The organism is Blastococcus mobilis, from assembly GCF_900188025.1.
GTDB lineage: Bacteria > Actinomycetota > Actinomycetes > Mycobacteriales > Geodermatophilaceae > Blastococcus_B > Blastococcus_B mobilis.
On the sequence record NZ_FZNO01000005.1, the window covers coordinates 57,298 to 111,115 of the forward strand.

General features: G+C 73.5%; 67 protein-coding genes (2 of these 67 running past the window's edge). 41 read left to right on the forward strand and 26 right to left on the reverse strand.

Annotated features, from left to right (window positions below; all coding sequences use genetic code 11):
* The 5 genes from nth to CHB94_RS05950 all read left to right on the forward strand — a co-directional run.
* Positions 1-313, forward strand: partial view of an endonuclease III gene (nth, locus tag CHB94_RS05930; RefSeq protein ID WP_089335663.1) — the 3' end only. Its footprint begins 515 nt before the window's first position; the window shows 313 of its 828 coding nt (coding positions 516-828); its start codon lies off the left edge, out of view; it ends in the stop codon at positions 311-313.
* On the forward strand, positions 313-873 hold the full coding sequence (locus tag CHB94_RS05935; protein WP_089335811.1) for a TlpA disulfide reductase family protein: 561 nt from the start codon (positions 313-315) through the stop codon (positions 871-873). The genes nth and CHB94_RS05935 overlap by 1 nt, the downstream gene beginning before the upstream one ends.
* Entirely contained in the window at positions 870-1,646 is a 777-nt protein-coding gene (locus CHB94_RS05940; protein WP_089335664.1) for an NUDIX hydrolase, read from the forward strand. The genes CHB94_RS05935 and CHB94_RS05940 overlap by 4 nt, the downstream gene beginning before the upstream one ends.
* Positions 1,643-2,104 carry a cupredoxin domain-containing protein gene (locus CHB94_RS05945; protein ID WP_254920434.1) on the forward strand — a complete coding sequence of 154 codons (462 nt, stop codon included), beginning with the start codon at positions 1,643-1,645 and terminating at the stop codon, positions 2,102-2,104. The genes CHB94_RS05940 and CHB94_RS05945 overlap by 4 nt, the downstream gene beginning before the upstream one ends.
* 79 nt (positions 2,105-2,183) lie before the next feature.
* On the forward strand, positions 2,184-3,365 hold the full coding sequence (locus CHB94_RS05950) for a MarP family serine protease (RefSeq protein WP_089335665.1): 1,182 nt from the start codon (positions 2,184-2,186) through the stop codon (positions 3,363-3,365).
* A gap of 162 nt (positions 3,366-3,527) precedes the next feature.
* On the opposite strand, the gene CHB94_RS05955 is transcribed toward CHB94_RS05950, so the two are convergent.
* From CHB94_RS05955 to acs, 3 genes are all read right to left on the reverse strand, one after another.
* Positions 3,528-4,454: an alpha/beta fold hydrolase gene (locus CHB94_RS05955; protein WP_089335813.1), complete on the reverse strand. Its 927-nt coding sequence runs from the start codon at positions 4,452-4,454 to the stop codon at positions 3,528-3,530.
* Between the two features lie 35 nt (positions 4,455-4,489).
* Positions 4,490-4,990, reverse strand: coding sequence for a phage holin family protein (locus tag CHB94_RS05960; protein WP_089335666.1), 501 nt, complete (start codon positions 4,988-4,990; stop codon positions 4,490-4,492).
* A 192-nt stretch (positions 4,991-5,182) separates the two neighbouring features.
* A complete protein-coding gene (acs, locus tag CHB94_RS05965) occupies positions 5,183-7,135 on the reverse strand; it encodes an acetate--CoA ligase (RefSeq protein ID WP_089335667.1) in 1,953 nt (650 codons plus the stop codon).
* A 149-nt stretch (positions 7,136-7,284) separates the two neighbouring features.
* Between acs and CHB94_RS05970 the strand changes: the two genes are divergently transcribed.
* On the forward strand, positions 7,285-7,989 hold the full coding sequence (locus CHB94_RS05970; RefSeq protein WP_089335668.1) for a (2Fe-2S)-binding protein: 705 nt from the start codon (positions 7,285-7,287) through the stop codon (positions 7,987-7,989).
* Positions 7,990-8,077: 88 nt separating this feature from the next.
* Positions 8,078-8,929, forward strand: a complete 852-nt coding sequence (ygiD, locus tag CHB94_RS05975; protein ID WP_217899193.1) for a 4,5-DOPA-extradiol-dioxygenase — start codon at positions 8,078-8,080, stop codon at positions 8,927-8,929.
* Positions 8,930-8,939: 10 nt separating this feature from the next.
* On the opposite strand, the gene CHB94_RS05980 is transcribed toward ygiD, so the two are convergent.
* The 4 genes from CHB94_RS05980 to cobC all read right to left on the reverse strand — a co-directional run bounded on the left by CHB94_RS05980 (position 8,940) and on the right by cobC (position 14,166).
* Positions 8,940-10,640 carry an HNH endonuclease signature motif containing protein gene (locus CHB94_RS05980; protein ID WP_089335669.1) on the reverse strand — a complete coding sequence of 567 codons (1,701 nt, stop codon included), beginning with the start codon at positions 10,638-10,640 and terminating at the stop codon, positions 8,940-8,942.
* A gap of 114 nt (positions 10,641-10,754) precedes the next feature.
* Positions 10,755-12,035 (reverse strand): uroporphyrinogen-III C-methyltransferase, encoded by a 1,281-nt coding sequence (cobA, locus tag CHB94_RS05985; protein WP_089335670.1) that lies wholly within the window; start codon positions 12,033-12,035, stop codon positions 10,755-10,757.
* Positions 12,035-13,090, reverse strand: a complete 1,056-nt coding sequence (gene cobT, locus CHB94_RS05990; protein ID WP_254920435.1) for a nicotinate-nucleotide--dimethylbenzimidazole phosphoribosyltransferase — start codon at positions 13,088-13,090, stop codon at positions 12,035-12,037. Before cobT ends, cobA begins: the two co-directional genes overlap by 1 nt.
* Before the next feature lie 32 nt (positions 13,091-13,122).
* A complete protein-coding gene (cobC, locus tag CHB94_RS05995) occupies positions 13,123-14,166 on the reverse strand; it encodes an Rv2231c family histidinol phosphate aminotransferase CobC (protein WP_089335672.1) in 1,044 nt (347 codons plus the stop codon).
* A 367-nt stretch (positions 14,167-14,533) separates the two neighbouring features.
* On the opposite strand from cobC, the gene CHB94_RS06000 reads away from it, so the two are divergent.
* From CHB94_RS06000 to CHB94_RS06010, 3 genes are all read left to right on the forward strand, one after another.
* Complete coding sequence (locus tag CHB94_RS06000; protein ID WP_254920436.1) at positions 14,534-14,749, forward strand: DUF8847 domain-containing protein; 216 nt, start codon at positions 14,534-14,536, stop codon at positions 14,747-14,749.
* A gap of 91 nt (positions 14,750-14,840) precedes the next feature.
* Complete coding sequence (locus CHB94_RS06005; protein ID WP_089335673.1) at positions 14,841-15,437, forward strand: TetR/AcrR family transcriptional regulator; 597 nt, start codon at positions 14,841-14,843, stop codon at positions 15,435-15,437.
* Positions 15,430-15,873 carry a hypothetical protein gene (locus CHB94_RS06010; protein WP_089335816.1) on the forward strand — a complete coding sequence of 148 codons (444 nt, stop codon included), beginning with the start codon at positions 15,430-15,432 and terminating at the stop codon, positions 15,871-15,873. Before CHB94_RS06005 ends, CHB94_RS06010 begins: the two co-directional genes overlap by 8 nt.
* 22 nt (positions 15,874-15,895) lie before the next feature.
* Here the strand turns inward: CHB94_RS06010 and CHB94_RS06015 are convergent, their stop codons facing one another.
* Positions 15,896-16,363, reverse strand: coding sequence for a type II toxin-antitoxin system PemK/MazF family toxin (locus CHB94_RS06015; protein ID WP_089335817.1), 468 nt, complete (start codon positions 16,361-16,363; stop codon positions 15,896-15,898).
* Between the two features lie 182 nt (positions 16,364-16,545).
* Between CHB94_RS06015 and CHB94_RS24440 the strand changes: the two genes are divergently transcribed.
* The gene (locus tag CHB94_RS24440) at positions 16,546-16,743 is read left to right on the forward strand and encodes a hypothetical protein (RefSeq protein ID WP_141137427.1); all 198 of its coding nucleotides are present in this window, start codon (positions 16,546-16,548) and stop codon (positions 16,741-16,743) included.
* A 10-nt stretch (positions 16,744-16,753) separates the two neighbouring features.
* On the opposite strand, the gene CHB94_RS06020 is transcribed toward CHB94_RS24440, so the two are convergent.
* Positions 16,754-17,179, reverse strand: a complete 426-nt coding sequence (locus tag CHB94_RS06020) for a VOC family protein (protein ID WP_089335674.1) — start codon at positions 17,177-17,179, stop codon at positions 16,754-16,756.
* 89 nt (positions 17,180-17,268) lie between these two features.
* On the reverse strand, positions 17,269-17,913 hold the full coding sequence (locus tag CHB94_RS06025) for an MSMEG_1061 family FMN-dependent PPOX-type flavoprotein (protein ID WP_089335675.1): 645 nt from the start codon (positions 17,911-17,913) through the stop codon (positions 17,269-17,271).
* Between the two features lie 40 nt (positions 17,914-17,953).
* Between CHB94_RS06025 and CHB94_RS06030 the strand changes: the two genes are divergently transcribed.
* Positions 17,954-18,343 (forward strand): acyl-CoA thioesterase, encoded by a 390-nt coding sequence (locus tag CHB94_RS06030; RefSeq protein ID WP_089335676.1) that lies wholly within the window; start codon positions 17,954-17,956, stop codon positions 18,341-18,343.
* Between the two features lie 12 nt (positions 18,344-18,355).
* Here CHB94_RS06030 and CHB94_RS06035 read toward each other — a convergent pair whose 3' ends face one another.
* The 3 genes from CHB94_RS06035 to CHB94_RS06045 form a co-directional block, all read right to left on the reverse strand.
* On the reverse strand, positions 18,356-19,000 hold the full coding sequence (locus tag CHB94_RS06035; protein WP_089335677.1) for a lysophospholipid acyltransferase family protein: 645 nt from the start codon (positions 18,998-19,000) through the stop codon (positions 18,356-18,358).
* Between the two features lie 101 nt (positions 19,001-19,101).
* Positions 19,102-19,836, reverse strand: a complete 735-nt coding sequence (locus CHB94_RS06040) for an ANTAR domain-containing protein (protein ID WP_176445436.1) — start codon at positions 19,834-19,836, stop codon at positions 19,102-19,104.
* Between the two features lie 247 nt (positions 19,837-20,083).
* Complete coding sequence (locus CHB94_RS06045) at positions 20,084-21,025, reverse strand: cobalamin biosynthesis protein (protein WP_254920437.1); 942 nt, start codon at positions 21,023-21,025, stop codon at positions 20,084-20,086.
* Positions 21,026-21,078: 53 nt separating this feature from the next.
* Here CHB94_RS06045 and def point away from each other — a divergent pair, with 53 nt between their 5' ends.
* The gene (gene def, locus CHB94_RS06050) at positions 21,079-21,636 is read left to right on the forward strand and encodes a peptide deformylase (protein ID WP_089335680.1); all 558 of its coding nucleotides are present in this window, start codon (positions 21,079-21,081) and stop codon (positions 21,634-21,636) included.
* Between the two features lie 168 nt (positions 21,637-21,804).
* Here def and CHB94_RS06055 read toward each other — a convergent pair whose 3' ends face one another.
* Together CHB94_RS06055 and CHB94_RS06060 are read right to left on the reverse strand one after the other, a co-directional pair.
* Positions 21,805-23,037 (reverse strand): MFS transporter, encoded by a 1,233-nt coding sequence (locus CHB94_RS06055; protein ID WP_089335681.1) that lies wholly within the window; start codon positions 23,035-23,037, stop codon positions 21,805-21,807.
* A gap of 38 nt (positions 23,038-23,075) precedes the next feature.
* Positions 23,076-23,582 carry a hypothetical protein gene (locus CHB94_RS06060; RefSeq protein ID WP_141137429.1) on the reverse strand — a complete coding sequence of 169 codons (507 nt, stop codon included), beginning with the start codon at positions 23,580-23,582 and terminating at the stop codon, positions 23,076-23,078.
* A gap of 113 nt (positions 23,583-23,695) precedes the next feature.
* Between CHB94_RS06060 and CHB94_RS06065 the strand changes: the two genes are divergently transcribed.
* The gene (locus CHB94_RS06065; RefSeq protein ID WP_089335683.1) at positions 23,696-24,877 is read left to right on the forward strand and encodes a glucose-1-phosphate adenylyltransferase family protein; all 1,182 of its coding nucleotides are present in this window, start codon (positions 23,696-23,698) and stop codon (positions 24,875-24,877) included.
* A gap of 10 nt (positions 24,878-24,887) precedes the next feature.
* Here CHB94_RS06065 and CHB94_RS06070 read toward each other — a convergent pair whose 3' ends face one another.
* The gene (locus tag CHB94_RS06070) at positions 24,888-25,586 is read right to left on the reverse strand and encodes a DUF4383 domain-containing protein (protein WP_089335684.1); all 699 of its coding nucleotides are present in this window, start codon (positions 25,584-25,586) and stop codon (positions 24,888-24,890) included.
* Positions 25,587-25,686: 100 nt separating this feature from the next.
* Here CHB94_RS06070 and CHB94_RS06075 point away from each other — a divergent pair, with 100 nt between their 5' ends.
* Positions 25,687-26,016 carry a tetratricopeptide repeat protein gene (locus CHB94_RS06075; protein WP_089335685.1) on the forward strand — a complete coding sequence of 110 codons (330 nt, stop codon included), beginning with the start codon at positions 25,687-25,689 and terminating at the stop codon, positions 26,014-26,016.
* Positions 26,017-26,368: 352 nt separating this feature from the next.
* On the opposite strand, the gene CHB94_RS06085 is transcribed toward CHB94_RS06075, so the two are convergent.
* Together CHB94_RS06085 and CHB94_RS06090 are read right to left on the reverse strand one after the other, a co-directional pair.
* Positions 26,369-27,124, reverse strand: coding sequence for an adenosylcobinamide-GDP ribazoletransferase (locus tag CHB94_RS06085; protein ID WP_089335687.1), 756 nt, complete (start codon positions 27,122-27,124; stop codon positions 26,369-26,371).
* 40 nt (positions 27,125-27,164) lie between these two features.
* Entirely contained in the window at positions 27,165-27,716 is a 552-nt protein-coding gene (locus CHB94_RS06090; protein ID WP_089335688.1) for a histidine phosphatase family protein, read from the reverse strand.
* 137 nt (positions 27,717-27,853) lie between these two features.
* On the opposite strand from CHB94_RS06090, the gene CHB94_RS06095 reads away from it, so the two are divergent.
* Positions 27,854-28,642 carry a Fic family protein gene (locus CHB94_RS06095; protein ID WP_089335689.1) on the forward strand — a complete coding sequence of 263 codons (789 nt, stop codon included), beginning with the start codon at positions 27,854-27,856 and terminating at the stop codon, positions 28,640-28,642.
* A gap of 64 nt (positions 28,643-28,706) precedes the next feature.
* Complete coding sequence (locus CHB94_RS06100; protein WP_089335690.1) at positions 28,707-29,675, forward strand: aldo/keto reductase; 969 nt, start codon at positions 28,707-28,709, stop codon at positions 29,673-29,675.
* A 1-nt stretch (position 29,676) separates the two neighbouring features.
* On the opposite strand, the gene CHB94_RS06105 is transcribed toward CHB94_RS06100, so the two are convergent.
* Positions 29,677-29,949 carry a hypothetical protein gene (locus CHB94_RS06105; RefSeq protein ID WP_089335691.1) on the reverse strand — a complete coding sequence of 91 codons (273 nt, stop codon included), beginning with the start codon at positions 29,947-29,949 and terminating at the stop codon, positions 29,677-29,679.
* A 52-nt stretch (positions 29,950-30,001) separates the two neighbouring features.
* A complete protein-coding gene (locus tag CHB94_RS06110; protein WP_089335692.1) occupies positions 30,002-30,850 on the reverse strand; it encodes an HAD family hydrolase in 849 nt (282 codons plus the stop codon).
* A gap of 126 nt (positions 30,851-30,976) precedes the next feature.
* Between CHB94_RS06110 and ssd the strand changes: the two genes are divergently transcribed.
* The 4 genes from ssd to CHB94_RS06130 are packed head-to-tail and all read left to right on the forward strand — an operon-like array spanning position 30,977 to position 34,696.
* Positions 30,977-32,044: a septum site-determining protein Ssd gene (ssd, locus tag CHB94_RS06115; RefSeq protein WP_089335693.1), complete on the forward strand. Its 1,068-nt coding sequence runs from the start codon at positions 30,977-30,979 to the stop codon at positions 32,042-32,044.
* Positions 32,041-33,183, forward strand: coding sequence for a TadA family conjugal transfer-associated ATPase (locus CHB94_RS06120; protein ID WP_089335818.1), 1,143 nt, complete (start codon positions 32,041-32,043; stop codon positions 33,181-33,183). Before ssd ends, CHB94_RS06120 begins: the two co-directional genes overlap by 4 nt.
* A complete protein-coding gene (locus tag CHB94_RS06125) occupies positions 33,180-33,968 on the forward strand; it encodes a type II secretion system F family protein (RefSeq protein WP_089335694.1) in 789 nt (262 codons plus the stop codon). The genes CHB94_RS06120 and CHB94_RS06125 overlap by 4 nt, the downstream gene beginning before the upstream one ends.
* Complete coding sequence (locus CHB94_RS06130; RefSeq protein WP_089335695.1) at positions 33,965-34,696, forward strand: type II secretion system F family protein; 732 nt, start codon at positions 33,965-33,967, stop codon at positions 34,694-34,696. Before CHB94_RS06125 ends, CHB94_RS06130 begins: the two co-directional genes overlap by 4 nt.
* A 345-nt stretch (positions 34,697-35,041) precedes the next feature.
* Here CHB94_RS06130 and CHB94_RS06135 read toward each other — a convergent pair whose 3' ends face one another.
* A complete protein-coding gene (locus CHB94_RS06135; RefSeq protein WP_089335696.1) occupies positions 35,042-35,374 on the reverse strand; it encodes a hypothetical protein in 333 nt (110 codons plus the stop codon).
* Between the two features lie 59 nt (positions 35,375-35,433).
* Here CHB94_RS06135 and CHB94_RS06140 point away from each other — a divergent pair, with 59 nt between their 5' ends.
* From CHB94_RS06140 to CHB94_RS06165, 6 genes are all read left to right on the forward strand, one after another.
* Entirely contained in the window at positions 35,434-36,852 is a 1,419-nt protein-coding gene (locus CHB94_RS06140; protein ID WP_089335697.1) for a phage terminase large subunit, read from the forward strand.
* Between the two features lie 324 nt (positions 36,853-37,176).
* The gene (locus CHB94_RS06145; protein ID WP_089335698.1) at positions 37,177-38,514 is read left to right on the forward strand and encodes a phage portal protein; all 1,338 of its coding nucleotides are present in this window, start codon (positions 37,177-37,179) and stop codon (positions 38,512-38,514) included.
* A 14-nt stretch (positions 38,515-38,528) separates the two neighbouring features.
* Positions 38,529-39,551 carry a minor capsid protein gene (locus CHB94_RS06150; protein ID WP_089335699.1) on the forward strand — a complete coding sequence of 341 codons (1,023 nt, stop codon included), beginning with the start codon at positions 38,529-38,531 and terminating at the stop codon, positions 39,549-39,551.
* Positions 39,552-39,583: 32 nt separating this feature from the next.
* The gene (locus tag CHB94_RS06155; protein ID WP_089335700.1) at positions 39,584-39,865 is read left to right on the forward strand and encodes a hypothetical protein; all 282 of its coding nucleotides are present in this window, start codon (positions 39,584-39,586) and stop codon (positions 39,863-39,865) included.
* A gap of 100 nt (positions 39,866-39,965) precedes the next feature.
* Positions 39,966-40,568 carry a hypothetical protein gene (locus tag CHB94_RS06160; RefSeq protein WP_089335701.1) on the forward strand — a complete coding sequence of 201 codons (603 nt, stop codon included), beginning with the start codon at positions 39,966-39,968 and terminating at the stop codon, positions 40,566-40,568.
* Positions 40,569-40,771: 203 nt separating this feature from the next.
* Positions 40,772-41,584: a hypothetical protein gene (locus tag CHB94_RS06165; protein WP_089335702.1), complete on the forward strand. Its 813-nt coding sequence runs from the start codon at positions 40,772-40,774 to the stop codon at positions 41,582-41,584.
* Between the two features lie 68 nt (positions 41,585-41,652).
* Here CHB94_RS06165 and CHB94_RS06170 read toward each other — a convergent pair whose 3' ends face one another.
* The 4 genes from CHB94_RS06170 to CHB94_RS06185 are packed head-to-tail and all read right to left on the reverse strand — an operon-like array spanning position 41,653 to position 42,735.
* Positions 41,653-41,952, reverse strand: a complete 300-nt coding sequence (locus CHB94_RS06170) for a hypothetical protein (RefSeq protein WP_089335703.1) — start codon at positions 41,950-41,952, stop codon at positions 41,653-41,655.
* Positions 41,949-42,185 carry a hypothetical protein gene (locus CHB94_RS06175; protein ID WP_141137430.1) on the reverse strand — a complete coding sequence of 79 codons (237 nt, stop codon included), beginning with the start codon at positions 42,183-42,185 and terminating at the stop codon, positions 41,949-41,951. Before CHB94_RS06175 ends, CHB94_RS06170 begins: the two co-directional genes overlap by 4 nt.
* Positions 42,182-42,475, reverse strand: a complete 294-nt coding sequence (locus tag CHB94_RS06180) for a hypothetical protein (RefSeq protein WP_089335705.1) — start codon at positions 42,473-42,475, stop codon at positions 42,182-42,184. Before CHB94_RS06180 ends, CHB94_RS06175 begins: the two co-directional genes overlap by 4 nt.
* Positions 42,476-42,507: 32 nt before the next feature.
* Positions 42,508-42,735 carry a hypothetical protein gene (locus CHB94_RS06185; protein ID WP_089335706.1) on the reverse strand — a complete coding sequence of 76 codons (228 nt, stop codon included), beginning with the start codon at positions 42,733-42,735 and terminating at the stop codon, positions 42,508-42,510.
* A 151-nt stretch (positions 42,736-42,886) separates the two neighbouring features.
* On the opposite strand from CHB94_RS06185, the gene CHB94_RS06190 reads away from it, so the two are divergent.
* The 11 genes from CHB94_RS06190 to CHB94_RS06240 all read left to right on the forward strand — a co-directional run bounded on the left by CHB94_RS06190 (position 42,887) and on the right by CHB94_RS06240 (position 50,551).
* Positions 42,887-43,216, forward strand: a complete 330-nt coding sequence (locus CHB94_RS06190) for a hypothetical protein (protein WP_089335707.1) — start codon at positions 42,887-42,889, stop codon at positions 43,214-43,216.
* Positions 43,216-43,572: a hypothetical protein gene (locus CHB94_RS06195; protein WP_141137431.1), complete on the forward strand. Its 357-nt coding sequence runs from the start codon at positions 43,216-43,218 to the stop codon at positions 43,570-43,572. Before CHB94_RS06190 ends, CHB94_RS06195 begins: the two co-directional genes overlap by 1 nt.
* A gap of 1 nt (position 43,573) precedes the next feature.
* Positions 43,574-43,969 carry a hypothetical protein gene (locus CHB94_RS06200; protein WP_089335709.1) on the forward strand — a complete coding sequence of 132 codons (396 nt, stop codon included), beginning with the start codon at positions 43,574-43,576 and terminating at the stop codon, positions 43,967-43,969.
* A 2-nt stretch (positions 43,970-43,971) separates the two neighbouring features.
* The gene (gene gp17, locus CHB94_RS06205; protein ID WP_176445437.1) at positions 43,972-44,400 is read left to right on the forward strand and encodes a tail completion protein gp17; all 429 of its coding nucleotides are present in this window, start codon (positions 43,972-43,974) and stop codon (positions 44,398-44,400) included.
* Between the two features lie 260 nt (positions 44,401-44,660).
* On the forward strand, positions 44,661-45,620 hold the full coding sequence (locus tag CHB94_RS06210) for a hypothetical protein (RefSeq protein WP_089335711.1): 960 nt from the start codon (positions 44,661-44,663) through the stop codon (positions 45,618-45,620).
* 100 nt (positions 45,621-45,720) lie between these two features.
* Positions 45,721-46,200: a hypothetical protein gene (locus tag CHB94_RS06215; RefSeq protein WP_089335712.1), complete on the forward strand. Its 480-nt coding sequence runs from the start codon at positions 45,721-45,723 to the stop codon at positions 46,198-46,200.
* 8 nt (positions 46,201-46,208) lie between these two features.
* Positions 46,209-46,394: a hypothetical protein gene (locus tag CHB94_RS06220; protein ID WP_089335713.1), complete on the forward strand. Its 186-nt coding sequence runs from the start codon at positions 46,209-46,211 to the stop codon at positions 46,392-46,394.
* Between the two features lie 76 nt (positions 46,395-46,470).
* On the forward strand, positions 46,471-48,714 hold the full coding sequence (locus CHB94_RS06225; protein ID WP_089335714.1) for a phage tail family protein: 2,244 nt from the start codon (positions 46,471-46,473) through the stop codon (positions 48,712-48,714).
* A gap of 14 nt (positions 48,715-48,728) precedes the next feature.
* Positions 48,729-49,100, forward strand: a complete 372-nt coding sequence (locus tag CHB94_RS06230; RefSeq protein ID WP_141137432.1) for a hypothetical protein — start codon at positions 48,729-48,731, stop codon at positions 49,098-49,100.
* 3 nt (positions 49,101-49,103) lie between these two features.
* Positions 49,104-50,294 carry a hypothetical protein gene (locus CHB94_RS06235; protein ID WP_089335716.1) on the forward strand — a complete coding sequence of 397 codons (1,191 nt, stop codon included), beginning with the start codon at positions 49,104-49,106 and terminating at the stop codon, positions 50,292-50,294.
* Positions 50,291-50,551, forward strand: coding sequence for a hypothetical protein (locus CHB94_RS06240; protein WP_089335717.1), 261 nt, complete (start codon positions 50,291-50,293; stop codon positions 50,549-50,551). The genes CHB94_RS06235 and CHB94_RS06240 overlap by 4 nt, the downstream gene beginning before the upstream one ends.
* Position 50,552: 1 nt before the next feature.
* Here CHB94_RS06240 and CHB94_RS06245 read toward each other — a convergent pair whose 3' ends face one another.
* Positions 50,553-50,762 carry a hypothetical protein gene (locus CHB94_RS06245; protein ID WP_089335718.1) on the reverse strand — a complete coding sequence of 70 codons (210 nt, stop codon included), beginning with the start codon at positions 50,760-50,762 and terminating at the stop codon, positions 50,553-50,555.
* Positions 50,763-50,843: 81 nt separating this feature from the next.
* On the opposite strand from CHB94_RS06245, the gene CHB94_RS06250 reads away from it, so the two are divergent.
* The 3 genes from CHB94_RS06250 to CHB94_RS06260 form a co-directional block, all read left to right on the forward strand.
* Positions 50,844-51,830 carry a LysM peptidoglycan-binding domain-containing protein gene (locus CHB94_RS06250; RefSeq protein WP_089335719.1) on the forward strand — a complete coding sequence of 329 codons (987 nt, stop codon included), beginning with the start codon at positions 50,844-50,846 and terminating at the stop codon, positions 51,828-51,830.
* Positions 51,831-52,057: 227 nt separating this feature from the next.
* Positions 52,058-52,351, forward strand: coding sequence for a hypothetical protein (locus tag CHB94_RS06255; RefSeq protein ID WP_089335720.1), 294 nt, complete (start codon positions 52,058-52,060; stop codon positions 52,349-52,351).
* A gap of 79 nt (positions 52,352-52,430) precedes the next feature.
* Positions 52,431-53,818 carry the 5' portion of a hypothetical protein gene (locus tag CHB94_RS06260; protein ID WP_089335721.1) on the forward strand. Its footprint extends 40 nt past the window's final position, so the window shows 1,388 of its 1,428 coding nt (coding positions 1-1,388); it begins with the start codon at positions 52,431-52,433; the stop codon falls past the right edge of the window.

The following is a 53,818-nucleotide window of genomic DNA, read 5'->3' on the forward strand; positions in this document are numbered from 1 at the left end:
GGGCAACGCCTTCGGGGTGCCGGGCCTGACCGTCGACACGCACTTCGGCCGCCTGGTGCGCCGGTTCGGGTGGACGGCAGAGGAGGACCCGGTGAAGGTCGAGGCGGAGATCGCCGAGCTGATCCCGAAGAAGGAATGGACCGACTTCAGCCACCGCGTGATCTGCCACGGTCGCCGGGTCTGCCACGCCAAGAAGGCCGCCTGCGGAGCCTGCGGTCTGGCGCAGTGGTGCCCCTCGTTCGGTATCGGGCCCGTGGACCCGGAGGTCGCCCTGAAGCTGGTCCGGTCGCCGGCCGCCTCGGACACCGAGTGATGCGGCGACTCCTCGCCGGGCTCACGGCGGCGGTCCTGCTGTCGGCGTGCGCGGCCGACACGGAGAACCCGGACGGTCCCGTGCAGATGGAGAGCACCCTCTCGGCCTGTCCCGAGCAGCCCGGCGAACCGGCGCGGGGCGCCGCGCTGATGCCCGCGCTGGCCTTCGACTGCCCCGGCGGCGGAACGCTGGACCTCTCCCGGGCACCGGGCGTGCCGACGGTGGTCAACCTGTGGGGAAGCTGGTGCGCGCCCTGCCGCGAGGAGCTGCCGATGTTCCAGGAGCTGGCGAACAGCGCGGGGGAGCAGGTCCACGTGATCGGGGTGATCAGCAAGGACGGCGTCCCCCAGGCGGAGTCCTTCGCCTCGGATGCCGGGGTCGTGTTTCCCAGCGCGTTCGACGGGGAGGGGGAGCTCATGGCCGAGCTGGGCATCAACGTGCTGCCCCACACCTACTTCCTCGACGCCGGGGGTGCCCTCGTCCACACCCAGGTGGGGCCGGTCGCGTCGGCGGACGAGCTGCGCGGCCTGGTCGCCGAGCACCTCGGCGTGCAGTTGTGAGCGCCGGCGACGCGGCGCGGGAGTCGGCGGCCGATGGGCTGCCCGACTACCTCCTGCGGCTGCTCGACGCCGCCGTCGACCTCCCGCTCCGCCACCGCATGCCCAAGGCGACGGCCACGGCCCGGCGCTCCGCTGTGCTCATCCTCTTCGGTGAGGGACCGGGCGGGCCGGACGTGCTGCTGATCGAGAAGTCCGCACACCTGCGCAGCCACGCCGGTCAGCCGGCCTTCCCGGGTGGCCAGGCCGATCCCGGTGACGACTACCCGGTCGGGACGGCGCTGCGCGAGGCCCAGGAGGAGGCCGGCATCGACCCGGCCGGTGTCCGGATCCTGGCCACCTTGCAGGAGCTCTTCCTCGGCCCCTCCGACAACCTCGTCGTGCCGGTGGTGGGCTGGTGGGACGACCCGCGGGACGTGACGGTGGGCGATCCGCGCGAGGTCGCGCGGGTCGCGCGCGTGCCGTTGGCCGACCTCGCGAACCCGGCCAACCGCTTCCGGGTGGGGCACCCGTCCGGCTACATCGGACCGGCCTTCGCCGTCGCCGACATGGTGGTGTGGGGCTTCACCGCGGGCTTGCTGGAGGCGATCCTCGAGGCGGCCGGGCTCGCCGAGCCGTGGAACGAGCGCGACGTGCGTCAGCTCCCGGCCTCCGCCGTACGGCCGTATCGGCTGCCGGGATCGGGCGACGACGAGCCCGACGGCGACGCCGCCGCGCCGACGGTGGCCGATCCCGCGCCGGACGGGCCTCCGACGCGTACGGTTCCGCCCCGATGAACGGGGGACGGCGGACGACCGTACGGCGCGGCGCTGGGGCGCTGCTGGGCCTGCTGATGCTGCCCGGCGTGCTCGCCGGTTGCAGCGGCGAGGACCTGCCGGAGTCCGGTGCCGCACCGCTGGCACCCGGGGTGGGCGAGGTGACGACGGCGCCCGACGGCGTCCAGGAGATCACCCTGCAGACCCAGGACGACTACGTCTTCACGCCCGATCACTTCACCGTCGACCCGGGCCCCGTGCGCCTGACGGTGGTGAACGTGGCCGAGGAGATGACCCACGACTTCCGGTTCACGCCGGGCACCGGACCTGCCGCGATCGAGTCGGTGATCGACTTCCTCGCGCCGGGCGAGGAGATGACCATCGATTTCGAGGCGACCGCGCCCGGCGACTATCCGTTCGAGTGCAGCTTCCACGTCCAGCTCGACCAGGTCGGCACCATGACGGTGCGCGACCGATGACGAGCGGGTCAGGAGCATCGCAGGGAGCGCCGGCGACGGAGGAGCGGACCGGCTCCGGGGTCGAGCGGGGTAACTGACCGTGTCCGTCGTCGACGTGGTGCTGATCGCACTCGCCCTCGTGTTCGCGCTGTCGGGTTTCCGGCAGGGCCTGCTGGTCTCCTCCACCTCCATCTTCGGCTTCCTGGGCGGCGCCGTCCTCGGGGCGCAGCTGTCCGGACCGGTCGCCGATCGGATCGACGGTTCCAGCGTCACGCGGGTGTTCGCCGCGCTGGTGGTGGTGCTCGCCGGGGCGTTGCTCGGCCAGATCCTGGCCGGGGCGGCCGGCCGCGCGCTGCGCGGGCGGGTCACCTGGGAGCCGGCGAAGATGATCGATTCGGTGGCCGGAGCGGTGGTCTCGGCGGTCGCCGTGCTGCTGGTCGCCTGGATGGTCGCTTCTCCGCTGGCCAGCTCGCCGTTCCCGACGGTGGCCGGTCAGGTGCGTCAGTCCGGGCTCGTGCAGGCCGTCGACCGGGCGATCCCCGACGAGGTCCGGACCGTCTACGACAACCTCCGCGACGCGATCGACCGCCGCGGGCTGCCCGACGTCCTCGACCCGCTCACCCCGACCGAGGTCCGCGAGGTCCCGGCGCCCGACCCGGCGCTGCTGTCCAGCCCGGTGGTGAACTCGGTGCAGGGGTCGGTCGTGAAGATCACCGGTATCGCGCCGTCCTGCTCCCGGCAGATCGACGGATCCGGATTCGTCTACGCACCCGAGCGGGTGATGACCAACGCGCACGTGCTCGCGGGCGTCACCGACCCGGTCGTGCTGGCCGAGGGGGAGGAGTACGACGCCACGCCGGTCTACGTGGACGAGGCGACCGACGTCGCGGTGCTCGCCGTGCCCGGGATGGAGACGCTCCCGCTGTCGTTCAGCGCGGACCTCGCCGAGGCCGGCGACGACGCGATCATCATGGGCTACCCCGGCGGCGGACCCTTCTACGTCGGGCCGGCGCGGGTGCGCGACCGCGTGGAGATCAGCGGCCCGGACTTCCGGAACACCGAGACCGTCGTCCGCGAGGTCTACGCGCTGTTCGGGACCGTCCGGTCCGGTAACTCCGGCGGTCCGCTGTTCGCCACCGACGGCAGCGTCCTGGGCGTGGTCTTCGCCTCCGCGATCGACGACCCCGACACCGGCTACGCCCTGACCGGGCCGGAGGTCGCCGAGGCGGCGACCGTCGGCAGCACCGCGCGGGCCGAGGTCGGCACCGGTCCCTGCGAGTAGGCCCCGTCCGGAGGCTCGCCGCGAGCGTGCGAGCGGTGAGAGGGACGGGGTCCTTTCTGCTTCGCAGGCTCAGCGCGGGACCCTGAACGGGGCCGTTTCAGTGGGTCGCCGGGCCCTGAAGGGTGGCCGCTCCATTACGTCACCCGGGGCCGTTCCATACCGTCAGGTGGCCCACTCGGCGATGGCCCGGCTGACCTCGGCCGGTGCCTCCTCGTGCGGGAAGTGGCCGATGCCCGGCAGCTCCCGCCACTCGTAGGCGCCGGCGACGTAGCGACCCGAGCCGCGCGCGGTGTCGACGAGCACGCAGGGGTCCAGCGTGCCGTGCAGCTGCAGCGTGGGCGCGCTGATGGGGGCGGCCATCCGCCGCGCGTAGCGGAGACCGTCGGGGCGCAGCTGCGACCGGGCCGCCCAGCGGTGGTACTCCATGGCGCCGTAGGCGGCCTGGGGGATCCGCGCGGCCGAGCGGTAGCGCTCCACCGCCTCGGCGAACCCCGGGGTGCGTGCCCACGCCGGGCCGGCCCACCGTTGCATCAGGTCGGCGACGGGGTCGTCGTCGGCCCGGGTCAGCCGGCGCTCGGGCAGGCGGGGCAGCTGGAAGCCCAGGGCATACCGGGAGGCCCGCCGCTGCGCGGGGTCGGTCATGCCCGCCCGCAGCCGCCGGGGGTGGGCCATCGAGAGGACGACGAGCCGGCGCACGGTGCGCGGGTGCAGCGCCGCCATGGTCCAGCCCAGGAGACCACCCCAGTCGTGGCCGACCACCACCGCGTCCTGCTCGCCGAGCGCGCGCACCAGGGCCGCCACGTCCGCGGAGAGCGAGGGCAGGTCGTAGCCGCGGGGCGGCTTGTCGCTGGCCCCGTAGCCGCGCAGGTCCGGGGCGACCACGTGGAAGCCCGCCGCGGCCAGGTCGGTCAACTGTGCGCGCCAGGCCCACCAGAACTGCGGAAAGCCGTGCAGCAGGAGGACCAGTGGCCCCTCGCCGGCTTCGGCGGCGTGCAGTCGCACGCCGTTGGCCGAGATGTCGCGGTGGGTCCACGGGCCCGGGAGCAGGACGCTGGTCGCGTCGGGTGGGCCCTCGACGCGGACCGTCACGGGGCTGGAGGCCACTCCGTCGCTCGGTGTGGCGGTCAGAGCGTGTAGGACTGCGTGCCCGCCCGCTTGACCTGGCCGTTGCTGACCTCCGGGATGGCGCGGTGACGCTGACCCGGAGCCTCCCGGTGCAGCACGTCGGGCAGGTCGGAGAGGGTCTCCAGCGTCCGCTCGGGCTTCTCGACCCTCCGGAGCATCCGGCGCCCGATCAGCGCCAGGATGCCGGCGAGGACGAGCAGGAAGAGCGTGACGATCCCGTAGGACACCCAGCGGGGCAGGCCCAGGGCGGTCAGCGCCTCCGCGATGGTGACGAAGAGGTAGATCCCGGCGAACGCTGCGAGCACGCCGGCGGCGCCGAACAGCGCGACGCTGATCCCCGCCTTCTTCGCCGACCGGCCGATCTCCGCCTTGGCCAGCTCGATCTCGCTGCGCACCAGCGTCGACATGTCGGCCATGGCGCTCTGGACGAGCGTCCCGACCGAGGGCTCGGCGGCTGCCGCCGTCGCGTCGAGGCGGGCCGGCGACACACTGTGGGCCACGGGGGCTCCTCCTTCGGATGGCTGTGCCTGATCGATGCGGGCCTGGTCCAGGCCCGCCGGATCGATCGGCCGGACAGGAGAATGGTGCCGCACGACGAACGACGCCGCGCTCCCGCATCCCGGAAAGGGTTCGCCGGAGTGCCGGTACCGAGGCCCCCTGGTGGCCGACGTGGCCACCAGGGGAGCGCCGGCTCAGTCCTCGGACGACGTCGCGGGGAGCTTGTCCTTGATCAGGTTCATCACCGACGAGTCGGTCAGCGTGGTCACGTCGCCGAGCTCGCGGTTCTCCGCGATGTCCCGCAGCAGCCGGCGCATGATCTTCCCGGAGCGGGTCTTGGGCAGCTCCTGGACAACCATGATCTGGCGGGGTTTGGCGATCGGGCCGATGTCCTTGGCCACGTGGGTGCGCAGCTGCTGGACCAGGTCGTCCCCGGAGTCCTCGGCGCTCCCGCGGAGGATGACGAAGGCGACGATGCCCTGCCCGGTGGTCGGATCGTTCGCGCCGACCACCGCGGCCTCGGCGACCGACGGGTGGGCGACGAGCGAGGACTCCACCTCGGTGGTGGAGATGCGGTGGCCGGACACGTTCATGACGTCGTCCACCCGGCCGAGCAGCCAGATGTTGCCGTCGGCGTCCTTCTTCGCGCCGTCCCCGGCGAAGTAGACGTTCTTCCCGAACCGTGACCAGTAGGTGTCGACGTAGCGTTCGTCGGCGCCCCAGATGGTGCGCAGCATGGCCGGCCACGGCTCGGTGAGCACGAGCAGCCCGGTGGAGTCGTTGGTCAGCTCGTTCCCCTCGTCGTCGACGATCTTGGCCGCGATGCCCGGGAAGGGGTGTTGTGCCGAGCCGGGCACCAGAGTGGTCACACCGGGCAGCGGCGTGATCATGTGGGCGCCGGTCTCGGTCTGCCACCAGGTGTCCATGATCGGGCAGCGGCCACCGCCGATGTGCTCGTGGTACCACAGCCAGGCCTCCGGGTTGATCGGCTCACCGACCGAGCCGAGCAGCCGCAGCGACGACAGGTCGAAGCCGGCGGGGATGTCCTCGCCCCACTTCATGAAGGTCCGGATCACCGTCGGCGCCGTGTAGAGGATCGTGACGCCGTACTTCTGGATCAGCTCGAACCAGCGCCCGCGGTGCGGGGTCTCCGGCGTCCCCTCGTACATGACCGACGTCGCCCGATTGGCCAGCGGCCCGTACACGATGTAGCTGTGGCCGGTCACCCAGCCGACGTCGGCACTGGTCCAGAAGACGTCGTCGTCGGGCTTGAGGTCGAAGGTCGCCCAGTGCGTGTAGGCGACCTGGGTCAGGTAGCCCCCGCTGGTGTGCAGGATGCCCTTCGGGGAAGCCGTGGTCCCCGAGGTGTACATGATGTAGAGCGGGTGCTCGGCGTCGAACGATGCGGCCTCGTGCTCGGTGGACTGCCGGTCGACGACGTCCTCCCACCACAGGTCGCGCCCCTCGGTCCACTCGACGTCCTGGCCGGTGCGCTTGACGACCACGACGTTGCGGACGCCCGGGCTCCGGTCGACCGCGTCGTCGACGGCCGGCTTGAGTGCGCTCGGCGACCCGCGGCGGTAGCCGCCGTCGGCAGTGATGACCAGGACGGCGCCGGAGTCCTCGAGGCGGCTGGCGAGCGCGTCGGCGGAGAACCCGCCGAACACGACCATGTGGACGGCGCCGATGCGGGCGCACGCCAACATCGCGAAGATCGTCTCCGGGATCATCGGCATGTAGATGGCGACGCGGTCGCCGGCCTGCACGCCGAGCTCGGTGAGTGCGTTCGCGGCCTTGCTGACCTCGTCCTTGAGCTGGGCGTAGGTGATGACCCGGGTGTCACCCGGCTCGCCCTCCCAGTAGTAGGCCACCTGGTCGCCGTGCCCGTCCTCGACGTGCCGGTCGACGCAGTTGTAGGCCACGTTGAGCTTGCCGCCGACGAACCACTTCGCGAACGGCGGGTTGCTCCAGTCCAGGACCTCGTCCCACTCCTGTGCCCAGGTGAGCCGGCGGGCCTGCTTGGCCCAGAACGCAGGCCGGTCGGCCGCCGCCTCGTCGTAGACATCGGGCCCGACGTTGGCCTGGGCGGCGAGTTGCTCCGGCGGGCTGAAGGTGCGGCCGCCGGTCGCCTGGCTCGTCTCGCTCATGCGTACCTCCCGATTCCAGCGCCGCTCTGGACCGGCGCAACGTGGCTCACGCCACACCGTATGACCCAGACGCACTCGGCGTCTCCCCAGGACGCCACGCGGTCGTCGACAGCCGTGGGCGCGCACGGGCGACCAGCGAGACTGGCCGGGTGACCGAGGGCGGGCAGGCGGCGGTGGCCGGGCGGATCCGCGGTGCCGCCGCCCTCGGGCTCCTACCCCCACCGTCCGCCGACGTGGTCCCTGCGACGCTGCTCGCGGACGCCTCGTGGACCGCGCAGCTGCTGGCCGCCCGGGCCCCGCGGCAGGGCACCGGAGACCGACGCGTGCTGGCAACGGTGTGGTGGTACTCCGCCTCGACGGTGCTCCTCACGCCCTCGCTGGCCGGCCTGGCGACGGGCGTCCCGCTGTCGGCCCGGCTGCCCGACACCGCGGTGTCGATGTCGGCCGGCGGCCTGCCGGTGGCGGCAGTGTCGTCGGCGTCCGCGGCGGACCTCGGGACCGAGCTGCGGGAGTCCCTGGCCGCTGTCGTGGCCGCGGTCGCCGAGGCCGGCCGGATGCGCGAACGGCCGCTGTGGGCGATCGCCACCGACTCGATCGCGAACCGGTTGCTGGCGCTGGGCCGTGCGGTGGGAGACGTCCCGCGGGCGACGGGGCTCGCGGCACCGCTGGCGGCAGCGATCGGGCCGCCGTTGCCGGCACCCCGCTACGTGGACGTGGCCGGGGTCCGGTTCACCCGGCGGGCCTCCTGCTGCCTGCTCTACCGGGTGCCCGACGGGCCGACGTGCACCTCGTGCCCGCGCCGTCCGCCGGCCGAGCGGCAGGTCCTGCTCGAGGACGCCGCCACCCGCCTCTGACCACCGGACGTGCGTGGTGCGACGCCTCGCATCCGGACGCCCTCAGGGCGATCATCGACCCAGTCGATGAAGACAGGGGTGGAGCCGCATGTCCGTCATGCCCGCCGCGTTCTTCGGTCACGGCAACCCGATGAACGCGCTCGAGAAGAACCGGTACACCGAGGCCTGGCGGGCGTTCGGCCAGGCGGTGCCCCGGCCGCGCGCGATCCTCGTCGTCTCCGCGCACTGGTACGTGCACGCCACCGCGGTCACCGCGATGCCGAGGCCCCGCACGATCCATGACTTCTTCGGCTTCCCCCGTGAACTGTTCGAGGTCGACTACCGGCCCCCGGGCCTGCCCGAGCTGTACGAGGAGATCGCCGACATCGTCCACCCGACCTGGGTCGGCGCGGACCTGGACAGCTGGGGGATCGACCACGGCGCCTGGTCGGTGCTGATGCACGCCTTCCCGGACGCCGACATCCCCGTCGCCCAGCTGTCGATCAACGCGCTCAAGCCGTTCGACTACCACCTGCAGCTGGGGGCCGCGCTGGCTCCGTTGCGGGAGGACGGCGTGCTCCTGATCGGCAGCGGGAACGTGGTCCACAACCTCGGCGGGGTCAGCCGAGCGTTGCCCGATGCGGGGTTCGACTGGGCGCAGCGGTTCGACGAGGGGGCGAAGGAGACGATGCTGACCGACCCCAGCGCGGCCGGCCGGCTCGACGGGCACCGCGACTACGACCTGGCCGTCCCGACCCCCGACCACTTCCTCCCCCTGCTGTACGTCGCCGGCATCGCGGGGGCGACGGGGACGCCGGCCGACGTGCTGGTCGACGGCTACGCGTACGGATCCCTGTCGATGACGTCCTACACGGTGGGCATGGACGCCCCGGCTCCGATGGGCTCCGGCTTCGCCGCACCCCTTCCCGAGGGGCCACCCGCGGACGGCGCCAACATCTGACGGCGCGGGATCACGGCGTTCCCGCGGGAACGGCTGCTGCCTCTGCGGCCAGACGGCGGACGAGGTCGCGGTTGCCCATGAGGACGCCGACGACGTGGCGGACGTCCATGCGCTCGCCGCCCGCCGGCATGGCGTCGGGGAGCGCTGGTTCCCCGGTGGGGAACAGCGTCGCGGCAATCGCTGCGTCGGTGCGGGTGATCGGTGGGCGCGGCGTCGAGCTGCCTGGATGCCGGGTGCCCTTCCGGTGTGAGCGGTGCCGGCTCAGATGCGGTGATGTCGCCGTGCGGCCCCCGGGCGCCGGGCCTGCCGGAGTTCGCGCGGGACGCGCACCGCGACGTCGCCGGTCGCCGGTGGCCGGCAGGCACCGCTCGGCCGGCTGACGCTCGGCGGGCTCGAGGACGATGGCCTGCGCGTGCGGGCGGCGCCCGACCACGGTGTCGATCGGGTGGACCCCGGCGAATGCGTCCTGGTCGGCAGCTGACGTGGCGTCGAGCCCTGCCAGCGCTCCGGTGAAGCCGGCGTCCGCCGTCCCCCACACCCGGCGGCCGTCCGGAGTCGTGACCACCAGCCGACCGCCCGCGCGGCTCATCACCAGATCGAGTTCGTGGACGAGACCGTGGTCCCGGTCGCACAGGAGGACCAGATTCGTCAGGTCCGTCCGCCCGCCGAAGAGCCAGTGCTGCAGGTGGTGCGCGTGCAGCCGCTCGATGCGGCCCTCCGGGCATCCCGGCCGGGCGCAGCCGCCGTCCCGACGCAGCAACGCCATGCGCTGCGCTCTGGTGGCCCGCCGCTTCCGGCGGCCGACCGCGAGGGGCTCGCGGTCCTGCTCCAGCATGGCGACCACGGAGGCCTCGCAGAGCATCCGCCGGGTGAGTGCCGGGGGCAGCGCGGGACCGCCCTCGAGGTAGGCCCGGCCCGCTGCGCCGTCGTCGGCGAGGACGGCAGCGTCGACGTGCACGACCACCTCGCGGCGAGGGGGGTCGCCGGGACGGCGGTCGGAGTCCACGGCGACCTCGGCCAGTCGGGTCAGGGCGGTGAGCCGACGAGCGGACATGTTGTCGCGGACGGGGCTGCCGGGGGCGGTCCCCGGCCCGGCTTTCCCCCTGTCGTCCCGGTTCGCCTGTGCCCGCTCGCGGCGAGCTTCCCGTTCGGCCAGGGAATCGATGGCGGCCATGAAGCCCGCGCCTGCCTCGGGAGGCATGCGCACCTGGACGGTCAACATCCCCGACTCGTCCCACCAGTGCTCGAACGACTGCCGGCCCTCCGGCGGCGGCTCTCCAGCATTGGCGCCCTCGGCTCTGCGCCACTGCCGCACGGTGCGCTCGACCTGTGACGCCGTCAGTTCCACGGCCAGTTCCAGCAACGCCGCCTCGCTGTCAGGCTCGGCGATCCGCGTGAGCGCACGCACCTTCGAGTAGGAGAGCCGACCGTTCGCGAAGGCTGCCTCGATCAACGGCAGCCCACCGAGCGCCCGCGCGACCCGGACGTGCTCGCGCGCAGCGCCGGGGGAGAGGCCGCACTGCCAGGACAGCCAGTGGGCGCAGGAGGCGATGCCGTAGCCGTGCCATCCCTCCCGTTCGTCGAACTCGGCGATCAGCCGGAGCCAGGCCGCGGTCGCGGCGGCGATGCGCACTGCTCCGGCGGTGATGGCGGCGGCCAGGTCGGGCAGTGAACTGCCGGACCGGTGCTCGGACGGCGAGAAGATGGACACCAGACCTCCTTCGAACGCGTGTGCGAAGGCTAGTCGCCACCACTGACGCAGTTGGTCGGACGAACGACGGGGGACCCGCAGAGACGTTCCCGCGGGAACGCCGGAGCGGCGGGCTCAGTAGAGATCGGCGTCGTCGGGCGGTGGGGCGTCCTGCGGAGCGTTGAGCCCGACGACCGCGCCGACCACCCAGACCGCCGGCGGCCGGATGGCCTCGTCGACGACGGCCCGGGGGAGTGCGGCCAGCGTCGTCCGGACCGTGCGCTGGGTCGGGGTCGAACCATCGGTCACCACCGCGACCGGTGTGTCCGGTGCCCGCCCGTGCTCCACCAGAGCGGCGGCGATGGCCGGCGCGGTGTCCACGCCCATGAGGACGACGACGGTGCCGCGCAGTCGCGCGATCGCCGCCCAGTCGACCAGTGACTCCGGATGGTCGGGCGGCAGGTGCCCGGACACCACGACGAACTCGTGGGTCAGGCCGCGGTGGGTGACCGGGATGCCGGCGAGCGCGGGCACCGCGACCGCGCTGGTGACGCCGGGTACCACCTCGACCGAAACCCCGGCGGCGACGCATGCCTCGAGCTCCTCCATGCCCCGCCCGAAGACGAACGGGTCACCCCCCTTGAGCCGCACCACCCGGCGGCCGGCCCGGGCGTGCTCGACGAGCAGGGTGTTGATCTGCTCCTGGGCCATCGACCGGCCACGGGGGAGTTTCGAGGCGTCGATGACCTCCACGTGCGTGGGCAGCGACTCCAGCAGCGACAGCGGCGCCAGATGGTCGGCCACGACCACGTCGGCCTGTGCCACCGCCTGTCGGCCGCGGACGGTGATCAGGCCCGGGTCACCTGGCCCACCGCCCACCAGCACGACGCTCCCGGCTCGCGCCACCTCCGGCGTGCGGGCCGCCCGGTCGGCGATGCTGCCGTCGGTGAGGCCGGCGACGACGGCGTCGCGCACGCCGATCGCGCGCTGCGGGTCGCCGCCTCCGTGCACGCCGACGACGAGTTCGCCGTGCCGGCCCACGGCCGGGGTCCAGACGCTGGAGGCCGATCGGTCGTCGGCCCGGGCGCAGAAGATCCGGGACCGGTCGGCCTCCGCGGCGACGGCGGCGTTGACCGCGGGGTCGTCGGTGGCGGCGACGGCGTACCAGGCGCCCTCGAGGTCCCCGGGCTCGTACCGCCGTCGGATCCAGGTCAGCGATCCCGGTTCGACGAGGGCTTCCAGCGCCGGGGTGACCTCGGGGGAGACGACGGTGACGTCGGCCTTGGCCTCGAGCAGGCCCGCCACCCGCCGGTGGGCCACCTGACCCCCGCCCACCACGACGACGCGACGGTCGAGCAGCCGCAGTCCGACGGGGTAGACGACCCCGCTCGCGGGGTGGACGGGGGTGGCGTTCATCAGCTCTTGTCGGTGACGCCGGCGGAGTCGAACGTGGCGACGTCGCGCAGTGCCCGTGCCGCGCTCGCCACCAGGGGCAGGGCCAGGAGGGCGCCGGTGCCCTCGCCCAGCCGGAGCTCCAGGCCGAGGAGTGGGCGCAGGCCGAGCGCCTCCAGTGCGACGGCATGTCCGGGCTCGGCCGACGCGTGCCCGGCCAGGGCGTACTGCAGCGCCGCTGGGCAGAGCCCCCCAGCGACCAGCGCCGCAGCGCCGGCGATCGCGCCGTCCAGCAGCACCGGCACGCGCGCCGCGGCTGCGCCGAGCACGAATCCGGCCAGAGCGGCGTGCTCGAGCCCACCGACCTCGGCCAGCACGGCGAGCGCCGCTGCCGGGGTGGTCGGTCGCGCGGGCACGCGCGCGACCGCCCGGCCGACCACCTCCACCTTGCGCGCCAGCGTGGGGTCGTCGACACCGGTTCCCCGGCCCGTCGCCGCCGCCGGTGTGGCGCCGGTGAAGGCGCAGACCAGCGCCGCCGACGCCGTGGTGTTCCCGATCCCCATGTCGCCGGTGATCAGGCACGGCGAGGCGGTGGCCAGCCGGGTGGCCACCTCGATGCCGACCTCGACGGCCCGGAGCGCCTCGTCGATCGTCATGGCGGGCCCCTCCGCCAGGTCGGCCGTGCCCAGCCGCACCTTCCGGTCCAACAGCCCCTCCGCGGGGTCCAGGGGAGCGGCCACCCCGACGTCGACCACCACGACCTCGGCGCCGAGTTCCGCCGCGAAGGCGTTGACCACGGCGCCACGGGCCAGGAAGTTCGCCACCATCTGGGCGGTCACCTCCTGGGGCCACGGGGTGACGCCCTGCGCGTGCACGCCGTGGTCCGCGGCGAACACGGCGACGACCGCGGGGACGGGCAGTGGCGCGGGGCAGGTGCCGGCGATGCCGGCGAGCTGTGCGGCGACGTCCTCCAGGACGCCGAGCGAGCCCGGCGGCTTGGTCATGCGGTCCAGGCGCTCCCGCGCGGCGCGTTCGGCCGCCGCGTCCCGGGGGACGACGGCGGCGATCGTGTCGCCCAAGAGCGTGCCCGCGAACGGGTTCGGGTCGGTGCTCAGCGCAACTCCTCGGGAGCAGGGTCTCGGGACAGAATCTCAGCGAGGGCAGCGGCGAACGCCCGGGAGGTACCCGGGTCGCGCACCGCCACCCGGAAGTGGTCGGCGGACAGGCCCGGGAACGTGTTGCCCCGGCGCACCGCCCAGCCACGGTCGCGCAGGGCCTCGCGCACCCGCGATCCGTCGGGGACGCGGAGCAGGACGAACGAGGACCGTGGCTCGCCGACCACGTCGACACCCGGAGGGAGGGCGTCGACCAGGGCACGACGGTGGTCCTCGAGGGCGGCAGCAGCGGCATGGGCCTCTGCCCGCGCTGCCGGCGTCGTGCAGGCGACGAGTGCCACCAGGGCGGGCGTGGACACCGGCCAGTGCGGCTGCTGCGCCGTCATCGCCTCGACCAGGTCCGCGGGCGCGAGCGTGTAGCCGACCCGCAACCCCGCCAGTCCCCACGTCTTGGTCAGGCTGCGCACCACCACCAGGCCGGGCAGGTCCGCCCGCCCGGCGAGGGACTGGGGCTCGCCCGGCACCGTGTCGGCGAAGGCCTCGTCCACGACGAGCACGCGGCCGGGACGTGCCAGCGCCGCCACCGTTGCGGCGGGGTGGAGCACCGAGGTCGGGTTCGTCGGGTTGCCGAGGACCACCAGGTCGGCGTCCGCCGGCACGTCCGCGGGATGGAGGCGGTACCCGTCCCCGGCGCTCAGCAGCAGGCGGGAGACGGGGTGGCCGGCCGCCCGCAGGGCGGCCTCGGGCTCGGTGAAGGACGGGTGGACGACGACCGCGGAGCGCGGTCGCAGCGCCCTGGCCAGGAGCGTGAACGCCTCGGCGGCACCCGCGGTGAGCAGCACCTCCGACTGGTCGCGGTCGTGCGCGGCGGCGACCGCGGCCCGGGCGGGCCCGGCGTCGGGATAGGCGGCACTGTCGTCGAGCGCCCGGTGCAGCAGGGTGCGCAACCAGGGCGGAGGTGTTCCTGCCCGCACGTTGACGGCGAGGTCGACCAGGCCGGGGGCGAGCTCGGCGTCCCCGTGGTGGTGCAGATCGGTCACGCGCCCTTCTCCTGCCGCCGTCCCACGGCTACCCGCACTGCCCAACTGCGATCCGTCATCAGACCACGACCGTGGGACCAGGACCGGCGCCGCCCTGACCGGCCTCGGCCAGTCCCCGGCGGTGGGACGACGCCGCCCTGCTCCTGATCGGGCTGCCGGTGGGCGTGTTCGCCGTCCAGACCTGGAGCTGGGCACCTGCGCGTCCGTGACGTGCCCCTGTCCGTGCGGCCGAGGTCACCAGGCGGCGAGGTCGTCGGCTGACTCCGACGCCCGATCGCGCCTACCCTGGTCGACCGGGCATCGACGGAGGAGGACCGAGCTGACCGAGCACCCCGCAGCCGCAGCGGACACCAGCACCGAGGACGCCGTGCTGCTGTTCGTCGGCGGACCCCTCGACGGGAGGGTGGAGATCCGCGAGGCACGGCACGGTGAACCGCTGCCGACGGTGACGCACGTCCACCTCCACGGCGGTCCGAAGGTGGTTCACCGGTACGACCTGGAACCGCTCACCGAGGGCCTCGGCGTCTACAACCTGCGGCCGCCCGCGCGGAAGCCGGCCCGGGACGAGTCGGTCGCGGACTGATCCCCGCCGCGGTCGGGCAGCTGCTCCGCCGGCATGCCAGCAGGGCACCAAGACCCTGCCACTGACAACTTGCCACTGACAAGCTTTCGTCGTGACGGCTCCCGTGCGCGACCTCCGGACGGCGCTCCTGCGCGTGGCGGCGGAGGTGGTCACGGAGTCCGGGGTGGGCGAGGTCTCCGTCCGGGCCCTCGCTCGGGCCGCCGGGGTCTCGCATGCGGCGCACCGCCACCACTTCGCGTCCCGGACCGGGCTGTTGACGGCCCTGGCGGCGGAGGGCCACCGGATGCTCGCCACCGCGCTCGAGAAGGCGGCCCCCGCAGGCTTCCTCGAGGTAGGGGTGGCGTACGTGGCCTTCGCCCACGACCACCCCGGCCACTTCGCCGTGATGTTCACGCCGGACGTCCTGGACGACCAGGACCCCGAACTGGCCGCGGCACGGTCCCGGACGTTCGGCGTCCTGGCCGCCGGCGTGGACGCGCTGGCGGCCGAGGGGAGGGTCGAGGACGCCCGGGCGGCCGTCGTCGCGGCGTGGTCGCTCGTCCATGGCCTCGCCGACCTAGCCGCCACCGGCAACCTCACCGGCGCCGGGCTGGGGCCCCCGGCGGGCAGGGACGGATTGCTGGAACTCGCGCGGCGGGCCGCCGGGATGCTCTACGGATCCCCGGACGGCGGTGTCGACGATGCGTGACACGGTCCTCGCCCTGCACGTGATGGCCGGGACGGCGGGCCTGCTCCTCGGTCCGGCGTGGCTCCTGCTGCGGCGGCGAGGCATGTCCGGCCTCGCCGCCGCCTGGTCCTACCACCTCGCCGTCGCCGGGGTCGTGGCGAGTTCGGCGTTCCTCGCCGTCACCGCCGCGGGTCTGTGGTGGCTGCTGCCCTTCGGGGCGCTCACCGAGGCCCTCGCGGTCACCGGCGCGCTCGCTCGCCGGCGCTCGTGGCGCGGGTGGCGGAGCTGGCAGCCGCACCTTCTCGGCGGCTCGTACATCGCGCTCGTGACCGGTGTCCTCGTGGCAGGAACCGCCGATCCGATCTTCTGGCTGCTGCCCGCGGTCGTCGGTCAGCTGCCGATCGCGCTCGCCAAACGGCGCCTGCACGCCGTCGCGCCGGCGCCGCTGCCCGCCTGAAACGACGACCCGTCCGCCGCGCTCACCAGCCCTGCACACGGCGCGCTGCGGCCACGACCCGGTCGAAGCGGCGCCGGTCCAGGGCGGCACCCTCCCGCCGGACCGTGGCCGGGTCCAGGACCAGCAGGCGGTCCAGCCGGACCTCGCTCGGCCGGCCGCGGGCATCCCAGGGCCCGGTGCCGATGTCGGTCCAGACCCGGCCGTGCCGGGCCTCGTCGGCGGCGTCCCGGTCGTGGTCCTTGCTGGTGAGCATCAGCCCCAGCAGGGCCGCGTTGCGGCGCCCGACGACCAGCACCGGCCGGTCCTTGCCGCGGCCGTCGCCCTCGTCGTAGGGGACCCACGCCCACACGATCTCGCCGGGATCGGGCCGGCCGTCGGCGCGCGGGCGGTAGTCCACAGCGGGGGAGTCGGGGCGGGCCGTGCCGACGGTGTGGCGGGCGAGCCCCGAGATCCGAGCGACCCATCGGCGGACTCGGTCGACGCGGGCCATCCCGGCACGGTACGTGCGCCGGATCGGCACGGCGCACTGTGCGTCGGGTGCAGCAGATGCCCGACGTGTCACTTGTGACACATCGGCACCAATTGCTCACGCAGAGGGTTGATGACGGCGACGCCGGGGCACCATGGACGCACGGGGTCCTCACGGGAGCCCCCGGGAGAAGGGGAACTCCCATGACGACGTCCGAACCAGTGCGACCAGCGGCGCCCCGGGCACGGGCGGTGCAGGCCAGCGTGCTGGCCGCCTTCCAACTGGTCGAGGACGCGCGGTACTCCGGCAGCGGACGCCGGACCCGGCGACGGCGGGCGCGGGTCTTGGCCGAGCGCGCGGTGGCCGACCGGAGACTTCTCCGGGACCTGCGCGCCGGCTGAGCCGGGCCGCTCAGCCGACGCAGAACTCGTTGCCCTCGGGATCGGCCATCGTGACCCACGCATGCGGGCCCTGCGACGCACGCCAGAGCTCGGTCGCGCCCATCGCGAGCAGCCGTGAGACCTCGGCCTCCTGCCGCTCGGGCCCCACGCGCACGTCCACGTGCACCCGGTTCTTGCCGTTCTTGGGTTCGGGCACGTGCTGGAAGAGGACCCGGGGCCGATCCGGGTCCGGCGAGTTGATGGCGGCGCCCGCTCGCCAGACCAGCGCGCCGCGGTGCCGGATCGTGTCACCCTCCGCCGCGGCGCCGGTCTGGATCATCCGACGGATGAGCGACTCGTCCTGCGACTCCACCTGCCACCCGAGGGCCTCGGCCCACCAGTCGGCCAGCTCGTGCGGGGCGGCGCAGTCGATCGCGACCTGCACGTCGAATGCCATGGCCGGACGCTAGGGGAGGCCACCGACATTCGGCCCCGTCCAGAGGCTCGCCGCGAGCTCGCGAGCGGTGAGGAGGACAGGGTCCTTCTTCAGAGCTCGAGGGCCAGCCCCGTCCGCAGCGTCGCCTCGTCCGGGATGGTGTCGTCCCGGCAGTGGTCCCGAAGGACCTGTGAGAACGGCGGGAAGACCGACCGCTCCACCCGACGCTCCGGATCCCACAGCCCGGACCGCATGACTGCCTTGGAGCACTGGAAGTAGGCCCGCTCCACCTCGATCACCAGCACCGACAGCGGTTGCCTGCCGAACTCGGTGAAGTCCACGCCGAGCGCGTCAGCGGGGATCGGTGTCGCCGTGCCGTACACCCGCAGCGTCTCGTCGATGCCCGGGACGAAGAACATCAGCGCGGCCCGCGGGTTCCCGGAGAGGTTGCGCAGGCTGTCGATGCGGTTGTTGCCCGACCGGTCGGGCATCGCCAGGCGACTGCCGTCGAGGACGCGGACGAAGCCCGGGTCGCCCCCGCGGGGCGAGACGTCGGGCCAGCCGTCGACCGAGGCCGTCGCCAGGGTGGCGAACGGAGAGAGCCGGATGAAGGCCGTGCAGTGGTCGTCGAGGTGGTGGATCACCTTGTCGAGCACCCGACCGCTGGGGGTGCGGTAGCCGGCCAGCACATCGGCCGCGGGTTCGGCGCCGGAGGCGGACGACGGAGCCGGAGCCGGGACGGGGGCGGGATCCACGCGCCGACCGTAGACGCCGCTCCGGATAGCCTGCTGCGCCGTGGCAGCACAGTGGAGTTCGCCGGTCCGCTATGTGGAGTGCGACCAGCAGGGCGTCGTCTTCAACGCCCACTACCTGACCTGGGCGGACGAGGCCTCCAACGCCTGGTGGGCCGCGCACGGTCTGCCGTGGGACGCGCTGGTCGCCCGGCGGATCGATCCCGTGGTGAAGGCCAGCACGCTGGAGTGGACGTCGTCGGCCCGCTGGGGCGACACGGTCACGGTCGACGCCGAGACGGAGAAGGTGGGCCGCACCAGCGTGACGGTCCGCTACACCGTGCGCGTGGGCGAGCGCCTGTGCTGCGTCGTCCGCACCACGTACGTGGCCACCGACGAAGGGCGTGCCATCCCGTGGCCGGACGACGTCCGGGCGTCGCTCACCCGGGACTGACCCCCGCAGGAGTCACCAGCCGGCCTTCTCCTGCCCGGACAGCTCGGCGATGGCCTCCATGATCGTGTCGGTCACCTCACGCCGCGCGCGGTTGCTGCCGGCCTTGCCGCGGTGCTCGGAGAACGTCAGTGGTTTGCCGAAGACCACCGTGAAGCGGTGCGGTCGCGGCCAGCGCGCGCCGACCGGCTGGATGCGGTCGGTGCCGGTGATGCCGACCGGCACGACGGGGCAGTCGGCCGTGAGCGCCAGCCACGCGACGCCGGTCTTGCCCCGCGCCAGGCGACCGTCACGGGAGCGGGTGCCCTCCGGGTAGATGCCGAAGCCGCCCCCGGCCCGGAGCACGGTCATCGCCGTGTCCAGCGCCTGCTGGGCGGCACGGTGCGTCTGCCGCTCGACGGGCAGGGCGCCCAGCGCGGTGAACCACGTCTTCGTGAACCAGCCCTTGATGCCGGACCCGGTGAAGTACTCCGCCTTCGCCAGATAGCCGACCCGTCGTGGCGCCATCAGGGGGATGGCCATGCTGTCGATGAACGACAGGTGGTTGCTGGCGATGATGAAGGCGCCGGTGGCCGGCACGTTCTCCCGGCCCACCACGCGCGGCCGGAAGACGAGCAGGAACAGCGGTCGCAGGATGAGCCGGGAGATGAGGTAGACCACGCCGCTGCTTTCCCCTCGGGTGCACGCCGTCGACGGGGTGTCGGTGCGTGATCCGGGCATTCTCCCCGAACGGTCCCGAGGGAGCGGAACTCAGGCCGCAGTCACCGCAGTGGCTGCGTCGGTGGGCACGCGTCGCGGATGATCGCGCGGATGTCGTCGGGCAGACGGGACTGCCCGGCGGCGGAGCGGGTGATGACCTCCGCGACGTCGCGCACCTTGCGGTGGGTGTGGCTGGAGATGTGGGCCAGGAGATCGAAGGCGACCTGGTCGCCACAGGTGGTCAGCAGCATGAGGATGCCCTTGGCCTGCTCGATGGCGGCGCGGCTGGCCATCGCGGCGCGCATCTGCCCCACCTCCACCTCGAGGGCCTGCGCTCGATCGGGGTCCGAGCCGTGTGGGCGGCACTCGGTGATGTCGATGCACATGCCTTCCACGGCGGCGACCTCCCCGGTCCGGTCCCGCTGCGGTTCCCCGACCAGGACGACGGCCCGGGCCTGCCCGTCGGGGCGGACGATGCGGGTCTCCAGGGCGAAGGCGCGACCGTCCGTGCCGGCCCGTGCCAGCGCCTCGAGGATGCGGCCGCGGTCCTCCACGGGCTGGAGCTCCCCGGCGTCCGGCTGGGCCGACGTGGCCGGCAGGCCGTGCAGGGCGAACATCTCCGGTGACCACCACCAGGTGCCGCTGCGGCGGTCGTAGCGGTAGCGGCCGGTGATGTGCTCGGGAGGCGGGCCCGATTCGGGCGCGGGCCGAGGAACAGCGACCTGCGGATGTGGTGTGGCGACGCCGTGCGACGGGCGGGTGACGACCCGCTGACGCGACACAGCCGGTATCGACATGGCTTCCCCCTTGTCAGAGGCGCACCGGACGTCCGCGGCACTGCGGCCGCGTTGTCGACCGCCCGGCCCGCGCCCGTTGTGGGCGCGGTCGCTCCGATTCGAGGACGGTACGACGGGGTTGGGCACAACGCAGGAGTCCAACGACCGTCTAGGGCAGAACGACATCGGCCGAAATGCCGGGGCGCCGTGGAGTCGTGACCCTATGTGGCGGAGGTCCACGCCTGGGTAGTCACCATCGGTCCCAGGTTCAGGACCGCAGCAGCGGGGCCAGTCGTCCGGTGGCCGCCAGGACCGCCGCAGCGATCCAGACCGCGCGGGAGAGCCGCACCGTGTGCTCGATGTCGCCGGCCGTCGGCGGCCGCCCGTCCCCGAGGGCGGGGCGCAGCTCGACCCGGCCGCCGTAGACGTTCCGGCCCCCCAGGCGCAACCCCAGCGCGCCGGCGGTGGCGGCCTCGCAACGTCCGGAGTTGGGGCTGGGATGAGCCCCACCGTCCCGCAGCCACGTGCGCAGCGCTCCACGGGGCGAGCCACCGGCCAGGGGTGCGCAGGCGACGGTCAGGACGGCGGTGGCCCGCGCCGGGAGCCAGTTCGCCACGTCGTCCAGCCGGGCGGCGGCCCAGCCGAACCGGCCATAGCGGGGGGAGCGGTGTCCCACCATCGCGTCGAGCGTGTTGACCGCCCGGTAGGTCAGGAGGCCGGGGATGCCGGCGACCGCCCCCCAGAACAGCGGGGCGACCGCGGCGTCGGAGGTGTTCTCCGCGACCGACTCGACCGTGGCGCGGGCCAGGTCGTCCTCAGCGAGTCCGCGCGGGTCCCGGCCGGCGAGGGCCGGCAACGCGGCGCGGGCGGCCGGGAGGTCCCCCGCCGTCAGGGCCCGCTGCATCGTCTCCGCGGCGCGGCCGAGCGACGTGCCACCCAGGACCGTCCACGTCGCCGCCGCGGTCACCAGCGTCCGGGCCACCGGACGCCGCCGGGTGCCCCGGTCCAGCGCCGTGCCCAGGGCCGCTGCCGCGCCGGTGAGGACCAGCACGTGGGCGGTACCGGCCGCCCGCGAATCACGCCAGGTCCGGCGTTCCAGCGCGAGCGCCGCGGTGCCGAACCCGGCGACCGGGTGACCGCGGCGGGGATCTCCCAGGAGCAGGTCAGCAGCCGCGCCGAGGACGAGGCCCAGGGCGGTTGGCACGGTCACACCGGACATCGTGCCGACCGGCCGCCGAGGTGGCCTCCCTAGGATCGGCGGTCATGCGCCTGCCCGGCCGTTACGACGGCGCCGCCCGGCCGATCGTCACCTACGGCAGCAACCCGGTCCTGCACCGGCCGTGCGCCCCGGTGACCGAGTTCGACGAGGGGCTGCGCCGCCTGCTCCTCGACATGTTCGCGAGCATGGCCGAGGCCGACGGAGTGGGTCTGGCGGCCAACCAGATCGGCGTCGACGCCCGGATCTTCGTCATCGACTGCCCGGACGCCGAGGGCGAGGACGTCGTCGGCTACGTCATCAACCCGAGCCTGACGCTTCCGGAACCGGTCGGCGACGAGCCGGCCGAGGAGATCACCGAGGAGGGCTGCCTCTCGGTGCCCGGCCCCTACGCCGAGCTGCCCCGTGCCTTCCGGGCCCGCGTGGACGGCGTCGACATCAAGGGTGCGCCGGTGACCATCGAGGCGACCGGTATGGCCGCGCGCTGCCTGCAGCACGAGGTCGATCACCTGAACGGCACCGTGTACGTCGATCTGCTGGCGGAGGAGCACCGGGAGCGGCTGCTCGCAGAAGCGGCGGGGCCGGGCGGCGACCTGCCCGCATGACGCCGTCCGGGGCGGTCGCCGTCTCCCCCCGAGGCGCCGGTCCTGCTGCACCGCCCGCCGGACGGGCGAGGCGGGTCGCAACGGCAACACGGTGGGCACCTACGGGTTCAGGGCTTCGTCGACGCCGTCTGGCGCTGAGGTGTGCTCGGTCGGCCGAGGGACGGCCGCTCAGGCGGCGACGGGCCGGGAGTCCTCGAGCGCGGGACGGGTCGGCTCCGCACCGCGGCGGCTCCGCCACCGGAGGCTCGTGGCGGCCGACAGCGCCAGCAGGATCACCACGGCGCCGTAGATCTCCGCCGTCCGCTCCAGGCCGATCTCGCCGGCCGCGAGGCCTGCCGCGATCGCCGGGATGCTGAACATGAGGTAGCTGACGACGAAGACGCTCGACAGCAGAGCGGCCCGGTCTCCGGGGGCCACGCCGCGGGTCACCGTGGCCATCGCCCCGAGGAAGGCGGAGCCGAAACCGAAGCCGGAGACCACTGCGGCGACGAAGAAGAGAGCCAGGGATCCGGAGAACAGCGCGCCGACCGTTCCGGCCACCCCGACTGCGAAGACCACGACCCCGAGGACCATCGCGCGTTCCGGGGCCGCGCCGCGCATGCTCAGCGACCCGACGAGGCCGGTGCCGTTGAGCGCCAGGATCAGCAGGCCGCCCACGAGGTGGTCGTCGACGCCGAAGACTCCGGCGACCAGCGAGGGACCGAGCGAGGCGTAGAGGCCGCCCAGTGCCCAGGTGGCGGCGAGACAGGGGAGGACCACGAGGAACTCGGGGCGCTGGGGCCGCGGCACGTGCACCTGAGGGCGCAGCGAGGCCAGCGCGCCGGGCGTCCGCGGTGAGGACTCGGGCAGCAGCAGCATCCCGGCCGCCGACAGCAGGAAGATTCCGGTCAGGACGCCGAACACCCAGTCGGTCGGCGCGGGGACGAATTGCACCAGCAGTGCGGCGCCGGCCGCGCCCAGGGACAGGCCCAGCCCGGGAGAGGCGCTGTTGACCAGGGCGCCCAGCGGCCGGTCGCTGCGCTGGAAGTCCAGGAGGGCCGCACCCAGCGCGCCGGTCATCGCACCGGTGGCGAGGCCCTGCACGATTCGGGCAGCCAGCAGCCAGCCCACGCCGTCAGCGAACAGGAACAGCAGCATCGCCCCGGCCTGGACGACGAGCGCACCGGCCAGCACCGGACGGCGGCCGACGTGGTCGGAGAGGCCGCCGACGACCAGCAGCGCGGCGAGCAGGGCGAAGACGTAGATGCCGAACACCGTGGTCAGGACGCCGTCGCTGAAGCCGAAGCGCTCCTGGTAGACGCGGTAGAGCGGCGACGGGACCCCGGATGCGGCGAGCACCAGCACGAGCAGGACCGCGATCGACCAGAAGGAGGTCGACCGGGACGGTCCGCGCACAGCCATGCCCCTCTCCAAGGCGGCCGGCGTCCGACCGATTCCGGTCAGGTGGTCAGCAGGTAGCCATCGGGCCGTGCGGTCAGCGGCGGCAGGGTCCGGATCTCTCCGCACCCGGGCCCGTTGGGCTCCCTCACCGTGGGCTCCGTCGTGGTGCGGCCGCGGTAGAGAGCACCGCCGCTCACCCGGTCGGTGAGGACGAGGCTGACCTCGACCCGGTCCTGATCCGGGACCGGGCGCTGCCATTCGACCGAGGCGCGCTCCGGGAGGATCTGTGCCGGTCCGGTCGGCTCTGCGCTGGGAGCGCTGGTCGGCGCGGGCATCAGGACCGTGACGGGCACGTCGGTGCACTCGGCGTCGAGGCAGATGCGAGCGTCGGCGGTGCGCAGGTCGATGTCCAGGCCGCCGAGGTCGACCGTCACACCCGGTTCGTACATCACCTGGGTGCACGCGCGCGGTGCTGCACATCCGGTCACCGTGAACCCGATCAGCCCCAGCACGCAGGCAGTGCGGCCCAGCGCGGGCCGAACTGCTTCGGTGGACGGGCGTGCCATGCCGACATGATGCCGCCAGGTGGCCCGGGGGACCTGGTCGCACGGCCGGGTTCTCGTTCCGGATCGCGGCGTCGTCCGGGCGTGGACCGCTCGACCCGGGGTAGCGGCAGGCCATGGCCCTTCCCCGGATCCTCGTCCTCGTGCTGGCCGGCGGAGCAGGCGGCCGGCTCGAACTGCTGACCGAGCAGCGCGCCAAGCCGGCCGTGCCCTTCGCCGGGGTGTACCGGCTCATCGACTTCCCGTTGAGCAACTGCCAGCACTCCGGGATCGCCGACGTCTGGGTGTCGGTGCAGTTCCACCCGACGTCGCTGTCGGACCACCTGGCCAACGGCCGGCCGTGGGACCTCGACCGGACCTCCGGCGGCCTGATGATGCTGCCGCCGTTCCAGGGCACCGACCGCGGCGGCTGGGTCAGCGGCACGGCGAACCTGCTGTGGCGCCAGGCGGACCTGATCCGCGAGTTCTCCGCCGACGCGCTCGTCGTCGTCAGCTCCGACGCCGTCTACAAGCTGGACTACCGCGAGGTCGTCGATGCCCACCTGGGCTCGGGGGCGGAGGTCACGATGGTGACCACCGAGGTCGCCGCCGACGACGCCTCCCGGTACGGGATCGTGCAGCTCGGGGACGGCGACCGGATCACCGACTACGCCTACAAGCCGGACGAGCCGGCGACCTCCACGGCGACCAACGAGGTCTTCGTCTTCACACCGGACGCCACGCTGGACCGTCTCGAGGGGCTCGACGACGAGCTCGGCGAGGACGGCCTCGAGGACCTCGGCAGCCACCTGCTGCCCGCCCAGACCCGCGACGGTCTGGCCCGTGCGTATCCGCTCCAGGGTTATTGGCGCGACGTCGGCACGGTCATGGCGTACTGGCAGGCTCACCGGGACTTCCTCGCGGCGGAGCCGCCCATCGACCTGGACGACCCCGCCTGGCCACTGCACACCCGGGGCGGCCGGCACAGTGCCGCCCGGATCCTCCCCGGAGCGGTGGTGGACGAGAGCCTGGTCTCCGGCGGGACCCGCGTGGCCGGCGAGGTGCGGGGGTCGGTGCTGTCGCCCGGTGTGGTGGTGGAGAAGGGGGCGACCGTCGTGGACTCGGTGCTGCTGCCCGGGGTGCGCGTGCGGGCCGGTGCCCGGGTGGTGCGCGCCGTCCTCGACGACCGCGTCGACGTCGGTGAGCGGGCCGTCGTCGGCGGCGACGACGACGTCACGCTCGTCGGGCGGCAGGCCCGGGTCGGGGCGGGCAGCGAGGTGGTGCCGGGAGCCCGCCTGCCCGACCCGGAGGAGGACTGACCGGCACGGGTCAGGCCTGGCGGGCGTCGAACTCCATCCACACCCGGCGGCGGTCCGCCCGGCTGGTCACCTCGGCCATCGCGGCGACCCGACGGCGCTGCTCGGCGGTCGCGACGTGGTTCACGACGGCGATCTCGGCGGCCCGCATGGCCCGCTCGGCGGCGAACTCGGCCGGGGTGGACGGGTACTCCGGGGGCTCGGGCGCCGGTAGCGCGCGCGAACCGGCGTAGGGGCTGTCCGGAGGCAGGTTCCCGGTCAGCCGGCCGTAGGCGCCGAGCAGGAGCAGCGTGAGCCCGGCGGCCGCGGAGAAGGCCACGTTGCTCATCTCGAAGGCGAGCACGTTGAGGCCGGTCCGGAGGACCGCCAGGTTCGCCAGCGCCGACACGATGAACAACGAGCCGACGACGATCATGATCGTCGAGGCGACGCGCGGATCGCGCGCGGCCGCGACGACCAGGACCGCCGCCGTGATCACGGAGATCGTCGACAGCAGGCCGTTGGACGACATGCCGAGGATGGGCTCCCCGCTGGTGGAGAAGAAGTCCAGCCCGCCGGCGAACCCCAGCAGCCCGAACACCAGGATCACCAGGGCGACGGTGACGGCTCCCGCCCGCTGCACCGCGAAGACCCGCGAGTCGTAGGAGCGGCCCTCGTCGTCGGGCGCGGGCGCGGTCGTCGTTGGACGGTGCGGGAAGTGGCGCAGTTGCATCGGGAGCTCCTCGGGGAGGGTGTGATGCGCTGTCTTCTGCCGGCGGACGGCATCCGGATGCGGCGGGAAGGCGGGCGGGCGCGCCGGCGTTGAGGTGCACATGACCCAGCCGTTCGAGATCGACCTGCACTCGGAGTTCCTCCGGGCCGACCTCTTCCTCGCCATGGGCCAGCCCACGGAGGCGGCCCGCATGCTCGAGCGCGTCGTCGCCGCGGAACCCGCGAACGAGGCCGCCCTGGAGCTGCTGGCGCGGTCCTACTTCGGGTCGGCGCAGCTGGCCCGATCCGAGGAAACGCTGACCCGGCTGGTCGAGCTGGCGCCCGCCAACGGGTGGGCCCGCCGTGCCCTGGCGCGCACGCTGGAGCGGCAGAGCCGGGCCGCCGAGGCGGTGAGCCACCACCGGATGGCGGACGCGCTCGGCGCCGCCTGATCAGCCGCGCTCACCAGCGCGAACGCCGCCGATCGCCCTGTCACCTAAGATTGACGCAGCGTTAGGACACGCCGCTGCGGCGGGAAGATGCGCTGGTGGGCGGGTCGTCCGCCGCGCTCCGGGAATTCATGCGCCCATGAGCATTCTCGGAAGGTTGATGGGAACTGCAGAGACCGCAGCCCGGAGCGGCGCACGTGGCGGCCGCACCACGGCACGTCCGGCGCGCGGCGTGGGTCGGCCCACGGGTCGGCGCGGGATGGGCCGTGGGCGGACCGCCACCCCCGCCACGAGTGGCGGCATCGGCCGCATGGTCGAGGGGTTCCTGCGCCGCCGCTGACCCAGGGCGGCTCGGTCAGAGGGCGACCGCGGCCACCAGCAGGGTGGCCGCGGTCGTCGTCTCGCCCATGGCGCCCATGACGTCGCCGGTCACGCCGCCCAACCGGGCGCGGGCACGGCGGTGCAGCACTTCGGCCGCGAGCAGACCCGCCAGCGCACTTCCCGCGAGGCGGACGGCCGGCCCCGGGTCCCCGGTCGTGCCCGCCACGAGCAGGGCCGCCAGCACGGCAGCCCACCCGGCGAACCAGCGAACCGAGACGGTGCCCCGGACCAGCGCGCCCAGCGACGAGCCCTCCGCCGTCGCCACCCCGGGCAGTCCCGTCCGTGCCATCGCCAGCCGGGCCACCGTGACAGCGGACCAGAAGGCCAGCCAGCCCCAGGGCGTTTCCAGGAGGGCCGACAGGCAGGCGATCTGCAGCAGCAGGGTCAACACGAGCGTTACGACGCCGAACGGGCCGACGTCGCTCTGATGCATGACCTGCAGCGCCCGTTCCCGGCCCCGCAGCGGCCCGAGTCCGTCGGCGGTGTCGGCCAGCCCGTCGAGGTGGAGACCTCGCGTGAGCAGCGCCAGGACGGCGATCCCGAGCACCGCGCCGGCCAGCGGGGAGATCCACCGGTCGCCGACGACGGCGACGCCGGTTCCGATCCCGCCGAGTGCGAGGCCCACCAGCGGCGCCCAGGGGAGCACGCCGCGTGCCGAGGCCGCCGCCGCCCGGGGTACCGGCAGCACGGTGAGGAGCGCCGCCGACTCCAGTGGACCGGTGAGCCTCATCGCCGCTCCGGGTCCCGTCGGTGCTCGCTCGCGGTGTTCCTCACGCGATCAGCTCCAGACGGGTCACCGTCCCGTTGGGCGGGGTGACGGCGGGCATCGCGTCTGGACCGAGGCCGGCCACGACCGCCTGCGCCGCGCGGATCGTGTCGCCGTGCGTCACGAGCGCGATGACGTCGGCGGGAGGTTCGGCGCCGAGGTGCTTCAGGAAGGCTCCCACCCGGCCCTGCAGCTCCGCCAGGCTCTCCCCGCCCGGCGCCGACCAGTGCGGATCGGTCCAGTCGACGATGTCCCACAGCTCCCTGGAGGGCCTTCCCTCCAGCTCGCCGTACCCCTGCTCGCGCAGCGCCGGGCTGGTGACGATCGGCAGGCCGGTCGCGCGGGCGCAGTGCTCCGCGGTCTGCACCGCACGGACCAGATCGCTCGAGATCAGCGCACCCGGGCTCAGGCCGGCCAGCTCGGCGGCGGCCGCGCGGGCCTGCTCGTGCCCGAGCGGGGTCAGCGGGACGTGCGCGGTCTGACCCTGCATCAGGCCGGCGGCGTTCCACTCGCTCTGTCCGTGGCGGACGAGCAGCAGGGTCAGGGGACGGGCCATGGCGGGGGATCGTAGGCGAGGGGCGTGCGGGTGCCGGGGGCCCGCCTCGTACCGTCGTCGTCGCGGCCGAGCCTGCGAGGCACGCATCGACACAGCAGCTCTGGTCACGGGACCGACGAGCGCAGCGAGGAGAGCACGTGAGCATCCCCGTCCGACCGGGTTCCGCCCGCCCCGCGGCCGGTCCCACGGCGCCCGACCCGCTGGCCCCGCTGCTCGACCTCCCCGGTGTGCGCGACGCCGCCGACGCCGCCCGCGCCGGCATCGACCGGCTGCTCGGGCACCGCGTGCTCCGCCAGGAGTCCGCCGGGGTCAGCACCGAGTCCGCCCTCCGGGGCGCCCGGGCCTCGGCGGCGCTGGAAGGCGCCGACATCCCGCTGGCCCAGCTGCGGGCCGGGGACGTCGGTGACCCCGTGGTGCAGGGGGCACTGCGCGTCTCCGCAGGGCTGGGCTCGATGGTGGAGACGTGGTCGCGGGCGCCGGGCCAGGTGCTCGCCCGGCTGCACGTCCTCGCCGCGGCCGACCTGGCCGATGCCGCCGGCCTCGGTCGGCCCGCGCAGCACGCGGGTCCCCGCCTCTCCGGTCTGTTCTCGCTGGTCACCGCCGGCACGACGGCGCCGGCGGTGCTCGTGGCCGCGCTGGTGCACGGGGAACTGGCCGCGCTCGCCCCGTTCGGCACCGCCGACGGGATCGTCGCGCGCGCGGCCGGACGGCTCACCGGCATCACCCGCGGCCTGGACCCGAAGGCCGTGTCGGTTCCGGAGGTGGGGTTCGCCGAACTCGGCAGGGATGCCTACGCGCAGGCGCTGGCCGGCTACGCGTCGGCCACCGAGGCGGGGGTGGCGGGCTGGCTCGTGCACTGCTGCCGGGCCACCGAGCACGGCGCCCTGGAGGGTCTGGCGATCTGCGAGAGCCTGCTCCGCGGCTGACCCGGCTGACCCGGCTGACCCGGCTGACCCGGCGGACGCCGGCTCGGGCGCGAACACTGATCGGGTGGAGTATCTCGACGTCGACGGTCTGGGCCCGGTCAGCCGCATCGGCCTGGGCACGTGGCAGTTCGGCTCGCGCGAGTGGGGTTACGGCGACAGGTACGCCGATCAGGCCGCCGTCGACATCGTCCGCCGGGCCCGGGCGCTGGGCATCACCCTCTTCGACACCGCCGAGATCTACGCCTTCGGCCGGAGCGAGCGGATCCTCGGATCGGCGCTCGGGGCCGAGCGTGGCGCGGTCGTCGTCGCCAGCAAGATCTTCCCGGTCGTGCCGGTCCCGGCCATCGTCCGGCAGCGCTGGGCGGGCAGCGCCCGGCGGCTCGGGCTGACGCGCATCCCGCTCTACCAGGTGCACCAGCCCAACCCGGTCGTGCCGGACTCGGTGATCATGCCGGGGTTCCGGCAGTTGCTGGACGAGGGCGGGATCGGCGCAACGGGCGTCTCGAACTACTCGCTCGAGCGCTGGCGCGCCGCCGACGCCGCACTCGGTGTTCCGGTGGTCAGCAACCAGGTCCAGTTCTCCCTGGCGCACGCCGGCCCCCTGGACGACCTGGTCCCCTTCGCCGAGCGGGCGAACCGGATGGTGATCGCCTACAGCCCGCTCGCGCAGGGCCTGCTCGGCGGCCGGTACGGCGCAGACCGCCGCCCCGGCGGCGTGCGGGCGGTCAATCCGCTGTTCGGTACCGAGAACCTGCGCCGCGTGGCACCGCTGCTGGGCCTGCTGCGGGAGGTGGCGGCCGCCCATGACGCGAAGCCGGCGCAGATCGCCCTCGCCTGGCTCATCGCATTGCCGCGGGTGGTCGTGATCCCGGGCGCATCGAGCGTGGAGCAGCTGGAATCCAATGCCGCGGCCGCCGGGATCTCGTTGCGTGCCGACGAGTTGGCCGCGCTGACCGCCGCGGCGCGCGCCTTCTCCCCGGTCTCGGGTGCGCGGACCCTGGTCGACCACGTGCGGGAGCGGTTCAGCGCCTGAATCAGCGAGGGGAGAGCAGGAACCCCACGACGGCGCAGAGCACCACCCCGCAGGCGCCGGCCGCCGCGGCCGCCAGCCACGCTCCCGTGAGCCCACCGGCCGCCGCCGCGACGAGGATCGACAGCCACGGACCGGACAGCGAGAGGAACAACCCCCACCGCCGGGCGCGCGACCGGTGCCGTCGGCGGGCGGCGATGCGGGTGGACTGGCCGAACACCACCGCGGCGACGCAGACGGCCAGCACGGCCAGCCAGGCGAGGACCACGGTGACCACGTCGGCAGGATGACCCACCGGACGGCGCCGGCGGGGGCGCCTCGCCGGGACGTCAGGCCCCGCGACCGCGCCTGCGGCCCGACACCGGGCCGGGGTCGTCGACGGCGAGGACGTCCGCCCGGAGCGCCCGGTGCCGGGCGTACCAGGCGAGGCCGACGACGGCCGCGCCCACACCGACCGCGGCACCGGTGACCACGGGCGCCGGCGGCGCCGAGAATCGCGCGCGCATGCTCACCGGCCGGGTGAACTGGAGAACCGGCCAGCCGTGCTCGAGGGCCGCCTTGCGCAGCCCGCGATCCGGGTTGACCGCCGTGGGGTGTCCGACCGCGGAGAGCATCGGCAGGTCGGTGATGGAGTCGCTGTAGGCGTAGCAATCGGCGAGGTCGTAGCCGCCGTCGGCTGCGAGCTGCCGCATCGCGGCCGCCTTGTTCTCCCCGTAGGCGTAGAACTCGATCTCGCCGGTGTAGCGGCCGTCCTCGGTCACCATCCGGGTGGCGACGACCCGGTCGACCCCGAGCATCTCGCCGATCGGCTCCACCATCTCCGCGCCGCTGCTGGAGACGATGACGATCTCGCGGCCCGCGGCGCGGTGCTCCTCGATCAGGTCCGCCGCCTCGGCGTAGACCAGCGGGTCGACGATCTCGTGCAGCGTCTCTCGGACGATCTCGTGCACGGTGGCGGCGTCCCACCCGGTCACCATCGCCGTCAGCTGGGCCCGCAACCGCTCCATCTGCTGGGCGTCGGCGCCGGCGAGGGAGAAGACGAGCTGCGCGTACGCGGTCTTGAGCACGGCACGCCGATTGATCAGCCCACCGTTGAAGAACGGCCGGCCGAAGGCCAGGGTGCTGGACTTGGCGATGACCGTCTTGTCCAGGTCGAAGAACGCCGCTGCGCGGGTCACAAGGCACGACTCTAAGTGGATCGGTTGGCGGTGACGGGGCCCGCGCGCCGTCCACACCCGTACGGGTCATCCACAGTTTCACCGCCGTTCTGGCACTGTCTGCCCATATCCCGGTGAGGTCGGGGCGTGTCCCCTTCGTGCGCGTCCGCCCGCCCCCTCGTCGTCAGCACCGACGAGGGCCTCCTCGACGAACTCCTCCGGCTGCTGGCCGCTGCCGGGGCCGAGCCGGAACTCGCCACGGGTGGGCCGGCGTTGCGCCGCGCGTACCGGCAGGCCCCACTGGTCCTCATCGGGGCCGACGCCCTTGCTTCGGGAGTGGTCCAGGCCCTGCCGCGCCGCCCGGCCGTCGTCGTCGTGGCCACCCGGGAACTGCCGGCCGCCGACTGGGCCGGCGCCGTGGAGCTCGGCGCCGAACGGGTCGCGGTGCTCCCGGGCGACGAGTCCTGGCTGCTCGCCCGGTCCACGGCTGCGGTGCGCGCCCCGGTGGAGCGTGGCCGGCTGGTCGTCGTGGGCGGGTCCTGCGGGGGTGCCGGTGCCAGCACGGTGGCGACGGCCGTCGCGCTCGCGGCCGCGCCGGGGGTGACCCTCGTCGATGCCGACCCCTGGGGTGCGGGCCTGGACCTGCTGCTGGGCGCGGAGCGGAGCGACGGCCTGCGCTGGCCGGAGCTGGCCGGACTGCGCGGACGGGTGGCGGGAGACGCCTTGCTGGCGGCGCTGCCCGACGTCGGCGGTGTCCACGTGCTGGCCGCCTCGCGGTCATCCCCCGGGCACGTCCCCGTGGAGGCGCTGACGGCGGTGGTGGATGCGGCTCGGGCCGTGGGCTGCCCCGTCGTCGTCGACGTGCCGCGGAGCGCCGGCGGCGACGCGACGGCTGTGGCCGCCGACGCGGATCTGGCGTTGTTGGTGGTACCCGCACGGCTGCGGGCCGCCACGGCGGCGCGGCTGCAGGTGGAGGCGCCGGACTCCCCGTGGGCCGGGGCCCACCTCGTCGTCCGCCGCATTCCCGGTGGGCTCACCTCGGAGGAGGTCTCCGACGTGGTCGGATCCCCGGTCCTCGCCGAGCTGGCGCACGACCGGAGCGCGGTGCCGCGAGGGGAGCGGGGGGAGCCGCCCCTCGTCTCGCCCCGCTCACCGCTCGGCGTGGTCGCGAGGCGGGTGTGGGGCGCTCTCCGCTCCCCAGCGGACCCGCGGTGAGCGCGCCCGGGCTCCTGGACCGGGTCCGCGCCCGGCTGGCACTGGAAGCGACACCACCGACCCGGGCCGCGGTGGCCGCGCTCGTGCGGGACGAGGCCGGCGGCCTTCTCGGGGACGACGACGTCCTGGCGGCTGTCCGCGACGCCGTCGACGAACTGGCCGGCGCCGGTCCGCTGGAGCCGCTCCTGCGCACGCCCGGGGTCACGGACGTCCTGGTCAACGGGCCCGAGCAGGTGTGGGTCGACCGGGGGTCGGGCCTTGAGCCCGCGCCGGTGCGGTTCCCCGACGACGACGCGGTCCGCCGGCTCGCCGTCCGCCTCGCCGCCACGGTCGGCCGGCGGCTGGACGACGCGGCCCCCTGGGTGGACGTCGGCCTCGCCGACGGCACCCGTCTGCACGCCGTCCTGCCCCCGGTCTCGGGCGGCGGCACGTGTCTGTCCCTGCGGGTGCTGCGCCGGAGCACGCACACCCTGGCCGACCTCGCGTCCCTCGGCACGTTCCCGGGCGAGAGCGAGGAGCTGCTGCGGTCGCTCGTCGGCCGGCGGCTGGCCTTCCTGGTGACCGGTGGGACCGGGTCGGGGAAGACCACCCTTCTGTCCGCCCTGCTCGGTGCCGCCGACCCCGGTGACCGGCTCGTGTTGTGCGAGGACGCCGCGGAACTCGCCCCCGCGCACCCGCACGTCGTCCGGCTGGTCACCCGCCCACCCAACGTGGAGGGCGTCGGGTTGGTGACCTTGCGCGATCTGGTGCGACAGGCGCTGCGGATGCGGCCGGACCGGATCGTGGTCGGCGAGGTCCGGGGCGCCGAGGTCACCGATCTGCTCGCGGCCCTCAACACCGGTCACGAGGGGGGCTGCGGCACGCTGCACGCCAACCGGCCGGCCGAGGTGCCGGCACGGCTGGAGGCTCTCGGCGTGGCGGCCGGCCTGGATCGCGCGGCCGTACACAGCCAGGCCGCCGCCGCGCTGTCCCTCGTGGTGCACCTGCGGCGCACGCCGCAGGGGCGGCGGGTGACCGAGGTCGGCGTCCTGCGCCGGTCGGGGGACCAGGTCGTGGTCGAGGCGGGATGGCGAGCCGACGACGGCGACTGCCCGGCCGCGGGCCGGCTGCGCCGGCTGCTGGTCGAGGAGCCGTCGTGATCGGCGCCCTGTCGATCGCGGCGCTGGCGGTGCTGCTCTGGCCGGACGGACGAGGCCGGGGTGCACAGCGACTGCGTGCCATGGGGCACCGGGCCGACATCCGGCGAACGTCCGGCGAACGACCGGTTCCGGCAACGGCCGCAGTCCTGTCGGCAGCCGTGGCCGCCGTCCTCAGCACCCCTCTGGTCGCCGGTCTCGCGGCCGGGGTGGCATTCCTCGGCGCCCGGTCCTGGGTGGCCCGGCGCTCGGAGCGGCGGGTGGAACGCCGGCTGGAGTCGCTGACGGAGGGCCTCGGCGCGCTCGCCGCCGACCTGCGCAGCGGGAGGGCCCTCGACGCCGCCACCGAGGCGGCGCTCGCCGCCTGCGCGGACGCGGAGAGTGCAGCCGCCCTCGCCTGTGCCCTGCGGGCCCCCGCTGCCGCCCCCGCCCCTGGACCGGACCAGGAACTCACCGCGGCCCTGCAGCGGATCGCGGCGGGAGTGCTGCTCAGCACCCGAACCGGGTGCTCGCTCGCCGCCGTCACCGCCGCTGTCGAGGACGACCTGCGCGCACGGCACCGTCTGCGGCTGCACCTGCGGACGGCGACGGCGGGACCCCGGGCCAGCGCGATGGTCCTGGCCGGGCTGCCGCTGCTCGGCCTGGCCATGGGCAGCGGGGTGGGCGCCGACCCGTGGAAGGTGCTGACCACGACGGCGAGCGGGCAGGTGCTGATGGTCGTCGGGACCGCGCTGGAGCTGGCGGGGCTGAGCTGGTCCGGACATCTCGTGCGCCGGGCCCTCCGGTGACGGGCGCCGCCTGGCCGGGCCTGCTGGCCCTCGCGGCAGCTGTCCTGGTCTGGTCCCCGCAGGCACGGCTCACGGCCCACCGCGTGCGCAGTCTGCGGCCGACGCCCGAGCCGGCCGGCGTCGCGAGCGTGGGGCCGACCCGGCGCCGTCGCTGGTTGCTGGCCGGCGCCGCCGGGGTGGCGGCCGGGCTGCTGGTGGGCGGGCTGTCCGGGGCGGCGGTCGCGCCGGTGGTCGCCGTTGTGGGTGAGCGGTGGCTGCGGACCACGGAGGAGGGTGGCGGCGCCGACGACCGGACGACGCTGCTGCGCGAGCTGCCCGCTGCCTGCGACCTCCTCGGCGTCTGCCTGTCCGCCGGCGTCCCCGTCGGTACGGCGCTGGCGGCGGTGGGCGCCGCAGTGCCGGCTCCGCTCGGTCCGCACCTGGCCGGTGTGGCCGCGCTGGCCCGTCTGGGCGCCGAGCCGCGGCGGGCCTGGGCCGACGTCCCGGTGGAGCTCGCCGCACTGGGGCGGGTCCTCGTCCGGGCAGGGGAGTCCGGGGCGGCCGCGGCACCGGCCCTGCGAGCGCTGGCCGCGGACAGCCGGGCCTCCCTGCGCGCCGGGACCGAGGCCGCCGTCCAGCGCGCCGGGGTGTGGGTGCTGGCACCGCTGGGCGCCTGCTTCCTCCCCGCGTTCGTCTGCCTCGGCGTCGCGCCGTTGGTGCTCGGCATCGCCGCGGAGGTCTTCCGCTGACCGCTGTCCACAGTCCGTCGGTCGCTCCACAGATCACCGGCGGCCCTGGAGCGGACCCCGGTCCGGCGGAAGGGTCGGATCACGGCCCGCGGACGGCGGGCCCCGACGGAGGAGACACCGTGGCGAGCACCCCGAACGCAGTCGAGGACCCGATCGAGCCGGACGAGTCACAGCGGCAGGAGGAAGGCGGGCCGACGTGGCTCTCGCACCGCTGGGCCGCCGTGCGCGCGACCGGCGAGGCCGGCATGAGCACCGCGGAGTATGCCGTCAGTAGCGTGACGCGAAATCGCAGCTCACAGGCTCCCTACCTGCGCAAACGCCCCTGCGGGCGGACGGTCCGATGCCTCACGATGCCTCCCGATGGTCCACTTTCCCGGGTACAGTTCGGGTACAGCCCGGGTACGAGCCGGCGAGTTCGCGGGCGACGGCGATGAGGTCGTCGGCGGTTCCGGCCCACCCGTCGCGGCTGAGCGCCATCATGGCCCGGCACGCGGCGTCGTCGCCGGCCAGGGCGCGCACCGCGGTCGCCTGCGCCCGCATCAGCGCCGCCCGGGTGCGGGCCTCGTCGGCGATGCCCTGATGCGTCGTCGCGGCGTGATCGGCGAGACGCGCGAGCTCCTCGAGTCGGGTCGGGTCCGGGGCGGGCAGGTCCAGCGGCAGCTCATCGGGTGGGGTCACGGCGCGGAGTGTGCTCCGAACCCCCGACGGAGCAGCGCGTTCACGGACGGTCCGAACGCATGGCGACCGTGTGGGATCTGGTGCTGGAGGGCGTGCTCGCCGAGTACGACCCGAAGCCCCCCACGCTGCCCGGCTACGAGCCGCAGCCCAAGCAGTCGATCGCCGAGCAGCTGGCCGGCGAGGTCTTCGAGATGCTGTACGGCGGCGCCGCGGGTGGCGGCAAGAGCTACTGGCTCCGGCACTCCGCCGTCCTGTACTGCCTCACCCACCCCGGCGCGTACGTCGCCATCGTGCGGCGCACCCTGCCGATGCTGCGGAAGACCCATCACCGGCCGCTCCAGGACATCTGCCGCGGGCTGGCCACGCACAACAAGTCCGACCTGTCGTGGACGTTCCCGAACGGCGCCGTGCTGCAGCTCATCAGCCTCACCCACGACGGCGACGAGCAGGACTACAAGTCCGTCGAGTTCGACCGCCTGTACTTCGATGAGCTGACCGAGTTCACCGAGGCCCAGTACACGTACATGCTGACCCGGCTCCGGTCGTCGAACGGGCACCCAACGGCGGCGATCGGTGCGACGAACCCCGAGGGTGTCGGGTACGCGTGGGTGAAGCGCCGGTTCGTCAAGCCGCGGCCCGGGGACCTCGCTGAGGGCCAGGGGCAGCCGGTCGCGTGCGAGCCGTGGCGCCCGCCGCTCCCGGACGGGTCAGGTCCTGGCCGCGCCCGGGTGTTCGTGCCGGCGACGCTGCTGGACAACCCGGCGCTGCTGGCTGCGAACCCCGAGTACGAGATGACGCTGCGGTCGATGACCGACCCGCGGAAGCGGAAGGCGCTGCTCGAGGGCGACTGGGACGCGATGGACCAGGTGCAGGGCGCGCAGTTCTCGCTGACCAACATCGACAACCACCGCGTGCACAAGGCACCGGCCGACCTCGCCCGCGTCGTCGTCGGCTACGACCCCGCGACCACATTCACCGCTACGTCCGACGAGACCGGCATCGTCGCCGCGGCGAGCGCACAGGCGACCCGGCCCCGGCAGATGTACGTGCTCGCCGACCGGTCTGCCCGCTTCGGCAGCCCCGAGCAGGCGGCGCGCACCTGCGTCGACGTGGCGTGGTCGGTGCAGGCCGACGCGATCGTGTACGAGACCAACCAGGGCGGCGACTACGTGAAGGCCGCGCTGAACTCGGCGCTCCGGCACGCGGTCAAGGAGGGCCGGTGGAAGGGCCCACTGCCGAAGGTCCTCGGCGTGCACGCCAAGCGCGGGAAGGCGCTCCGCGCGGAGCCCGTTAGCGTCTACTACGACCAGGGACAGGTGCACCACGTCGGCCCGTTTGAGGAGCTCGAGGGGCAGATGACGACGTGGACGCCGGGCAACGACTCCCCGGACCGTCTCGACGCGCTCGTCTACGCAATCACTCACCTCGAAGAGAAGGCCGCGCCGGCCGGGCCGGTCCCCATCCGCTCACTGTGGTGATGGTTGCCCGCGCCGGCTGAGCGCGGACGGTCGTCGGTGTCGGCTTCGGCCGGCTGGCGTCGCTTGGCTCCCGGGTCCGGCTCATGGCGTCGGGGAGCCTTGAGCCCCCATTGAGCACCCTCGCGGTCAGTCGACAAGGCACGCGGGCCGACGGGCCCGGTCGGCGCGGTCGTCCGGTCAGGAACCGGCGCATGAGGAGGGACACCAGGGGACTGCCCCACCTACGCGCCGCCCCGGTCATCACGGCCGGGGCGGTTGCGTTCCCACCCGCGCCTCCGTGACGAGTAGCGCTGACCCCGGACGGTCCGAGGCCGGAGGTGCCTCATGGACTACACGCGGATCCTGACGACCGCGATCAGCACGCTGCGAGCTCGTGGCGTGAAGGTGGAGCCACGGTTCGCGTACTACGACGGCCGGCACGACTGCACCCTCGGGTCGAAGGCTTGGAACGAGTCGTACCGCAAGGTCGTCGCCGGCGTGAAGGACAACCAGTGCCGGCTCATCGTCGACACCCGCGCCGACGCCGTCGTCCCGTCCGGTGTCGAGGCCGCGACCGATAACCCGTTCGAGCAGGCCCTCGCGCAGTGGGCGACCGACCTGTTCGAGCGGGAGGCCGACGACCTCGACGAGTTCGCCACGACCGCGGAGAAGTCGGGCACGCAGACCGTCATGCTCGTCGACTACGACGAGGCCGGCGAGGTCGCGCTGTACGCGGTCGACCCGCGCGCCGTGTACGCCCAGGTCAGCAAGTCCGGGAAGCTCCGCGCGCTCTTCCACGTCTACCGCGACGAGGGCGACCAGTTCACCTCCGCGACGCTGTACCTGCCGGAGAAGGCCATCAACTTCGGCACGACCAGCGCCCAGCTGCTCCCGGCACCCGAGGCGTTCCACGTCCGCGAGGAGATCCCGAACCCGCTCGGTGAAATCGCCGCGGTCGTTGTCGACCTGAACGGGTCCGTCCTCGACGACGCCATCCCGCTCAACGACATGCTGAACAAGAGCCTCCAGACGCAGGCCGTCGTCGGCGAGTCGTACGCGCTGCCGTTCCGCGTGTACCTCGGCATCGAGACCTACGACCCCACGCAGGGCGTCGTCGGCCCGGCGCTGCCGAGCATGAACCCGGCCACCGGTGGGCGTGACGTGTCCCTGCCGACCGTCGCCGACGCCGAGGGCGACAAGCGGCAGGTCATCCAGTTCGACAGCCCGGAGCCGGAGAAGTACCTCGCCGAGCAGGACAGCCTGCGGACCGCGATCGCGCGCCTGGCGCACATCCCGACGCACCTGGTGCAGCTCGGTGGCGCCCCGATCAGCGGTGACGCGCTGGAGATCGCGTCGATGCCGTTCGTCGGGTGGCAGGCCGCCGCGATCCGCACCACGTACCGGCGGGCGTTCCGTGAGGCCGCCCGGCTGGCGGTCCGCCGGCACCTGTACAAGCTGACCGGTCGCCCGATGGACGCTCCGGCGCTCGACGTGAAGTTCGCGCCGATCGCCACCAGCACGACCAGCAGCCGGGTGCAGCAGATGCGCGACGCCGTCGACGCCGGCATGAGCCTCGCCGACGCGCTCGTCGAGTTCCTCGGCTGGGACCGGGAGGCCGCCGACCTCGCCGAGGCCCGCACCGCTGAGGCGTCCGCGCGGGCGTTCGACGCCGGCACCGTCTGAGCGAGGGCTGAGGGGTGACGGCCCGGCAGAGCATCGACGAGGTCGCCGCCGCGCACCGGCAGCGGCTGACCGATGAGCGGTCGCAGGCGACCCGGAACATGCGCGCGGCGTACGTCCGGGTGCAGCGGTCCGTGGCCCGCGACCTGGCCGCGTTGCAGCGGCGCATCGACGCGGCCCGCGCGGCGGGTGAGCCGGTAAACGTGGCGTGGCTGGACCGGCAGGCCCGGTACGCCGCGCTGCTGACGAACCTGACCGAGGCGCTGAACGCGCTCGCTGATGCGACGGCGACGGCGACCGTGACCCTCGTCGACGGGGCGCTGGTCGCGGCGGTCGCGCACGGCACCGAGTGGGCGCACACCCTGAACATCACCGGTGGCCTCGGGGTGCTGAACCCGCTCGCCGCGGAGGAGATCGTCGGCGTGACGACCTACGGGCCGCTGCGTCGGCTGCTGCGGGAGCGTGCCGGGGAGGCCGTGACCGCAGCGCGGGACGTGCTCCGGGAGGCCGTGATGCGCGGCTGGGCGCCGAGCAAGACCGCCGCGGAGCTCCGGCGGGTCACCGACGGGGCGTTCAGCAACGCGAAGACCGTCGCCCGAACCGAGCAGCTCCGCTCGTACAGGGAGGCCACCAGGCGCGCGTACATGCAGAACCCGGCCGTCGCCCGCTGGCAGTGGTCGTCGCGCTGCCTGCCCGACAGGACCTGCCCGATGTGTTGGGCCATGCACGGCCGCCAGTTCGACGTCACCGTCCCGATGGGCACTCACCCGAACTGCCTGTGCGCCATGGTCCCCGTCGTGCCGTACGTCGACTACGGGCCGACCGGCCCCGAGCGGTTCGCCCGGCTGACCGCGGAGCAGCAGCGGAACATCCTCGGGCCGGCCGCGTACCGCGCGTACGCCGGCGGGGAGCTGCAGCTGGCCGACCTGGTGCACGAGCACCGGCACCCCGAGTGGGGTCTGGTTCGCCGCACCGGATCGCTGACCGCCGCGGTCGGCGCCGAACGGGCCGCGCAGCTCATGCGTCCCGGAGCCGACTGACAGCCACGCGTCGCTCCGGACGGTCCGGAGGCATGACCGTTCCCCGGCACGCTGCCCCCGTCATCCGCACATCCCGCGGCACCCGCATCCGTCGGGTTGTCGCCGGCGCGTGGTTCGCCCTGGCCGCCGCGCACCTGGTGCTCGCGTGGCCCGGTGAGCTCGTCTCCGTGGCGATGCTCGTGCCCGGCCTGGTGCTCGCCTCGTCGCTGCGGTGGTTCGCCCGGCCGTCGGTGGTCGCGCTGCGGACCGGCGCGGTCCTGCTGCTCGCGTGGGAGGTCGTCGTCGTGCTGAACCTGGTCGACCTGGCGGCCTGACCTCCGTGCGGCCGGGTGGGGCGGTCCGGACGGTCCGAGACACGCCCCGACCCGGGGCGGGCCCGCTCGTCGGGCACACCCGCACCAGACAGGACCGATCGTGACCACGACCGACCAGAACCCCGCCCCCACCGACGACGCCGCCGCTCAGTCCGCTGCTGCCCCCGCAGCTCCGGCCGGCGAGCCGAAGCTGATCCAGCTCACCCAGGAGCAGCTGGACAGCATGTTCAACGACCGCCTCGAGCGCGCCCGGACGAAGGCCACCGAGGAGAAGGCCGCCGCGACCAAGTCCCTCGAGGACCGCATCGCCGAGCTGGAGACCGCCACGAGGACCGCGACCGAGCAGGCCACGGCCGCGGAGAAGGCCGCCGTCGACGCCATCGTCGCTCGCGCCGCGGCGAACACGCACAACCCGGCGCTCGTGGCCGCGGCTGTCGACCTGGCCGGCCTCGGCAGCAAGGACGCCGCGACGATCGAGGCGAAGGTCGCCGAGTTCCTCACCGCAAACCCGTACCTGGTCAAGGCCGACGGCACGCCCGCCCCGGTCGTGCAGCCCACCCCCGGTGCGACCGCGAGCAGCGGCGCCGGCGCGCGGCTGCTCACCGAGGCCGAGATGGACTCGATGACCGCTGAGCAGCTCCGCGACCCGGAGATGATGAAGCTCTACCTGGAGTCGAAGGCCGCCCTCGCGAAGACCGCCTGACCTCCACGCGAACCGCCCCGGCCGCCCGCACCTCGGCCGGGGCGGTTCGGCGCGTCCCGGGGCAGCTGACGGGTTCCTTGACGACCCGCCGGCACACCGGACCGTGCATCTCACGCCAGCCGGGCGGCTCTTCGGCACTCCAGCGGATCACTGCCGCACACGCTGGGCGGCGCTCACAGCCACCAAGAAGGGACTGAGCCAACATGGCGCAGTACAAGGCCGCGGGCATCGACCAGAAGGTCGTGGCCGCCACCATCCACAACACCCTGTCCGAGCTGGAGGACTTCGCCGCCTCCTACACCCAGGAGTTCCAGGCGCCCATCAACGGGCAGAAGACCTCCACCGTCGTCATCCGCAAGCGTCCCACCGTGACGCTCGCCGCGATGCCGGCGAACCGCGACGGTCTGCTCCCGCGGACCAGCGCGGCCTCCACCTCGGTGGAGATCACCCTGACCGACGACGACTACTTCAAGGTCGCCGTCGACACCCAGGAGGTCGAGGCCGGCAAGATGTCGGTCGAGCTCGGCCAGGCCGGCGCTCGCGCCATCGTCGCGGCCGGCAACGCTCAGCTGCTCGCCACCCTCGAGGCCCGTGGCACCGAGGTCGAGTTCGTCGGTGACGCCACCGACGGTCAGGCCGTGTGGACCAACCTGGTCGGCATGGTGACCACGTTCCAGGAGGCTGGCATCGACTCCACCGGCCTGATCCTCGAGATCAAGCCGAAGGTGTGGGCGACCATCATCACCGACATCGCCACCCTGCGTTCGGCGCAGGACCCCCGTGAGGTCGCGAAGACCCTGCTGGGTGTCGCGCGCGTCCGCGTGGCGAACCTGCCGTCGGCGAAGGCGGTGCTGTCGCACCCCGACGCTGCGGCTCAGGCCCGGGTGCTCTCGGGCATCCGGAGCGGCATGGAGGACTTCGACGAGATCGTCGAGGGCCGCGTGAAGCTCGGCACCGAGGTGCTGGAGCCGGCCGCCGTCCTGGTCCTGGTCGCGCCGGCCCCGGCGACGGTCTGACCAGCCTGACGCACGTCGCAGCCCCTCACCTCCTTCGGGAGGTGAGGGGCTGCGACGTGCGTCTGGGGTCAGGGGAGCGTGATGGTCAGGCCGGCGTCCCATTCGACGATCCAGTCGGCACGGGAGCCGTACTGCTCCTCCCAGTACGCGACGGGGTAGGTGCCGGGCGGGAGGGTGTCGGGGTTGGTGTCGAACGCGTCGGGGCCGGACTCGTCGACGAGCGCGGCGAACGGGCAGGGGTGCTCGAGGTCGCAGCCGCCGTGGTCGCAGCGGAGGACGGGTGTGCAGGTGGGCGGGTGGTCGATGTGCCAGTCATCCTCTCCGTCGACGACGAGGGTGTGCGGTCCGTAGTCGGTCACGGCGCTCACGCCGGCACCAGCGCGGGGGCGACGATGGCCGCCACGGTGTCCCAGAGCTCCTCTGGGCAGCCGGGGAAGCCGGCCTCCAGCAGCCGGGTCATGACCCGAGCGGTCTCCGGGTCCAGCTCGGGGCGGAGCTGCCGTAGCGCGCCGGTCATGTAGCGAAGGGCGTTCTGGCGGTCCTGGTAGGCGTACGCGGCGTGGGAGACGTACCGCGCCCGCATGTCCACTGGCGAGCTCATGCCTGCACCAGCGCGGGGGTGAGGATGACCGACGCGGGCAGCGACCGCTCGGCCGCGTCCCACAGGTCCGCGGCGTGGGTCCAGTCGGTGCCGCGGGCGAGGGTGGCGATGGTCGTCCGCAGGTAGGTGGGCAGCTGGTCGACCATCTCGAGCAGGGCGACGGCGACGATGGCCTGCCGGCCGACGTGCGACGCGCACCTCGCGACGGGTGCGGTCCGGCGGAGGTACGCGCGGCGGAGGATGCGCAGCTCCCGTGGCGTGACGGTGGCGGGGGAGAAGAGGGTGGTCATGGTGGGGTTCCTTCGGGGGTTCGCTGGGATGGTCAGGCGGTGAGGGCGGGGCAGTCGCGGTAGCGGTGCTGGTCGATCAGCTCGCGGAGCAGGGCCTGCGTGAAGTGGCCGAGCTCGGAGTCGCAGTCCGGGCAGCGGGTCTTCCATCCCGAGACGACCCAGCGCGCGTTCGGCATCAAAGCCTTTTGCTGCTGCGCGGACATGACCTCGATGGGGAAGCGGCTACGGGGCCGGGGCCGCCGAGCGGTCGGGGCGGTCATCGGTGGCTCCTTCAGGGGTTCAGCGGCCGGGGGTTTCGGCCGCGTGGTCTGACTTGTCCGGACCCCTCCCGGCTGCCGCACGGATCCCAAGCCCCGGAGCCGATCTTTCTGATCTCGTGACGGCTCCGGCCGTTCGCGGACGGTCCGACCCATGACCCGCGACGACGCCCGCGCCTACGTGACGCTGCACGCCGGCACCGCAGTCAGCCCCACGCTGACCGATGCCGAAGTCGACGCCTGCCTCGACCAGGCCCGCCTCCGCGACAGCGCAGGCCGGTACGTCGGCGACGCCGGCTACGAGGAGACCATCTGGGCGACCCGCGCGGTCGTCCTCGCCTACGACGTGAAGCTCGCGAAGGTCGCCGCGAAGGTCGACCTGTCCGCCGACGGCGCGACCATCAACGCCTCCCAGGTGACCGCGAACCTCGAGCGGCTCCGTCGGTCGTGGCGGTCCCGCTGCATCCCAGGGGCGTCGGCCTGATGGCGACCACGGAGCAGCAGGACATCCTCGACCAGCTCGCCGACGCCGCAGCTGACCTCGTCGTGCTGATGCCGGCCCGGGCGACCATCGAACGCGACCAGGCCGCGGCCGGCCCGTACGGCGGCACCCGCACCGTCGGCACGGTCGTCGCCGCGGACGTGCCGTGCCGGTGGAAGCGGCTGTCGGGCAGCCAGGCGACGGAGACGACGCAGTACAGCGTCGCTCTGCCGGCCGGGACCGACCTGCGGACCGGTGACCGCGTCCGCGTCGACCACCTCGTGCTGGTCGTCGCTGCCGTTCTCGGCGGCAGCTACGCCGTCCAGACGAAGGCGCTGTGCGCCGTGGCGGTGGCCTGAGATGCCCCGCCCCGACATCCGCGTCCAGATCATGCGCGACGGCACCGGCAACGCGATCCGGATGACCGACGAGGCCGTCACGCTGCTCGTCGCCGAGGCGACCGCCGCGGTCGAGGGGTTCGCGAAGATCGAACTGGACGAGCTCGTGTACTCCCAGCCACCGGCGCCGTCCGGGTACGTCCGCACCGGGCACCTGCTCAACTCCGTCGGGCACCGCCTCACCGGCCCGACCGAGGGTGAGGTGTTCGCGTCGGCCGAGTACGCCGTGCACGTCCACGAGGGGTCGGTGCACAACACGCCGGCGAAGCCGTTCCTGGTGAACGCGCTCCGCCGGGAGAAGCGCCGCACGCCGGCCCGAGCCCGCCGCATCGCGCGGCAGTTGGGACTGACCCAGTGACCGTGAACGCCATCGCCGCTGCGACGCAGCACGTCGTGAGTCGCCTGTACGCGTCTGCGGCCGTGACCGCGCACGTGCCCGCCGAGCGCAAGCGCATCGTGCAAGGAGCCCTCCCGAACCCGGAGGAGGCGGAGTACCCGCTGATCTTCGTCCTCACGTACGGCGATCCGGTCGACACCCGGTACAACAACGCCCGCCGGGCGCTGACGGAGGTGACGGTCAGCGTCCGAGTGGTGATGCCGGCTGACGACCTGGGCCCGCTGGTTCCGATCGCGGTCGCCGTCGACGAGGCCCTGGACGGCACCCGCGGCGAGACGGCCACCGGCACCGTCGTGTCGTGCGTGCGGATCTCCGAGACCGAGATGGTTGATCGGGTCGCCGGGCAGACGGTCCGCTACCTCGGTGGCCGGTACGAGCTGCTCGTCAGCTGACCGGCCCCGGCGAGGTACTTCGCCAGCTCGCCGCAGTTCGCCGGCACCTCGCCGGTCCTGGGATTCGGTGACCTCGCCACCTGCTCGGGCCTGTTGCACACCCGACTTCGCCACTTCGCCACCCCCCTCTCTAAGGGGTGGCGAGGTGGCGAGGTGGTGGGCGGCGCGGGAGTCGGCATGGGTTCCCTGACGACACGCGCGCACTCCGGACGGTCACGGGGCGGAAGCGCTTCCACCCCCAGTCCGTCAGGAGTACGCACATGGCATCCGCCAAGACCGCCGTCGAGCAGGTCGCCCAGGTCGGTATCGAGGCGACGGCCGGCGTGGCCGCTGCTGCGACCTGGCGCCCCCGCACGACCACCATCAAGATCGATGGCAGCTACGACATCGCCGAGCACCGTCCCGGTGGCTCGTACTACGTCGCGAGCACCTACCTCAACGCCGAGTCCTCGTCCGGGTCCGTCACCGGCGCGGTCAACCTGACCGAGCAGCGGCGCTACCTGGCGCTCGCCTTCGGTGCGCCGGCGACCGCGGAGACCGCCGTCGGCTCCGGCGTGTACGCGCACACCTTCACGATGCAGCCCGAGCGGCCGACGTGGACCGTCGAGTACGGCGACGCCACGCACGCGGCGCGGGCGGCGTTCGTGTACGCGACCAGCTACGAGCTGGAGTTCGGCCGGAACTCGGGCACGTCGACGTTCAGCATGAACCTCGGCGGCGGGCAGTTCACCGACGGTGTCGCGCTGACCAGCGCCGGCGTGGAGGAGCTGGCCGACGAGATCGTGCCGGCGCTGCGGGTGTCGCTGTACGCCGACACCTCCCTCGCCACGCTCGGCTCGACGAAGGTCGACAACGCCCTGGCCGTCAAGTTCAGCGTGACCGACCTGCGGGCCGGCAAGCAGTACCTGGACGCGGCCAAGCCGAGCATCAGCAAGGTCGTCAACACCGTCCCGACGGTGGGGTTCGACCTGACCGTGGAGGCCGACTCAGCCGGCCGCGCGTGGCTGCAGAAGCTCCGCGACCGCGAGGTCACCTACCTGCGCCTCGAGGCGCTCGGCGAGGGCGGCCACAAGCTGACCATCGACGCGCCAGTCATGGTCAAGGAGGTCCCGAACCGCGAGGACGAGGACAACGTGTACGTCGCCAAGTACACCCTGCGGATCGTCAAGGCTGACGACTTCGAGCTGACCGCGACCCTGGTCAACGGCCTCGAGGACTGACCCCGCCCGGCGTGACCCCGGCCCGGCTCCGTGCATCCGCGGAGCCGGGCCGGACCGTTCCCGGTGTCAACCACTCCTGGCACCGATTGGACCCCACCCCGTGAAGATCTCCACCATCCGCCGCAACCCGGCCGCGTCGTTCACCCGCGAGCTCGTCCTGTCCTTCGGCGAGGAGGAGCTGCACGTCAGCGTCTTCCCGACCGGCCTGGACGCCGAGCTGCAGGCCGAGGTCCGGGCCGTGCCGCAGATGTTCGCCGAGCTCGGCCAGCTCGCCAAGCGCGCCGTCGACGCCGAGAACCCGCTCACCGACGAGGAGAAGGCCGCCGGTGAGGAGCTCGAGGTCCGCGTGCGTCGCGCACTGGGCGCGGGCATCGCCGCCCTGGTCGTCAAGTGGGACCTCGCCGACGACGACGGCACGCCGATCCCGCCGACCCCCGAGGCGCTGGCCGAGGTGGACCTGTTCGTGCTGTTCACCATCGTCGACACGCTGATGCGCGAGGTGAACGCCGGCCCTTTCGGCAAGACCTCCCGGTCCTCCGGCAAGTCCGGGCGTACGGGGCAGAAGCGCCGCCGGAGCTGAAGGCCCGGGTGCCGGAGTGGGCGGTGCTCATCCCGGCCGCGCAGGCGCTCGGCATGAGCTACCCGGCCCTGCTCGGCGACACGTGCCCGGAGGCCAACGCCGGCTGGTACTCCGCCGTCGGTCAGGCGTGGTGCGTCTGGCAGGCCGAGATGCAGGAAGCCGCGCGCCGAGAGGCCAGCAGTCGCAAGTCGTGATCCCTGACGGATCGCGCCCCGCCCGGACGGTCTGACCGCAGCAGGTCAGACCGTCCGCGGCGTTGGGAGCGCACAGGTGCTGTTGTCAAGGCTCCACGTCCTCATCACGGGCGACAACCGGGACGCCCAGCGGGCGCTCCGGGACACGAACCGCGCGATGACCGCCACCGCGGCGCACGCGAAGACCAGCGCCGGCGTGTGGGCCGGCGCGCTGAACACCCTCACCAAGCTCAGCCTCGCCGTCACCGGCGTCGGCCTCGCCACGGGCGCGATCGTCGGCGTCGGTGCCGCAGCGACCGGGGCCATCGGTGGGCTGACCGCGGGTGCGCTCGCGCTCGTCAGTGCCGCGACGGTCGCCGGGGCAGGTCTCGCCGCGTTTGGTGTCCTCGCCGCGGGCGCCCTCGATGGCGTCGGGTCGGCGATGGGCTCCTACGAGGCCGCCACCAAGTCGGCGCGGCAGGCGCTCGCCGTCGGCGACATGGAGGCGTACAACGCCGCGCTGCTCGAGCAGAAGCAGGCCCTCGCGACGCTGAACCCGGCGCAGGCCGACTTCGCGATGAACGTGATGTCGCTGAAGGACGCGTGGCGGGAGGCCGGCGACGCGATCGGCCCGTCGCTGTTCGCGACGCTGAACAAGGCCGTCGACACCAGCCGCAACCTGCTCCCGTCCTTGATCCCCGTCGCGGACTCGGTGTCGGTCGCGCTGGGCAACATGTTCGGCCGCGCGAACACCGCGATCGGTGGCGAGCGGTTCCAGAACTTCATCGCGCTGCTCGCCGACACCGCTGGGCCGATCCTGGAACGTTTCGGCGGGATTCTCGGCAACATCGGCGGCTCTTTCGCGAACGCGTTCGAGGCTGGCCTGCCGCTCATCGACGCGGTCCTCACCGGGCTGACCGGCATCACCGAGAGCATGGAGTCGGCGTTCGCCGGCCCCGGTTTCGCCGAGTTCGTGCGCTGGGGCGTCGACATCCTGCCGCTGGTCGGCGACACCCTCGGCGATGTCGCCGGCGCCGTCCTGGCGCTGCTGACCGCCCTCGAGCCGCTTGCACCGGTGGCGCTGGGGGCCATCAGCGCGTTCGCCGGCGCGCTCGAGGAGGCGTTCCGCAGCGACGACATGCAGGCCTTCGTCGGCCAGGTCGCCCGACTGTTCCCGGTCATCGCCGACACCCTCGGCGACCTCGCGCAGGCGTTCGTCCGCGTGCTCGGGTCGGATGCGTTCGTCGAGTTCGTCGACGGCCTGGTGCAGCTCCTCCCGCAGCTGGTCGAGCCGCTGGCGCTGCTCGCGCAGGGCGCGCTGGAGATCGGGTCGGCGTTCGTCGCCGCGCTGCTGCCGGTCATGCCGGTCCTGACCGACGCGCTGCGTCAGATCCTTCCGCCCCTGGTGGAGCTGGCGACTGCGCTGTTCGGCGTCGGATCGACGTTGCTGGTCGCACTGCTGCCGCCGCTCGCGGATCTGATCGTCGCGCTGGCCGGGCCCCTCACCGATCTGCTGACGATTGCGGCCGGAATGGTCGAGAAGATCGCTCCGTACTGGTCGGCGTGGGGCGACGCAATGGTCGCTTTCATGGATGCGGCCCTGCCCGGTTTGGTCTCTTTGGCCCAGGCCATTTCTGACGCTTTCACTCCGGAAATCATTCAGCGCGCGACTGACGCCGTTGTCGGCATGACACCGAGCATTGTTTCCCTCGGTGAGTCCTTCGCGGAGCTGCTCCTCGCCGTCGGCCCGTTCCTGCCCGACCTCGTCGAGCTCGGCGTGACGCTGCTCGAGCTGCTCGTGCCCGCCCTCGAGAACGCCGCAAGGACCGTGGAGGTCCTCACCGACGTGTTCGGTCCGTTGTTCGAGTTCGGGCTCGCCTGGGCGAGCAACGGTCTGGGGAACCTCATCTGGGCCTTCGAGAAGGTCGGCGGGGTGCTCGAGTGGATCGCCGACCGCGCCGAGGACCTGATCGGCCTCCTCGGTGGCGTCGCCGGCGCGGCCGGGAAGGTTGGCGGGGGCGGGTTGAACCTCGGCCCGCTGAAGTACGCCAACCCGCTCGCGTTCGCCGCCGACCGCATCTTCGACGACGGCGGCGTGATGCCCGGCCCCCGCGGGGAGCACAACTGGGCCCTCGTGGCAGGTGGGGAAACGATCGTCCCCACGCACAAGCCCGGGGTGTCCCTTGACGACTACGCGAGCGGCGGGACGGTCCACGTCGAGGGCGGCGTGCACGTGACCGTCGGCTCCGGTGACCCGGAGGCGGTCAAGGCCGCGGTCATGGACGCCCTCGCAGAGGCCGCCCGTGGTGGCCGGGGCACGCTGCGGCAGACCCGCGGCTGAGCGAAGGAGCCGTCGTGGGTTGGTATGTGGAGCGCGCAGGTGCGCCGGCGTCGCGGGTGGATCTGCTGCCGGTCGCGGGGGACATCGTCGTGACGACCGAGCAGCCGAGTTCGGTGTTCACCGCACTCGACGGCACCCGCGTCGTCTGGTCAGCCCCTCCGAGCCCGCCGAACGTGCAGATCCCCGAGCTGTGGTTCGAGTCGGCCACCGAGGTGCAGCGGCTGGAGGCGCTCGCCCTGGCCGGGGTCACGCTGACCCTCGGCGCGGACACCGGCGAGACGTGGGCTGTCCGCGCGATCAACGGGGTGCGACGGCGCATCCTCGACACGCCTGACCGGGCGACCGCCCCGAAGTTCGGCGTCACCGTCACGCTGATCGGGGTCTGAGCCGTGTACACCGACCTGAGCGCGGCCGCGGCCGACGTGCTGGCCTCCGGGGGCATCGCCGTCGGGCGTGCGGAGGTGTGGACCCTCGACGGCGTCCGGAAGGCCCGCCTGAGCATCACCGCGGGCACCTGCACATGGGATCGGACAGCAGCCATCCCGCGCAGCTGCGATGTGACGCTGGCCGGGTTCGAAGGCATCCTGCCCGACCTCGGATCGCTGCCCCCGGCGAAGACGTACGCCGACACGGACGGCACCTACGCCGACGACGCGGTGAACGGCCCCTACGGCGGCGACCTGGTGAACCGCCAGCTGCGCGGCCTGCTGATCCCGGCCGTCACTGAGCTCCGCCTGTTCCTCGACGTGCGGCTGCCCGAAGGGGGCGTGGAAAGCATCCCGATGGGCCACTACCGGATCGCAACCGTGAACCCCGAGCACACGCCGACCGGTGTGCGAGTGCACCTGACCGGTTTCGATGTCGCGAGGTCAGTGAGGTTGGCGGGCTACACGACGCCGTACGCGATCACGGCCGGGACGAACACGCGCGCGGCGCTGCTCGGCCTGCTCGGCTCGAAGGTCCCGAACGTCACCGTGACCGCGCCGACGACGGAGTTCACCGCCCCACGGCTGTGCTTCCTCCCCGGTGAGGGGGCCGACCCGTGGGCCGACTGCCGCGCCCTGGCGTGGTCGGCGGGGTGGGATCTGCTCACCGACCGGACTGGCGGCATCGTCGCCGTCGTGCCGGGCGACCCCGGCAGCGGGGACCCGGTGTGGTCGCTGACGGAGGCCTCCCTGACCCGGGCGGCGAGCACCGTCGATGACGAGGAGTGCATCAACACGGTCGTCTGCTTCGGGCAGACCGCTGAGGATGTGCCGGTTCGTGGTGTCGCGCAGCAGACCGTCGGACAGTGGGGCACCACGAGCGTGGGCGTGCGGACGAAGTACTTCACCGTCCCCACCGTCCGGACCGAGTTTCAGGCGATCAACACCGCGCAGGGTCTGCTGCGGCAGCTGATGGGCCTGACCGACACGATCGAGGTGGAGGTGCCGATGGCGCCGCACCTGGATCCGGGCGACCTCGTAGCCATCGACGAGTCGGTGCTCCAGCTCGACGACACCGTCTACTGCTTGGAGCGCCTGGTGTTCGACTTCACGCGGCAGCCGTCCCGCCTGACGCTTTCCCGGAGGCTGGCGTGAGCAGCAACCCGTTCGACGCTCTGATCCGGGAGGTCGTGCGGCCGGAGGCCGATGCGGACCGCACGGCGCTAACGGTCAGCGCCGGGGTCGTGGCCGCCGTGAATGCCGGGCCGCCGCCGACGGTGGACGTCGACAGCGCTGGCGGCACGGTGCCGACGCTGCGCTACCTGGCCGGGGCGTCCCCGCAGGTCGGCGATGTGGTGTGGGTGCTGTCGATGGGTGGCGCCGCGATGTTCGTGCTCGGCGCTCTCGCCTGACTCAGACGGTGAACCGCACCCGGTAGTGCCGGCCGTAGTGGCCCGGTTCGACGGCAGCGACAACGCCGGGGTGCCGGTGCCCGCCCTCGTCGACGAGGACGACCGCAGCTCCGGCGGGTAGTGGGCCGTCCTCGAGGTCGACGTCGCTGAGGTACGCGATGCCGAGTGCCCGCTCCACCGGGCCGAGCTCGGTGGTCACTTCGGTCGGCACAGCCGAACGGTAGCTCCCTGACGTGCGGCTGCTGCTCCGAACGGTCCGAGGGGTCTTGCCCCCTCCCGTCAGGAGCAGCTCGTGGCTACCGCCGTCGACTTCTACACCCGCGTCGCCAACCGTCTCCGCTCGTGGGGATTCAACGTCGAGGAGGTCCCCGGCTGGCAGTCCCGCGACGCTGAGCCGAAGACCGCGTTCGACCCGACGCAGCTGTTCGTCGAGCACCACGACGCGTCCGCCGCGACCTCGGTCGACGGCAGCCACGCGTACGTCGTTCGGGAGAAGCTGAGCCAGTTCACCATCAACCGGTCCGGCCTCATCCGGCTGTGTGCCGCCGGCATCACCTGGCACGCCGGCAAGGGCGGCCCGCTGCACGGCGTCCCGCTGAACAACGCGAACCCGCGGTCGACCGCAGTGGAGGTCGCGAACAACGGCCTCGGCGAGCCGTACACCGACGCGTGCACCGCGAGCATCGTGGCGCTGGAGGCGGCGTGGTGCATGGAGGCCGGCCGTGGCGTGGAGCGCGTCGTCGGGCACCGCGAGTGGGCGCCGACCCGCAAGATCGACCCGCGCATCGACATGAACTGGCGTCGGGCTGCGGTGGCCGCATTCGTCGCGAGCAAGTCCGCCGCTCCTGCTCCGGCGTCGGCCGCGGGCTCGTACACGGTGCGCGCTGGCGACACGCTCGGCGGCATCGCGAAGGCACACGGCACGACGTGGCAGGTGCTCGCACAGCTGAACGGTCTCGGCAACCCGAACGTCATTCGGGTCGGCCAGGTGCTCCGCCTGCCCGGCGCCGCAGCGCCCACCCCCGCACCGGCCCCTGCTCCGGCACCCGCGGCGCTGAGCCCGGACCCGAAGGCGAACCCGATCGCGTTCCAGCGTTGGTACAACGCCTACCCGTTCCGCCCCGCGCTGCTGCCGGTCATCCGGCCGCTGGCGAACAACTGGGGGCCGCAGTCCGACCGGGCGCTGCGCAAGGTGCAGGCCCGGTACGGGCTGGCAGTGGACGGCATCCCGGGCCCGAAGACCCGCGCGCTGCTGCACCGGCTCGGCTACCGCGGCTGAGCGACTGACACCGGCCCGCCTGGCCCGGACTGTGCCCTTCGACGGCTCGGTCAGGGCTGGGCGGGCCGTCACGGTTGGGGAACCGAGGAGACCCCCGCGACCACCACCCGGAAGGTGCGGCCGCGGGGGTCATCGGTCCCACCAGGGCTGCTTGACGATCCGGCCCCCGACCGGACCTGTCCTCCTACACGCCGGGGGTGTCTCTCCCGACACCAGGGAGGACCCTCATGACCCAGCCGGCCGGCCACGAGACCGCGATCGCGCTCGCCCGCCTCGAGGAGCGGATGGCCGCTCAGACGGAGCGGTTCAGCGAGAAGTTCGACGAGCTCGGCAAGCGCATCGACGAGGGACACAACCGCACCGAGGCCCGCGTCGACGCCGCCGAGGACCGCATCGAGGCGCTCGAGGCCCGCGTCACGCTGCTGGAGGCGTACAAGGCCCGAATCATCGGCGCGGTCGCTGGCGTCGGCGCGGTCGCCGGTGGAGCGGGCACCGCTCTCGGGAAGATCTTCGGCGCCTGACCTTTCCCGCCGCTGACCTGCGTCAATGGTCCGGCGGGATACCTGCATCACGGTGGGGCGCTACGGACGGTCCGATCACATGAGCACCCCCTGCACTGTCTGCGCAGCCCCCGCAGCCCTCCTCTCCGACCTCGACGCGCGCATCGCCGCTGGGGACGCCGGCCGGTACGTCGTCCACCGCGAGCTCGCCGCGAACGGCATCACCGTGTCGATGGAAGCCGCGCGGAAGCACATCGCGCACATCCGCGCAGGCGAGCAGGGCATCCCGTCGCACGCCCCTGGGCAGCTGCGGCTGACCACCCTCGACCAGGCCGTCGCGCTGCCTCCGGTGCCGACCGTGACCGCACCGCAGCCGGCCGCGCCCCGCGGATACGAGCCTGGCGTCCGGTTCGAGCGGGGCGCGAAGGCCGCCGTCGTCACCCTGCCGCCCGCGCCGACCGCGCCCGGTGAGGGCGACTGCGCGGCGTACCTGCGGGGTCTCGGCATCGACCCGGACCTGTACATCCTCGAGCCGATCGAGGTCCGCACCAACTCCCACGGCTGGACTCGCGACGACCCGGAGGGGGCCGCGGTCACGCAGCAGACGTTCTTCGCGCGGTTCCGCGTGACCCGCCGCGAGGCCGCCGCGGACGGGTTCGATGTCGACGAGCTGCTGGCAACCGTGCCGGCGCTGGCCGCGGCCGCGGTGGACCGTCCGGCGACGGGTGCCGGGGAGTCGCTGCTGGTGGGCCTGGCCGACTGGCAGACCGGCAAGCGCGACCAGGGCGGCACCGCGAAGCTCGTCGAGCGCCTCGCCGCCCTCGGCCCGGCCATCGTCGCCCGCGTCGGTGAGCTGCAGCTGCTCGGCCGGAACGTGGAGACCATCTACCTCGTCGGCCTTGGCGACCTGGTGGAGGGCTGCAAGGGGTTCTACCCGATGCAGACGTTCAGCGTGGAGCTCGACCGTCGGCAGCAGATCCGCGTCGCGCGCCGAATGCTGACCGAGATCGTGAAGACCGTCGCCACCCTCGGCATCCCCGTCGTCGTCAGCGGCGTCGCCGGCAATCACGGAGAGCAGCGTGACGGTTCGGGCAAGGCGTTCACCACGCCCGGCGACAACGACGACCTGCTCGTCCTGGAGCAGTGCGCCGAGGTGTTCTCGCTGGCTGAGGGGTACGGGCACGTCAGCTTCGTCATCCCGGACCAGGAGCTCGCGCACACGATGGACCTGAGCGGGCAGCACACGGTGTTCACGCACGGGCATGTCGCCCGCGGCGGGTGGGCCGGCCTGTGGACGTGGTTCAAGAACCAGCGCGCGCACGGCAAGACGAGCGCGACGATCGCGGTGGTTGGGCACTATCACCACCTGCACGTGGAGAACGACGGGCTGCTGACCCTGTTCCAGTGCCCGGCGCTCGAGGGCGGCTCCGACTACTTCTCGACGGCGATGGGGTCGACGACGGTCCCGGGCACCGCGTGCGCCCTGGT

Excerpts from the sequence above, each read along its gene's own strand:
- CHB94_RS06140 (WP_089335697.1), top strand. The coding sequence starts at position 35,434 with ATGGCGACCGTGTGGGATCTGGTGCTGGAGGGCGTGCTCGCCGAGTAC.
- CHB94_RS06175 (WP_141137430.1), bottom strand. The coding sequence starts at position 42,185 with ATGAGCTCGCCAGTGGACATGCGGGCGCGGTACGTCTCCCACGCCGCG.
- cobA (WP_089335670.1), bottom strand. The coding sequence starts at position 12,035 with ATGAACGCCACCCCCGTCCACCCCGCGAGCGGGGTCGTCTACCCCGTC.
- CHB94_RS06155 (WP_089335700.1), top strand. The coding sequence starts at position 39,584 with ATGACCGTTCCCCGGCACGCTGCCCCCGTCATCCGCACATCCCGCGGC.
- CHB94_RS06015 (WP_089335817.1), bottom strand. The coding sequence starts at position 16,363 with ATGGCCCGCGTCGACCGAGTCCGCCGATGGGTCGCTCGGATCTCGGGG.
- CHB94_RS06165 (WP_089335702.1), top strand. The coding sequence starts at position 40,772 with ATGGCGCAGTACAAGGCCGCGGGCATCGACCAGAAGGTCGTGGCCGCC.
- CHB94_RS06040 (WP_176445436.1), bottom strand. The coding sequence starts at position 19,836 with ATGTCGATACCGGCTGTGTCGCGTCAGCGGGTCGTCACCCGCCCGTCG.
- CHB94_RS05945 (WP_254920434.1), top strand. The coding sequence starts at position 1,643 with ATGAACGGGGGACGGCGGACGACCGTACGGCGCGGCGCTGGGGCGCTG.
- CHB94_RS06085 (WP_089335687.1), bottom strand. The coding sequence starts at position 27,124 with ATGAGGCTCACCGGTCCACTGGAGTCGGCGGCGCTCCTCACCGTGCTG.
- CHB94_RS06255 (WP_089335720.1), top strand. The coding sequence starts at position 52,058 with ATGACCCAGCCGGCCGGCCACGAGACCGCGATCGCGCTCGCCCGCCTC.
- def (WP_089335680.1), top strand. The coding sequence starts at position 21,079 with ATGCGCCTGCCCGGCCGTTACGACGGCGCCGCCCGGCCGATCGTCACC.
- CHB94_RS06020 (WP_089335674.1), bottom strand. The coding sequence starts at position 17,179 with ATGGCATTCGACGTGCAGGTCGCGATCGACTGCGCCGCCCCGCACGAG.
- CHB94_RS06065 (WP_089335683.1), top strand. The coding sequence starts at position 23,696 with ATGGCCCTTCCCCGGATCCTCGTCCTCGTGCTGGCCGGCGGAGCAGGC.
- CHB94_RS06090 (WP_089335688.1), bottom strand. The coding sequence starts at position 27,716 with ATGGCCCGTCCCCTGACCCTGCTGCTCGTCCGCCACGGACAGAGCGAG.
- CHB94_RS06210 (WP_089335711.1), top strand. The coding sequence starts at position 44,661 with ATGGCATCCGCCAAGACCGCCGTCGAGCAGGTCGCCCAGGTCGGTATC.
- CHB94_RS06070 (WP_089335684.1), bottom strand. The coding sequence starts at position 25,586 with ATGCAACTGCGCCACTTCCCGCACCGTCCAACGACGACCGCGCCCGCG.
- CHB94_RS06055 (WP_089335681.1), bottom strand. The coding sequence starts at position 23,037 with ATGGCTGTGCGCGGACCGTCCCGGTCGACCTCCTTCTGGTCGATCGCG.
- acs (WP_089335667.1), bottom strand. The coding sequence starts at position 7,135 with ATGAGCGAGACGAGCCAGGCGACCGGCGGCCGCACCTTCAGCCCGCCG.
- CHB94_RS06180 (WP_089335705.1), bottom strand. The coding sequence starts at position 42,475 with ATGACCACCCTCTTCTCCCCCGCCACCGTCACGCCACGGGAGCTGCGC.
- CHB94_RS06185 (WP_089335706.1), bottom strand. The coding sequence starts at position 42,735 with ATGACCGCCCCGACCGCTCGGCGGCCCCGGCCCCGTAGCCGCTTCCCC.
- CHB94_RS06195 (WP_141137431.1), top strand. The coding sequence starts at position 43,216 with ATGGCGACCACGGAGCAGCAGGACATCCTCGACCAGCTCGCCGACGCC.
- CHB94_RS06075 (WP_089335685.1), top strand. The coding sequence starts at position 25,687 with ATGACCCAGCCGTTCGAGATCGACCTGCACTCGGAGTTCCTCCGGGCC.
- CHB94_RS06010 (WP_089335816.1), top strand. The coding sequence starts at position 15,430 with ATGCGTGACACGGTCCTCGCCCTGCACGTGATGGCCGGGACGGCGGGC.
- CHB94_RS06060 (WP_141137429.1), bottom strand. The coding sequence starts at position 23,582 with ATGGCACGCCCGTCCACCGAAGCAGTTCGGCCCGCGCTGGGCCGCACT.
- CHB94_RS24440 (WP_141137427.1), top strand. The coding sequence starts at position 16,546 with ATGACGACGTCCGAACCAGTGCGACCAGCGGCGCCCCGGGCACGGGCG.
- CHB94_RS06200 (WP_089335709.1), top strand. The coding sequence starts at position 43,574 with ATGCCCCGCCCCGACATCCGCGTCCAGATCATGCGCGACGGCACCGGC.
- CHB94_RS06145 (WP_089335698.1), top strand. The coding sequence starts at position 37,177 with ATGGACTACACGCGGATCCTGACGACCGCGATCAGCACGCTGCGAGCT.
- ygiD (WP_217899193.1), top strand. The coding sequence starts at position 8,078 with ATGTCCGTCATGCCCGCCGCGTTCTTCGGTCACGGCAACCCGATGAAC.
- CHB94_RS06190 (WP_089335707.1), top strand. The coding sequence starts at position 42,887 with ATGACCCGCGACGACGCCCGCGCCTACGTGACGCTGCACGCCGGCACC.
- CHB94_RS05935 (WP_089335811.1), top strand. The coding sequence starts at position 313 with ATGCGGCGACTCCTCGCCGGGCTCACGGCGGCGGTCCTGCTGTCGGCG.